This window comes from Pseudomonas sp. A-RE-22, from assembly GCF_019956035.1.
Lineage (GTDB): Bacteria > Pseudomonadota > Gammaproteobacteria > Pseudomonadales > Pseudomonadaceae > Aquipseudomonas > Aquipseudomonas brassicacearum.
This window is the reverse complement of sequence record NZ_JAHBCZ010000044.1, coordinates 169036-225638: the sequence shown is the minus strand read 5'-3', so window position 1 is coordinate 225638 and position 56603 is coordinate 169036. Positions and strand designations below refer to the sequence as shown.

Genomic DNA, 56603 nt, shown 5'->3' with positions numbered 1-56603 from the left:
CTTGAACCAGCGGCCGATTTCATAACCGATCCAGATCATCAGCACGATTTCGAGGAACGCCGCGATGAAGGCCGTGGCCCCGACCTTGAACAGTTTGCGCAGGCTGAACTCCAGGCCCAGGCAAAACATCAGGAAGATCACCCCAAGCTCGGCCAGGGTCTTGATCGTGTCTTCGTCGTGGATAAAACCGAACGGTGGCGTATGCGGGCCAATGATGAAGCCGGCCACGATGTAGCCCAATACCACCGGTTGCTTGAAACGATGAAAGAGCACGGTCACCAGCCCCGCTGCCATCATGATGATTGCCAAGTCTTGAATGAAACTGATGGCATGCATGTCGGAGCTCCCTGTTCAAATGACTCATCGCAGAGCTGGAGAAATCCATTTCCTCTGTAGGAATTGCCCTCACAACGGGCTTTTGAAGGGTAACACCGCGACTTCCGACAAAAAGACGGTGCAATATATGGAAACAGATCCATCGGCGCGTGACGGCAACCACAGGCGCAGCGTCCCGATATCGGTGGTTTTTAAAACCTGGTGACCTGTTTGCAGGCCACCCACCAGCACCCGCAGAGGTGCACTCCCGAATTGCTGCCTTGAACCGTGAGTACGTTATGGAACCCGGAAACGCCCAGCTGTCGATGACGGTGTTGATGACCCCCGATATGGCCAACTTCTCTGGCAATGTCCATGGCGGCACCTTGCTCAAATACCTCGACGAAGTCGCCTACGCCTGCGCCAGCCGCTACGCCGGGCGCTACGTGGTGACCCTGTCGGTTGACCAGGTCATCTTTCGCGAGCCGATTCATGTCGGCGAACTGGTGACCTTCCTGGCATCGGTGAACTACACCGGCAACACGTCGATGGAAGTGGGCATCAAAGTCGTGACTGAAAATATTCGCGAACGCTCGGTGCGCCACACCAACAGTTGCTTCTTCACCATGGTTGCGGTGGATGACCTGCGTAAACCCGCAGCCGTGCCGCCCTTGCAGCCGCAAAACAGCGAAGAAAAACGCCGCTACGAACAAGCCCAGCAACGTCGGCAGATTCGCCAGGAGCTGGAAAAGCGTTATCAGGACATCAAGGCAGACGGGCCTTGACCGACATGTGGGAGCGAGCTTGCTCGCTCCCACATGGGGCTTGCATTGATCAGAGGCTGATCGGCACAGCCTCGAACCGCACCCGTGGATGGGCGATCCGGTCTTGGGCGCGGACCAGTTCCAGTTCATAGCTGGTGCAAGCCTGGGTTTCCAGTAGTACTTCATGCACCGCCGCGGCGGTGAATTCGAGCGCCGCCACCAGGCTGTCCCCCAACAGTATCCGTGCCAGGAACAACCCCGAGGTCAGGTCACCCACGCCCACCGGTTGGCGCGGGAAAGCCAGCAGTGGACGGCGCAGGTGCCAACTGCCATCGGCGGTCACCAACAGCATTTCGAAGCTGTCATCCGGCTTGCCAGGGTAGGCCAGGTGCTTGACCAGCACCGCCTTCGGTCCACGAGCCAGCAACGCCCGGGCCATGGCCAGGCAGTCGAGCAAAGACTGCGCCTTGCGTCCCGAAAAACTGTCCAGTTCCAGTTGGTTCGGGCACATGAGGTCCGCCACGGCGGCGGCTTCTTCCAGGAGAAACTCACTCACCTCGGGCGCCACGATGCAGCCTTTCTCTGGATGTCCCATGACCGGATCACACAGGTACAGCGCCTTCGGATTGGCGGCCTTGATCCGCGCCACGCCCGTCAGAATCGCCCGCCCCTGGGCCGCGCTACCCAGGTAACCGGACAGCACCGCATCGCAGTTACCCAGCTCACCGATGGCCGCAATGCCTTCTACCAATATCGGTATCTGCTCTGGGGCCAGCACTTCACCGGCCCATTGGCCGTACTGGGTGTGATTGGAAAACTGCACGGTGTTGAGCGGCCAAACGTTCACGCCAATCCGCTGCATCGGAAACACTGCGGCGCTATTGCCGGCGTGTCCGAATACCACGTGGGACTGAATGGCAAGCAGATGAGGCGTACGTTTCATGCGGGAAGTTTCCGTAAAACGATTGAAATTCAAGCCGCGCAGTATGCGACTAAACGCAGCCTATACGACAGACCGGCGAGACAGTTAAGCTGGCAGCAACTTGTTGGAGCACTTCGTTCATGCTGACCCTTGGAAACATTTTCGTGCTGATACTGCTGGCTACCGGCGGCGCCTGGCTGTGGCACAACCATGGCTTGCGCGAACGGGCGTTGGCGAGGGTCATGCAGCATTGCGCCAACCTCAAGATCGAGCTGCTGGACGGCAACGTGGCGCTGAAAAAAATCGGTTTCGTGAAGGACGCCAGCGGACGACGACGCCTGGCACGCGTCTACACCTTCGAATTCACCGTCACCGGTGAAAGCCGCCATTCAGGCACCATCACCCAGTTTGGCGCACACAGCGCACACATCGAACTGGCGCCCTACCCGATGCCCTTCGAAGAAACACCGCCCCCCCCCATTGAACCGGTCCACACCAGGCCCAGGGCTGAAGTCATCGAGTTGAGCCAGTGGCGCCAGGAACACAACAAGTGGAAGCCTTGAAACAGGGCTGACTCAGCGACACCGACAATTCGCCAGCCCGGTTTGCAGACCATCAACGTCTTGCGCCTGATCGAAAATCAGCTCGATCCGAGAATCCTGGCGCCACTCACTGGCTTGCCAGCCCAGCGCCGCCCCCTCCAGCGCATTGGCTGAAACCCAGCCGTCGACGCTGTGGATAACCATCTTCGCCCGTCTCCAGTCTTGGCCTTGTAGCCATCGCTCCAGTGCCGCTGCGTCGAATTGCTGGCTGGGGTGCCAGCGCCAACCAATACTCCAGCCACCTTCCTGCTGCTGATACAGGCAGATCGGCAGCGTCGGGTCGGACCAGATGGCCGGTATCTGGCCCAAGCTCCTCGGTAGATTCAAGTTATCCACAACCCCACTGCCCCGAGCCGCAAGGCCTGGTAATCGATCGATCGGCAGCGCAGCCTGCTGCGTCCAGTACAACGCACGCCCTGAGAGTTGCGCCTCCAGCCGTTGGCGATCGGCTTGTGTGAGGGTCTCGGACTTGTTCAGCACCAGCAGTCCGGCATCCGACAGGGTTTGTTGCTGCGCGTCGGGCAAAGGCTTGCCGTCCACCATCGCCCGGGCATCCAACACCAGCACACAGGGTTGCACCGCCAGCACGCCGAGCCATGGCGCTTCGCTCAGCTGGCGCATCAACTGCGCCGGATGCCCCAGGCCCGAGGGCTCGATGAATAGCCGATCCGGCCTGGCCTTGCGCAGCAAACGCCCAAGACCGATCTGAAACGGCGCGCCGTTGACGCAGCACAAGCAGCCACCGGCCACTTCGCCCAGTGCGATACCATCGCCAGCCTGGGTCAGCAACGCGGCATCCAGGCCGATCTGACCGAACTCATTGATCAGCACCGCCCAGCGTTCATTGGCCGGTCGCTGCGCCAGCAGATGCCTGATCAGGCTGGTCTTGCCGGCGCCCAAGGGACCGGCGATGACATGGGTGGGAATGTGCTGCAACATAATCGACGGCTTTCGATGGAGGTGAATATGCGAATGATCGGCTGGTTGTTACTGGCACTGACTTCGAACCAGGCATTGGCCCAGGCTTGTGTGGTCCACAGCCAGGCGGAACGGCTGGATGTGAAAGTCTGCCAGCAGAACCGCAACATCCCGCAGAAGCTGTTTGCCGACGGTTTCTGCCAGCCAAACCTTGCCGGTCAGAAAGTAGAGGTGCAATACGTCGATCAATGCCCTGGCGGCGCGTTCGGCATCTGCAGCAATGCCCAAGTCGCCAATATGCCTTACCGCCAGGATATTCACTATTACGGCGTGGCGACCGATACCGCTTATCTGCAGCCATTTTGCGAAGGAAAAAGCCAGGGTACCTGGGTCAAGCCTTAAGCCAACCAATCCAGCGTGAGAATCAGTCGACGCTCTCCCGGCGCGGGTTCCGGCGAGCGATGGATCAGGCCAAGGCCTTCGTTGCCGTGCCATTTTTCGCCTTTAAGCAAACCCACATCACCGCAACGAAACTGCTGGATCACGCACGGATCACTGGGCTCAGCCTCAGGCTCGGCAAGTCGTCGACGGTCCATGACACCTTCCTCGAGCCACTGGCTGCCGACGCCTGCATAGGTGGTCAGCAACCGCACCGGCACGTGGTCGACGTGAAAGCGCGGGCACATCGCCTTGTCCAGCGTGCGCAGGCGCAGACCGACACGTTGGGCACCCAATAGGCAGGCAAATGCACTGACGAGCCAGGAGACATCGGCGATAAAGCCTTCATAGCCTTGCAGGTCGCTGAAACCTGCAGCCAGGCCTTGCAACGCCGGCTGCGTGTCATCCTCCGGCAACTCAAGCACACGTGATTCGGCCAGCGACTGGTCCATCGCCAGCACCATGGTCGCAAAATCGCTGATGTGTGCAGGAAGCCGGCGCTGCCAGACCGCCAGGTTAGTGCCGTCGTCCAGGATCTGCATGAATACTCCTGGCGTATCACCTTTGACCTGTCGTGCCTGCGCTGCCCTTTTCAGATTGGGCGCCAGCATCACGCCGCGACCTCTTCATGCCATGGACCGAACGGATCCGGCAACAGGCGCCAACTTTCAACACCGAGGGCCATTTCCGCGTCGGTGAGCAAGCAAGCGTCCAGTTCGGCGGTGAGCTGGCTGAAGTCGATGTCTTGACCAATGAAGACCAGCTCCTGGCGGCAATCGCCTGTGGCAGCAAGCCAGTTCTTCATGATCGCCGCTGTACTTTCCTCATCTTGCGGCCATTGGTTTTTCGGCACGAACCGCCACCAGCGCCCGGCGAAGCCATGCCGCATCAAGCCTCCGGCCTGGGACCAACTGCCCGCTTCCTCAGGTTTGCTGGCCAGCCAGAAGAAACCCTTGGAGCGCAGGAGTTTGCCATTAGGCCAGGGACGGTCGATGAAATTGAAGAAGCGCTCGGGATGAAACGGCCGGCGTGCTCGGTAGGCGGTCGAGGCGATGCCATATTCCTCGGTTTCTGGCACGTGCTCGCCACGCAGTTCCTGTAGCCAGCCAGGGGCCTGGGCGGCGCGTTCGAAGTCGAAAAGGCCCGTGTCGAGGATTCTGCCCAGCGGCACCTGCCCCATGACCATGGGGAGGATCTGCGCCTGGGCGTTGAGACGTTGCACAATTGCGATCAATTCTTCCCGATCATGCTGGCTGATCAGGTCAATTTTGCTGATCAGAATCACGTCGGCAAACTCGATCTGTTCGATCAGCAGGTCAGTGATCGAGCGTTCATCGTCCTCACCCAGGGTTTCACCCCGTGACGCAAGACTTTCAGCGGCCTGGTAATCCAGCAGGAAATTCACCCCATCGACCACCGTCACCATGGTGTCGAGCCGCGCAACATCGGCAAGGCTTCGACCTTCTTCGTCACGAAAAGTGAACGTTTCTGCCACTGGCAACGGTTCGGAGATGCCTGTGGATTCGATCAGCAGATAATCGAAACGCCCTTCCCTGGCGAGTTGCCCGACTTCTTCGAGCAAGTCCTCGCGCAACGTGCAGCAGATGCAGCCGTTGCTCATTTCCACTAGCTTTTCTTCGGAACGACTCAAGGTGACATCTCGCTGGACTTCGCTGCCATCAATGTTGATCTCGCTCATATCGTTGACGATCACCGCAACCCGCAGATTGTCGCGATTACGCAAAACGTGGTTGAGCAGCGTACTTTTACCGGCACCGAGGAATCCGGAAAGCACGGTTACGGGAAGACGATTGGGCATCAGGTATATCCTCATCGGGCGGCCGCTTCGACTACGGCTCGTTTCCAGGTTTGGCTGGGGTCAGGGTCACGGTGTTTTATGTTATAGTATAACAACACAATTCAACCAGCCCCCGCCATCCCTCATTGGCCTGAGATCACTCCATGCGCACTCATCTGAAATTCGTATTGGCGAGCCCGTTGTTGCTGTGGGGGTTAAGCGCTTCGGCCCAAACCCCTCTCCTGGCGAATTGCACCCGTAGTGCAAATCTGCTGGCGTGCGTGGACATTCAGGGCAATGCCTACAGCGTCGCAACGGCGGGAAACACCATTTATTTACGAGGTTTTGAAGCGGCCAGTCGTCGTTATTGGGCGCAAACCAATAGCCGTTACGGTCAGCTCACCTTCTTTACTGGTTTGGCATCGGATGGAGAAAGTTGGGTCGGATACAGCCGGCGTGTGGGCTGGACGACCCTCAATCGTTTCTCGAGTTCTGGTGGTAGTGCGGGTGCATTTGTATGCGGACGCATGAACGGTTGCCAGGATTCATCGCGCTGATGTTTCACGTGGAACGTAAACGTTTAGGGAGATGAAACTCCTTTCATGGAAAAGGTTTCTCTAAATTAGTTGTTATACTATAACATCTAATTTTGAACCTTCGATGGACCTTGACCATGAACGCGTTAACCCTGCCCGACATCGCAGCGCAGGCTTCACGTCAAACCCTGCCCCTTGATTGGGTGGGTATGTGCGGCATCGCAACACCGGTGTTGATTGACGGCCAACGTCTCAGTGCAATGGCCGACGCAGGTGTCAGCCTTGATGACGGTGAGGCGCGCGGCATTCACATGTCACGATTATATCTGGCGCTAGAGCTGCTCGAAGAGACGACGCTTTCGCCGGCGTTATTGCGTCGAATCCTTCAGCAATTTCTCGATAGCCATGAAGGTTTGTCCCACGCGGCATCGCTCAGTGTGTATACCGATCTGCTGCTCAAGCGTCCGGCACTCATCAGCCCGCTTGAGGGTTGGAAACGCTACCCGGTGAGCATCGAAGCCCACTTGAAAAACGCAATGTTCCACGTGGAACTGAAAATCCAGATTCCCTATTCCTCCACCTGCCCTTGTTCGGCCGCACTTGCCCGGCAATTGATCCAACAGCAATTCGTCGATGACTTCGCTAACAAGAAACTTGAGCACGCCGAGATCCTGGCCTGGCTAGGTTCATCGAATGGCATTGTCGCCACCCCTCATAGCCAACGCAGTACGGCGAGCCTGACCCTACACCTGAATGCCGATGCCGACGATTTACCGCTGCAGTCTTTCATCAACGAAGCCGAAGCAGCCCTCGGCACCGCTGTGCAAACCGCCGTCAAGCGCGCCGATGAACAGGCCTTCGCCCTGGCCAACGGCCAAAACCTGATGTTCTGCGAAGACGCAGCGCGGCGATTAAGCACAGCCCTGAGGCGGTCACCGGACATCGTTGCGCTGAATGTGCGCGTCGTTCACGCCGAAAGCCTGCACGCCCATGACGCCGTGGCGCAAAGCAGCTGGACCCGGGAGGCATCATGATCAACTGTCAAGCACTGCGCTGGGGTGCCCCCGGACAACCCCTCACGCCGCCGCTCGCGATGCAGCGAGAGGCCGGCAGTCTCACCGCCATTATCGGTGCCAACGGCTCGGGCAAAAGCAGCCTGTTGAAAGTGCTCGCGGGGCTGCAAAAACCGCTCTCCGGCAAAGTCACCCTGGATGTTCCACGGTGTGGTGGGGTTTCGTTCATGCCGCAGCAGCAACATCTGGATCGGCAATTCCCCATCAGTTTGCAAGAGTTGGTGGCCGCCGGTTCCTGGGGTAATCGACACACGCCAGCGATGCGAAGGCAGTTGCTCCAGACCGTACTGGCCGACTGGGCGCTGACCGGCCTCGAACATCGTCCGCTAATGGCGCTGTCTGGGGGCGAGCTGCAACGCGCCCTGCTCGCTCGCCTGAGCCTGGCCGAAGCGCCACTGCTGTTGCTCGACGAACCCCACGCCGCCCTCGACGAACAGGGCCAGGCGCTGCTGTGGAAACATCTCTATCACTGGCACGCCCAGGGCCGAACCGTCGTGGTGGTATGCCATGATCTGGCAGCGGTCCGCCAACATATCCCCCATACGCTGCTGATCAGCAACACCGGCTGCGTGCTGGGCCGCAGCGTCGACTTGATCGCTCAACAACCCCACACGTGGGTGGCCTGATGCTTGCGGCCACTCATCTCTGGCAACCGTTTCAAGAGTTTGTCTTCATGCGCAGGGCCTTGCTCGGCGGCCTGGTGCTGGCGTGCAGCACGGCGCCGTTGGGCGTGTTCCTGATTCTTCGGCGCATGAGCCTGATTGGTGACGCCGTAGCGCACGGCATTCTGCCTGGCGCCGCCCTGGGTTTCTGGTTCGCCGGGCTGAGCCTGCCAGCATTGACCATTGGCGGCCTGGGCGCGGGCCTGAGCATGGCCGGACTCGCCGCCTGGATTACCCGGCGCACCGGCCTACGGGAAGATGCCAGCCTCGCGGCGATTTATCCCATCTCTCTGGCGGCCGGCGTGTTGATCCTCGGCATGGCCGGTAAACGCCTGGACTTGCTTCACTTGCTGTTCGGCTCGGCGCTGGCGGTAGACGGCCCGACACTTACCGGCATGCTCTGGGTATCCGGTGCCAGCCTGTTGGTGATGGCGTTGATTTACCGACCGTTGCTGCTCGATACGCTGGACCCACTGTTCCTGCAAACCGTCAGTCGTCTCGGCCCGTTGGCCCATGGTGTGTTCCTGACCCTGGTGGTGTTGAACCTGGTGATTGGCTTCCAGGCCATCGGTGCGCTGATGGTGGTCGGCCTGATGATGTTGCCAGCCGCCGCGTCGCGATTCTGGAGCCGTCGCCTGCCACTGCTGATGCTGATCGCGGCGCTGCTTGGTTGCCTCTCGGTGTGGCTTGGCCTGTTGTTGTCCTTCTATTACTCACTGCCCAGTGGGCCGTCCATCGTACTGGTGGCGGGCGTGTTGTACCTACTGTCGGTGGTATTCGGTCCGGTGCACGGTTTGCTGCGCCGCCCGCCTTTGCTCACATCCCAATGAGGTGTTTCCCGATGCGCGTTCTGCTCGTGCTATTCAGTCTGATGCTGTCCATGTCCCTGTCCGCCGCCGAAAAGCTCCAGGTGGTGACGAGCTTCAGCATCCTCGCCGACATGACCCGACAGGTCGGCGGTGAGCATATCCACATCACCAACATGGTCGGCCCGGACACCGATGCACACACCTACGAACCCACGCCAGACGACGCCAAGGCACTGCTCAAGGCAAAACTGATCATCAAGAATGGACTGGGCTTCGAGCCATGGTTGGATCGCCTGGTGACCAGCACTGAAACCACTGCTCCGGTGATCAGCGCCAGCCGCGGCGTCATCCCGCGCTCACTGGATGAGGATGGCGAGACCATCCCCGACCCGCACACATGGCACAACCTGGCGAATGCCGAGCTGTATGTCAGCAACATCACCAAGGCATTGGAAGCTGCCGACCCGTCCAACAAGGCCGATTACGAACGCAACAGCCAGGCGTACCTGAAGAAAATCTACGCCCTGCTCGCCGAAGCCAAGGCCAAGCTCGGTGCATTGCCACCAGGCAATCGCAAGATCGTGACCTCCCACGATGCATTCGGTTACCTGGGCCAAGCCTATGGCATCGAGTTCATGGCGCCCCAGGGTTTATCCACAGAGCGTGAACCGTCGGCAGCAGAAGTCGCGGCACTGATTACCCAGATCCGTCAGGCGAAGGTCAAAGCGGTGTTCATGGAAAACATCAAGGACGCACGCCTGCTCAAGCAGATCGCCGACGAGAGCGGCGCGCACATCGGCGGCACGCTGTATTCCGATGCACTCGCGGCCAGCGGACCGGCCAGCACCTTTACTGGTCTGTTCGAATACAACCTCAATACGTTGTATGAGGCGCTGAGTCGGCCTTGAGAGCATTTGTCGGAGCAAGGCTTGCCTGCGATGAACGGTGACGCCCCTGGCGATGTACCGAGTTGTTTGCGTCGCGAGCAAGCTTTGCTCCCACAGATTCTCCAAACGATTACTTCATACCCGCTTCAAGCCCTCGGCTTGACCGTCCCGCAATCCTGCCCCAGCCACACCGCGCGAGTGTCGAGACTGCCGTTCTGCTGGATGCCGGTGGCATTGAACGTGCCGTAGACCTTGGTGGTGAATTCACGATCGCTCTGGAACGTCGCAACGCCATTACCCTGGGCTTTCGGGCAACTGAAGCGAAACTTCCACTGATTGCCGGTGCGCTCGGTGATCTGCTGCTTGCAACCCGATTGCGGATCTTGCAGCGGAATGTCATTGGTTTGCACCTGCGCCGGGGTCAGGCAGACACGGATGCCTTTACCGCCCATGGTGATGCCCTGCTTTTCCAGCATCGCCCGTTGTTCCGGAGTCATCTGGTTCTGCACCTGGCCCAGGATCAGTTGCAGGTCTGGCAGGTTCTGGTTATCGACCTTCATGTTGCTGGTGGTCAGCTCCCACAAACCCGGCTGGAGCATCTGCGCCTGAGCCGCCATCGGAACCGACAACCCCATTGCCAAGGCCACACCCAGCAGACGAACATTCATTGCATAAACTCCAGAGGACAAGTGGCCGTTAGACGCCGCCCACAGGCTTCGGTTCAAGCCCGGGACAAGTGAATTAAATAGCGACATTCGCCATGGAACATGGTCTGTTAAGCATTGAAACTTCCGGAGCAAGAATGCCCCCATGGATTATTTCGGCCCGCATGTTTTCGGTTACCTGATCGCGCTGCTCCACACCCTGGGTTCCATTGCCGCCGTCCACGCCGTATTGACGGTGCGCACGGCCCAAGGCTCGATTGCCTGGGCCCTGTCGCTGCTGTTTATTCCCTACCTGACATTGATCCCTTACCTGGTTTTCGGGCGCAGCACTTTTGATGGCTACATCAAGGCGCGCCGACAAGCCAACGAAGAGATGCGCAAGGCGATCTCCGAGTTGAACTGGCGGCCGTGGGTCGAAGAGGCTTTGACCGCTCGCGCGTCCCAGGCCTACGACTCGCTGCGGGCCATGCCCAAGCTGGGGCGCACACCCTGCCTGGCGAACAATCAGGTGCGCTTGCTCGTCGATGGGCAGGCCACGTTCGAGGCAATCTTCCAGGCCATCGATAACGCGCGGCAGGCCGTGCTGATTCAATTTTTCATCATCCACGATGACCGCCTCGGCCTACGCCTGCAGACACTGCTCCTGAAAAAAGCCGCCGAAGGCGTGGCGGTGTATCTGCTTTATGACCGCATTGGTAGCCACTCCCTGCCCCACCGCTACGTCCAGGCGCTGCGCGACGGTGGTGTCCACGTGAAAGCCTTCGCCACCCGCAGCGGCTGGCTCAATCGGTTCCAGGTCAACTTTCGCAACCACCGCAAGATCGTGGCGGTGGATGGCGTTCTAGGCTTCGTTGGCGGACACAACGTGGGCGATGAGTACATGGGCGAAAAGCCGCCCCTGGCGCCGTGGCGCGACACTCATGTCGAAGTCTGCGGCCCGGTGGTGGGGAGTATGCAAGAGTCGTTTGCCGAGGACTGGTTCTGGGCGGCCCGTTCGCTGCCACCGCTGATCCTGCCAGACACCTACCCGGACGACGGTGTGCTCTGCCAATTGCTGACCAGCGGCCCGGCCGATGCCTACGAAACCTGTTCGCTGTTTTTCGTCGAGGCTATCCATGCGGCCAGCGAGCGAGTCTGGATCACAACGCCTTACTTCATCCCTGACGAAGCGGTGTTCGCCGCCTTGCGCCTGGCGGTGCTGCGCGGGGTGGATGTGCGCATCCTGCTGCCCTCGCGGCCGGACCACAAGATTGTCTATGCCGCGTCCAGCCTTTATGCGTTTGAAGCGGTGCGGGCCGGTGTGCGGATGTTCCGCTATACGCCGGGTTTCCTGCATCAGAAAGTGGTGCTGATCGACCGGGAAATCAGCGCAATCGGCAGTGCGAACCTGGACAACCGTTCGTTCCGCCTGAATTTCGAAGTCATGCTGCTCACGGTGGATATCCCTTTCGCCACCGAGGTCGAGCAGATGCTTGAGCAGGACTTCGCCCAAGCCGTGGAAATCGACAAACAGGAAAGCCGGGAGACCCACCGCCTGCAGAAGATCGGCATGCGGGTCGCCCGGCTCATTTCCCCGATTCTCTAAGGGGTGTAAATGTCGTCGCGGGTCCAGGGCAACTCATGGCTACCGTCGGCGTGGGCCTTCACCGCCAGGATCTGGTGCAGATTGATCCAGCCCTTGGCGAACGCGTAGGCACAGCCGGCCAGGTACAGACGCCAGATCCGCAACGCCTGTTCCGGCACTTCCTTCGCGGCGGCCTCGAGATTGTCCTCCAGGCGTTCACTCCAGTGATCGAGCGTGCGCGCGTAATGCAGGCGCAGGCTTTCCACGTCGACGATTTCCAGCCCCGCTTCGCTGATCTCGGCAGAGATCATCGACAGGTGCGGCAGCTCGCCGTTGGGGAATACATACTTCTCGATGAATTCACCGGCGCCGCGACCGACTGGACGACCGTCGGTGTGCTTGGCGGTGATGCCATGGTTCATCACCAACCCGCCCTCACGCACCGCGCCGAACAGCGTCTTGCAGTACTGCTCGAGGTTGGCGTGGCCAACATGCTCGAACATGCCAACGCTGACCACTTTGTCGAAACGACCGTCCTGGGGCAGGTCGCGGTAGTCCAGCAATTGCAACTCGACCAGATCCTCCAGGCCCTCTGCCTTGACCCGTTCCCTAGCCAGTGTCAGCTGCGCCTTGCTCAGGGTAATCCCGAAGACTTTGGCACCGAACTCGCGCGCAGCGTAACGGGCCAGGCCGCCCCACCCACATCCGACATCCAGCAGGTAGTCACCCGGCTGTAATCGCAGCTTGCGGCACAAGTGGCGGAATTTGGCTTGCTGGGCCTGTTCGAGGGTTTCACTGCCCGTCTCGAAATAGGCACAGGAATAGGCCATGTCACTGTCGAGCCACAGCTGATAGAACGCGTTGGAAAGATCGTAGTGATAGGAGATCGCCTTGGCGTCGGTTTCCTTGTCGTGGAGTGATCTAACCGGCGGGTTGTCGGCGTCATCCTCGACCAAGGCCTGGCTCCATTCATCGCAGACACGAATGACTTCGTGAATCGAACCTTCGAGTTCCAGTTTGCCTTCGACGAATGCCGCTCCTAGCGCATCCAGGCTGGGATGGGTGAATTGCGCGACCATTTGTGGGTCCTTGACCACGATCGTGACACTGGGGTCGTCACCCAGTGAAAACTCATGGCCATCCCAGAGCCGCAACCGAAGCGGTAGGTGCAGATTCTGTAAGGCCGGTGGAAGTTGCGCGAGCATGAAAAATCCCCCCTTGTTTCAGACGTCTGAAAATGAGGGTAGACCATCATAGAAAAATAGCAGGCTATCGAATTTATAGCCTTTTTCTATCACCGTCCCAAATTCACTCCTTGTGCCGGGTACTGCCAGTATGGGTGCGCCCTCTCCAACAGAGACTGCAAGGGTGACGCACAGTTCGCCAAGGGTTATCCAACGGCTCCCTTCGCTTGAATTTTCAGGAGTGGCTCCTGGAACCGCAGCAATCGCCCCGCATTACCTAACACTAGCAGGGTACTGAGATTATGCAGCAGCGCAGCGATCATCGCCCCTGCCGCGCCGAGCCAACCGAAGGCGGCAAAGGCGACGATTGCCAGCGTCCAGCCCAGGCCAATGATCACGTTGACCTGCAACGTGCGCCTGCATTGGCGGCTCAATCGCACGCAAGTGCCCAGGCGACGCAAATCGCTGCCGATCAGCACGATGTCTGCCGACGCCAGGGCGATATCTGCGCCGCCGGCGCCCATTGCAACGCCGACCACCCCGGCCTTGAGCGCCAGGGAATCGTTGATGCCATCGCCCACCACCATGGGGCGGAATCCATGGTCGATTTCGGCCATGACTCGCTTGAGTTTGTCTTCCGGTAGGGCCTGGGCTTGCAGGTCGCCGATGCCGACATCCCGGGCCAGGGTCGTGGCCACGCTCTGGCGGTCGCCGGTCAACAGCAACTGCCGCCCCAGGCCCAGCTCGCGCAGCTCGGCCATGGCCATCCGTGCCTCCAGCTTGACGCTGTCGGCCAACAACAGCCAGGCGAGGAACTGCCCGTCCAGGGCCAGGCCGGCAATCGGGCCGTCGTGCTCCGGGACCGCAGACGTTTGAATGCCCAGCTGTGCAAACAACTCCGGCCGGCCGAGCGCCGCTTCGCCCTGGGCGGTCATCGCGACCACCCCCAGGCCCTGGCGCTCATGGATGTCCGTCAGCGCCAGGCAGTCTTCCTGCTCCACCAACCCCGCCAACGCACGACTGACCGGATGGCTGCTGGCCGAACCGAGGCTGGCAGCCAAAGGTAGCAGCAACGATGAGGGAGCATCCTGGGCATATTCGATGGATTGCAGGCGCAGGACGCCGTAGGTCAGGGTGCCGGTCTTGTCGACAACCAACGACGTCAGGTCCGCCAGTTCTTCCAGGAAGGCCGAGCTGCGGATCAGGATCCCATGGCGCGCCGCCACCGCGATCCCGGCAATGGCGGTGGCCGGCGCCGACAGCACCAACGCACAAGGGCAAGCGGCGACCAATACTGCCAGCATCGCCTGGGCATCGTTGGTCACGAACCAGGTCACCGCCGCCAGCAACAACACCAGTACCAGGTAACTGCCGGCGTAGCGTTCCAGCAAGCGAGTGATGGGCGGCTTGGAGCGTTCGGCGTTTTGCATCAAAGCAATGACCTTGCCCAAGGTGGATTCTTCGCCGGTCCGGGTCACTTCCAGGCGCAGCAGACCATCCAGGTTGATCGCGCCACCAAAGACCTCAGTGCCGACCACAGCCTCCAACGGCACCGACTCACCCGTGATGGGCGCGGTGTCGAGGCTGGCTTGGCCGGACAACACACAACCATCGGCCGGCACCCGATCGCCCGCGCGCACCTCCACGACATCGCCAGGCTGGAGCGTCGCGTTGTCGACATCGATGATCGATCCGTCGGCCTGCACCTTGCGACCTTGGCTGCGGGTCAGTTGGCCAAGGGCATGGATCGCCTCCTGGGAGCCAATGACGCTGCGCTCTTCCAGCACATGCCCGAAGATCATGATGATCGGCAACAACGCCGCCGTCAGCAGATCGCCGGTGGCCCAGGCACCGAGCATCGCCAGGGCGATAAGTTGGTCGGTAATCCCGTGCAGGCTTGGGTAACGCAAGCTGTACCAGGCCGAACGCATCACCGGCACTGCCACCAACAGCGAGGCGAACCCCAACAGCAGTTGGCTGACACCGCTCTGCTCTGGCGACCAACCGCGCCATGCCAGGCCCAATGCGAGCAAGCCGAGGGCGAGCATCGCCAAGGTCAGTTGTCGGGCGGCGATGCGTTGTTCCGTCGAGGACAACATCGGTGCAGCGCTGGTTTGGGCGGTCATTGTCCGGCTCCCTGGATGATCAGGCGGGAATCGTCTTTCGGGTCGACCGTGGTCACTGAACCGGCCTGGCGAAGGATGGTAGGCATGCGTTCGCGATACAGGCGCAGCAGCATTTGCGGATCGCTAACTTGGGTCTTCGCCAGGCCCAGGACCGTCGCCGTGTCGGCCGAAGCCTTGGCGAGCCGTTCGCTGGCCTGGGCATGGGCGACCTCCACGGCACGGTCGGCGTCTTGGCGGGCGGCCTGGGTGAGCTTTTCGGCTTCGGTACGCGCGTTGGCCACGGCTTTATCGGCCTGCTGACTGGCCGTCAGCACCGCGTTGAAGGCACTCACCGCCGGCCCCGGCAGACTCGATTGCACATCGACCCGCACCACTTCGATACCCAACCCCTCCCCTGTCGCCGCCAGGTCAGCCAGGCGTCGGTTAAGCCCCTGCACCAGATCGCCACGCAAGCGTTCGCGGCGCTCGGCCGCCTGGTTGTCGCTACCCATCAGTTCGGGGCGAGCCACCAGAATGGTGTCCAGATCCCGGGCTGCAGTCAGGGCCACGGCACTGCGGGTCGCCAACCGGTCCAGTGCCGGCAGGACATGTTCACCTTGCAAGACGAAGGAATAAGGGTCGGTGACTTTGTAGAACACCCGCACATCCAGTTGCACCACGCCAGCATCACCGGTCAATAAATAACCAGAACCGGCCAGCGCGTCGCTGACTGGCGTGGCGAAACTGGCGACACGATCGGCTTGCAGGGCCTCATCCGAACGCAGCAGATTTTCCACCCGCCGCTCAAGCACCCGATCCGCAGCGGGCAGCAAGACCACTTGTTCCACAGGACGAGGCCACGCCAACAAGAGGCCGGCATTCTGGATGCGATCCAAGGCACCAAAGTGCAGCACCACCGCACGATTCTGCGGATCGATCTGCCGCACGTTGGAAAAGACCCAGGCCAACGCCGCCAGCACCGTGACGGCGTAAAGCGCAAGAAATGCCAGGCGTCCGGCCTGGATCCACGGGCTGGATAACTCGTTTGTTCCACGTGGAACCAAACTCATGGTTGTGTTCCACCTTTGCCTTCCACGGAAACAGGACCGTCCACCAGAACACGAAATGGCGCCGCATCGGTGCGCAAAATCAGCTTCGTGCCTGGGCTGACAATGGTACCCAAGGTGTCCAACGAACGGAGCAGGTTGTAGAGCTGCGGGGAGCCGGCGTATGCCCGACCATAGATCTCAGCCGCTTCTACCCGCGACTGCGCTTCGATATCTGCGGCCTTCACTGTGGCATCGGCTTGCATGACTCGTGCATCACGTTCCGCGGCGGAGCGAATCTGCGCCGCTTCGCGCTTGCCGACGGCGGTGCGTTCGGTGGCGATGGTTTCACGCTCGGCGCGCATGCGATCCACCGTCGCCGTCAGTGTCACCGAGGGCAAGGTCAGGCGTTCGACACCGACTTGCAACACGCGCACGCCGTAAGTGGTGAGCAACTGTTGATCGATCTGCTGACGCAGCTGAGCTTCGAAATCGGCGATGCGCACCTGGCTGGCATCGGTATTGACCAGATTCGCCAGGTCAAAACTGGCGGCGGTGGTTTCCAGCGCCGAGCCGACGAAGGTGCGGATCTGCCGTGCGGCTTCGTCCGGTTGGTTCTGCACCGCGCGCATGAAACGCTGCACGTTTTCCGGATCACCTTGCACCTGCCACGCCACGTAGGCCTGGACGATGATCCGCAGCCCATCACGGGTGCCGACATCCTGCAAACCGCTGGAGGTGGTGCGTAACCGCAGGTCCACCGGAATCGCCGCCTCGAACGGCGCCGGCCAGCGCCAACTCAAGCCAGGTTGCAGCAGTACCCGCGCCGGATTACCGAAACGAGTGATGACCGTGGCCTCCCCCGAGCGCACTTGCACCAGGCTTGCGGCCGCAACGGCAAACGCCACCAGCAACGCCGCCCAACCCATCCGCCGCCACGGGAACGGACCGGCCTGTTGCGGATCGCCATGATGGTGGTGATGATGGCCATGGTGATGACCGGCATGGCCGTGATCGTGACCAGCGTGGTCGTGGTGATCGTGTGAAGAGGACTGGCTCAATGGGCAGCTCCTGGCGGGACAGGGTTACGCGGCGACGCGGGGTCTACCGGCAGCGTGAAGGTACGCAAGTCGATGGTCGGCGCGTTGCCGCTGCCGCCCAGGCGATGGTCGAGAATCAGCAACCGGGCATTGGCCAGGCCCTGGCTGAGTTGGCTCAGGTAATGCTCCAGTACAAAAGCGTGCCCCGCCGTGGCGTAGGCTTTGCGGTCGGCATTGAAGCGCAGGTCGGCGGCCTGGGCAGTCGCGTTGATTTCCCGGGCGGTGGCCGTGGCTTGGTCATGGGCGACGCTGGCTTGCAATTGTGCCTGGTTGGTCTGTTCCGCCGCCGCGCCGCGCTCTCGGGCGATCAATGCCTGCGCGCCGATCTGCGCCGCCTGTACGCCGTGGTAGGCATTGGCCGCACCGGCCGGCGGATGAATCGCCTCCACCACCGTCGCCAGGATTTCCACACCGCTATCGAGCGATTGCAAATCAGCCTGGACGGCGCGACCGATTTCGTCGGCGAGGCTGACACGGTCCGCACCCAGCAAACCGTCCAGCGTGCGCGATGCAAATTCATGCACCAGGATGCGGCTGGCGGTGCTGCGGATCAGCGTCGGCACATCGGCGCTGTTGTAGGTCGCCGCCAATGCCGCGGCGTCCGTCAGGCCGATGCGATAGACAAAGCGCACGTCCATGTTGACGATCTGGAAGCTCTGCTGGTCGGCACGACGACTGGCAATGACCTGGGACTTGTCGTTCACATGGCTGGCGTCCCACAACCGATTGGCGATTGCCGGCGCCGGTCCCTCCGCCGGTTCAGCCTCGACCACTGCCCGACTCTCCGCGACGCTGGTCGCCAATTCATGCACAACGCCATTCTCGACGTTGAGCACCCTGCCCCACGGCCAAGGCAACGCGACATGCAAGCCCGGGCCGAACACCTCCACCGGTTTGCCAAAACGCTCATAGATGCCACGTCCCTGCAGCGGCACTTCGTGCACGCCCGTCAACAACCAGCCCACCAGCGACACCAGCGCCAATACCGGTAAAAAAGCCCGGCGCATGTAGCTGAAGGCCCAGATCTGCCGCAAGTCGATGCCAAAACGGTTGTGCAGTTCGTGCTGCAAGGCCAGCAACGGTTGCGGCGGCCAGCGCAGCAGATCGGCGATGACACTCCGGCCCAGCAGCGGCGGTTCCAGAGCGTTCCGGCGCGGGATGAACAACGACAACACGGCGCGCAGCAAAAACTCCGCCGCCACCACGCCCGGCAACAGCCCCATCAGCACCGCCAGGCGAAACGGCCAGATGGACGTTTCTGCGGCGAACAACAAGCACAAAGCGCCAAGCACCAGCACGATGATCGCCACCCGCGTCAGCTGCGCCAGCGTCGGCGCTTCCGGCCATTCCACGGGAGATTGCTGGGCCAACTGCCGCTCGAACACCAATAGCCCGAACGCCAACAACAACGACAACACCGCCCCCACACTGGCCGAGACACCGAGGGCGGCAGCCGGCAGTTGCAAGTTCCAGGCTTGCTCCAGGCCCAGCAATACCAGCACGGACCAACCGGCCAGCCACAACGCAGGCGCACCGATCTGTTTCAGCAGGCCGACCGCGCGAGCGCCAATTCGCTCCAGCAGCCGCTCATACCAACCCAGGTTATCAACAGGCTCGTTTTCCGCCGGCAGGTTATCCACAGCTGGCAGCAGCGCCTTGCTACGCCATTGCGTGACCCACCAGGCCGATTGCAAACCTGCCACCAGCACCAGCAGTCCCGCACCTTGGCTGACCAGCAGCGCCGGCCAAAGCGATTGCGGCGAAAATACCCCGATAAAAAACGCCAGTACCAGGCCCACGCCCGCCACGCTTCCCAGGGCGAAAGCAATCTGCTTCAAACGGCGCCCTTGAAACGACGCGCGCTGAAAACGTGGCCATTCGGCCACCTGTGCCCCCTCGACATCAAGATCGACTTGCATACCACCCCAGCACTCGTGGCGATCAAAATCCGGGCCCGTGGACAAACGCCACCGACGCTCCGTTATATGCCGTTACCTTATAACGATTCCTGTGAAATTTCCGTTTTGAATTCTTCATGACAAGGCCTGCGCCGACCTCTTGACTTAAGCCTTGACCGAAATCTCTGGAAACGCTCATATTACGACCATAATTTTTCATCAGGCCAAGCGGGAGAACAACGATGAGCAACTACGACGTGATCATTCTGGGCGGCGGACCCGGCGGGTATAACGCGGCGATTCGGGCCGGGCAATTGGGCTTGAAAGCCGCCTGTGTCGAAGGCCGAGCCACCCTGGGCGGCACCTGCCTGAACGTCGGCTGCATGCCCTCCAAGGCCTTGCTGCATGCCTCTGAACTGTACGAAGCCGCCACGGGAACGGAATTCGCCAACCTGGGCATTGAAGTCAGCCCCACCCTCAACCTTGCGCAGATGATGAAGCAGAAGGACGAAAGCGTGGCCGGCCTGACCAAGGGCATCGAGTTTCTGTTTCGCAAGAACAAGGTCGACTGGATCAAAGGCTGGGGCCACATCGACGGGCCGGGCAAGGTGACCGTTACAGGCGACGATGGCACCAAGACCGAACTCAGCGCCAAGGACATCGTCATCGCCACCGGCTCGGAACCCACGCCCCTGCCAGGCGTGACCATCGATAACCAGCGTATCCTCGACTCCACCGGCGCCTTGTCCCTGAGTGAGGTGCCCCGACATCTGGTGGTGATCGGCGCCGGCGTCATCGGCCTCGAACTGGGTTCGGTCTGGCGGCGCCTGGGTGCCCAGGTGACCGTGGTCGAATACCTCGATCGCATCTGCCCGGGGGTAGATGGCGAGGCCGGCAAGACCCTGCAACGAGCCTTGGGCAAACAGGGCATCCAGTTCAAGTTGAGTTCGAAGGTCACCGGAGCCATTCCCTCGGCCAGCGGCGTGCAACTGCAGATCGAACCGGCGGCGGGCGGCGAAGCACAGACCCTGGACGCCGATTACGTGCTGGTCGCCATCGGTCGTCGGCCTTACACGCAAGGACTGGGGCTGGAGAACGTCGGACTGAGCCCTGATAGGCGCGGCATGCTCGCCAACCAGCATCACCGGACCGAAGCGCCCGGCGTCTGGGTCATCGGTGATGTGACGTCCGGACCGATGCTGGCCCACAAGGCCGAGGACGAAGCCATGGTCTGCATCGAACAGATCGCCGGCAAGGCCGCCGAGGTCAACTATGCGCTGATTCCCAGCGTCATCTACACCCGTCCGGAACTGGCCAGCGTCGGCAAGACCGAGGAACAGCTCAAGGCCGAAGGCCGTGCCTACAAGGTCGGCAAGTTCCCCTTCACCGCCAACAGCCGGGCCAAGATCAACCATGAGACCGAAGGGTTCGCCAAGGTCCTGGCCGATGAACGCACCGATGAGATCCTTGGCGTGCACCTGGTCGGCCCGAGCGTCAGTGAGATGATCAGTGAATACTGCGTGGCCATGGAGTTCAGCGCCTCAGCCGAGGACATCGCCCTGACCTGCCACCCACACCCTACCCGCTCGGAGGCGTTGCGCCAGGCGGCCATGAATGTGGAGGGGATGGCGACGCAGATGTAGGGGCACGCCCCATTGGCGATACCCCCCCTGTGGGAGCGAGCTTGCTCGCGATGGGGCAATCACATACGCCTTTGTAGCGTCTGCTATGCCGTCATCGCGAGCAAGCTCGCTCCCACAATGGGTTATTCAGCTTAGGAGGCCGACATCCGCGCCTTGCGCCGGCGGCGGCTGATCAGCCCCAACGCCACCGCCACTACCAGCACCACACCGCCCATTTGCAGCCACCCCTTGTAAGGTCGCAACATCGAACGAATCGGGTCCAGGGCCTGGGTGACGTAGCGTTTATCGGCCTTGTTGAACTCTGGATAAGGGCACTGGTAACCAAAGTTCCATGCCCAATCCACATACGGGCCTTCCTTCACGTACCGTTGATACAACGCGCTCTGCTCTTCAAGGCTGGAGTTGTACCCCACCGCGTTACACAACACCGCCGCAAACGCCTGGCTGGTATGCGGCAAATGATCCGCCGCCTGGCTCGCCAGCGCCGTGGCGACAAACCGATAGTGATAACGCATGTCCGGCTGCGCCGCGCTGGCCTGCTGGCGTTGCACTTCGCCTTCGGCCACCAGCGGCCCAACCTTCAGTTCAACCGGTTCCAGGCTGTAGTTGCCTCCCAGGCTGGCGTAATCCGGCGCCATCTCATAGCCGAGCAACTCCATGCCCCATTTGCGCGCCATCCAGGACGCATTGAAATACGCCTCGGCCCGTCGGGTTGGCCACCATTTGGACTCCGCGTCCTGGCGCAATTGCCCATAGGCGCGGGCCTTGTTCTGCAAGTCTGCGTTATCGAAATAAGCCGGTGCCTCATCAAAGCGCCCTTCCCTCAGCAAGCGACGACCCAGCAGATTGCGCAGGCTCGCAGCCACGGGCAGCGGCACATAGTTGTCCCGATCCTCCTGGCTCAACGCCGGTGGCGCCGGGACTTGGGCGTCAACGTACTGCTTGAGCTCATCCACCGTCAGCACACGCTCGGCGACTGCGGCAGCGTCGTACCAATAGTTGCTCTGGCCGCGATAGAGCTGATCGAAGGCTTGCAGGTAATCGCCGCGCTGCAAGGCCAGGATCGCGCTTTCACCTTCGACCCGGCACTTGGGCTGCACCGACTCGAAGTTCCAATCCGGTGTCCGCCGGCCGCCCCATGACTCATCGTTCGGGAAAGCCTGGGCGGCCTTGGCATAAGCCGCCGCTGCGGCCACTTTGTCGCCGTCGCGCAAGGCCAGCTTGGCACGCACCCACCAGGCCAGGCCGGTGTCGGAAGCCTTCTGCACAAAAGCCTGGGCGCTGGCGTAATCGCCGTGCTGGTAACTCACCGCCGCCAAACGATCGGCATCGTCCAGGTTGTCCCGGGCGTTGGCTCGCAACAGTTCGAACAGCCTTTTATCGCCAGAGGGTTCTTCACCGTCCCACCAGCCGACGCGGCTGAGCAGGTAGGCAGTGACCAATCGCTGCACCGCCTTGGACTTGAGCAATTCGCTCAAGCGCTCATCCGGTTGGGCGCTCAAATCACCGGCCAATTGCAGCAACGAGCTGTAGCCCACCGGGGAGCCTTGCAGGTTCTGGATCGTATACAGGCCGATGGCACTGTCCCAATCGTCAGCGGTGTAGGCCACCCGGGCTTCTTCGCCAAGGCTGGCGATGCCCAGTTCCAGCGGATCGCTGAAGCCGGAAATGCTCAACTCGCGGGCCTGGCGAAACGCCGCTCGCGCCTGGTCCTGCAAAACCACAGGGTCGCCGCTGCCGGCCTCGGTGCTCACGGCGAACAAGGCCCGTCCGAGGGAGTACGCGGCCCAGGTGCTGCGCAACCGACGTTGGTCGGCCGGTAACGCCAGCAACTGCTGGAACGCTTCCACGGCGCGCTGATGCTCACCGACGTTGAAAGCCGCCGCACCAATCGCATACAGGCGCAGTTCATCAGGCAGGTTGGCCGCTTCGGCTGCCACCTGGTCGACATCGGTCAGGGCTCGCAGGCGCTCCACCACCGCTTGCTGCGGTGGGGTCAGGCCGATCTGCTCGGCCTGGTTGCGTTGCTCAACGTAGGAAGACGGGGCGTCATAGCTGTAGTCCGGGTTGCGCGTCGCCTCGGTGGCCGGCTTGAGCCCGGCAATCGGCTGGCCGAGGCGGCTGACCTCGAAGCGAAAGCTGCCTTCGGGCAATTCGGCCAGCGACTGGGCGCGGTTATCCAGCAGGCGCATCGGGAAATCCGGCCCGCAGGCCAGCGCCGGGCCCAGCGGCAGACAAAGGCTCAGACACAGTAGGTGACGAGGCCACTTACGGGTAAACATTGAAACCTCCTTGGTCAATTTTCGTACAGCGCGCCCAGCCGATTGCCCGTTGGCTGCCAGCAGCCAAGCGGCCTTCCTGAATGCGGGTGAAGGTAAGCAGTCCGGGGGTTTGTTGCAACGTATAACCGGCCAAGGCATCGACGCCGTCACACGCGCCAACAGCCAGCGTCAGGCGCTGGGGCCAGGGGCTGTCGAGATTGCCCTGGTTAACCAGGCGGATATCGTACAAACCACCCTGCTCCTCCCACTGCAACGCCAGCCGACTGTCCAGGTTGTCCCCCCGGGCGACGGCGCCGAGCGTGGTCAGGCTCCACGCCCGTCGGTCGCCGGCCAGCGGCAGGCGAAACCAGATCAACCCAGCGAGATGTTTCGGCGGATCGGCACGCAAATCTGCCGCAAGCCCGGCTACTTGTTGCGGATCGGCCAGCAACTCCCGCCGCTCGCCAGCGCGATCGATCGGCACTTCGCTTTCCACCACAGGAACGCCACTCTCCTGGGTCAGCAGCGCCACGCCGTATGCCGGCAGGGCCAGATAAAACGGCCGTGTGGTGACTTCGCTCCAGCGTTGCGCCCAGTGCCGGGCCTGTTTCGGATCGAACAATCCCTGCCTTGGGTCACTCACCGCGTGGACCTGCAGCACGCTGCTGTCCACCGTTTCCAACAATCCAGGCAACGCTGGGCTGTCGAGCCAGGCCGGTAGCGCGGTAATACTCAGCCGCACGTTGGCCGGCAGGACTTGCCGCAGTTGGCCGAGGAATTTTCCATAGGCCGGCAACCGTGCGTTGCCGGCATCGTGGTCGATTTCTACCCCCACAGGGGTCAGACCTTGGGCTTGCCAATCGCCCAGCACCTGCTGGATCTGGGCGATCACCTCATCCTGGTCCAGGGCCTTGAGCTGGCCGTCCAGGCGAATCACGGCGATCAGCGGGCGGCCGTCAGCCTTGAGCAAGGCCGGATCGATCCGCGCACGGCTCCAGCCCGCCCCGGGAAAAGCCTGCAACGCCAGCACCCGCAGGCTGGAGAAATCGCCACGGCTCTGGCGCAGCGCCGGCTCGTGGGCCTTGGTCCATTGGCGCTGCCAGACATACAGCTGTTGATCGAGAGCCGGAGCCGGGGGTTGTTCGCAGCCCCCCAAAAGCAACACGGCGAGGGCCAAAGAGAGCCGGAAAAAAACAGTCATGAAGCCTTAACCACCCATCAAAGGCCAGCAGATTACCGCCACTCGGGTCGAAGCGAAAATGATGCAGAGGAGATTTGATCCTGCTGTGGGAGCAAAGCTTGCTCGCGAAGCAGGCACCTCGATTCCCGGAGGACCGCGTCGCATTTATCGCGGGCAAGCCTTGCTCCCACAGAGGGCATCACTCAGGCTTGCGCGCAATAATCACCTGACTCTTGGCCACCACCGCATCCAGCGCCTGCTTGATCTGCGAGCCGCGCGGCGAATTCAGCACGGCTTGCCAGGTGTCGGCCCAATGATTGAGCAATGGGTGGTCGGCGTTGCTGAAATCGACCTTGGCCTCCCAGAACAACAGCATCCACATCGACCAGTAGAAACCATATTGGCTGTGGCTCAACACCGTAAGCCCCGCCTCGCTGACCATCGCCTTGAACTGCTCTTCGCTGATGATGCGAATGTGGTTGGGCTTGCGGAAGTACTCCGGCGCGGCGATGTCCTTTTGCAGGTCTTCGGAGCTGGGGTGCGGCACGCTCAACAGGTACAACGCACCGGGCTGGCCGACCCGTACCAGTTCGGCAAGGAACTGCGCCGGGTCGTCGACATGCTCGATGACTTCGGTGGACACCACCCGCGTGGCCGTGGCGTCGGCAATGGGCAGCGGGTTGCAGTCGGTCACGTGGCACTCGACTCCTCGCGCGGGGGTCTCGCTCAAGCGCTGGCGAGTGGCCTCGACCTTGGCCGCGTCGATGTCGGCAATGATGATCTTCGCCCCGCGCATCGCACAGAAATGCACGTTGCCGCCATCGCCACACCCCACGTCCAGCAGCGTGTCTTCAGGGGTCACCGGGAAACCGGTGAACAGTTCGCCGGTTTGCTGGTTGAACCAGCCGCTGAGCATCGCATCGTGCAGCCCGAGCATATACGGGTCGACCTTGTCGGCGACCGGCTCAGCGGGCGCGGGCGTGCCCGTGGTGAGTTTCTTCAAAAGGCTCAGCATGACGGGGCTCCAGAGACAGGAAGGACGGTTCGGGCGGCGGCCAGGCGTTCAACCAGTTGGGCGCCACGATTGCGCATGGGCATTTCGACCCAGCGGTAGTTGAGTTCGCTCAACAGTCCGATCAGCGACAAGGCACAGGCCAGGGCCAGCCAGGGATGGCTTGCCGGATCCGGCGAGCCCAAGGGTGCGAAACGAAACCACAACTCGCGCAACAGGAAAAACACCGGGATGTGGATCAGGTAGATCCCATAGGAACGACTGCCCACCCAGGTCAGCGCCGTTTTAAAACGGCTGCGAGGCAACAGGTAATCCCGATCATAGGAGGCCATCCAGACCAGCACGGCACTGAGCACTGCAATGACCCCGAGGCGGTAGAACGACAAATTGAAGTGCTCGGTCGCGATCCAGGCCATCACGCTGCCCAGGCCCAGCACCAACAGCATCCCCAAGGGCGGGCGGCGCAACCAAGTGGGCTCGAAGCGCCAGTAGCTGGGCCGCAGGCTCCAGATCGACAACAACACACCCAGCGCCAAGGCATCGGTGCGGATCACCGACAGCCACAGCGCCCGCCAAGTGAAAAACTGCACCAGCACCACCAACAACAGCACCCACACCAGGTAGCGGCGCGAGACGAACACCAGCAACGGCAGGATCAAATAGAATTGCTCTTCCAAGGAAAGCGTCCAGTACACAAAGCTTGCGCCGTATTCATAGTGCATGAACGCATCGGCAAAACGCAGGTTGGCGAACTGCAGGAAACCGGCCAGGGTCGCCTGCAGGTTGGCCTGCACACTGCCGAACGCACCGGAGCGGTTCAGGAAGAACACCGCGAACAGCACCAGCAGCAGCCAGAGCCAGGCCGACGGTAACAGGCGAAACGCCCGGCGAATCCAGAAGTCCCGGGTGACGATCCAGAATTGCCGAGTGCTGTCGCAGCGACGCAATTGCGGGATCAGGCTGCGTCCGATGACGAACCCGGATATCGCGAAGAACAGATCCACGCCCCACCACAGTTGGAAGCTGTCGGCCAGGACTGCCAGGCCCGGCCATCCGCCAGGAAACGGCATGCCTTGCACGTGATGGAACAGCACGCCCATCACCGCAACGGCGCGCAGCAACTCGATGTCCATGATCCGCTTGCTGCTCATCAAGTGCTCCCGGAGAAAGGATCGGGTTTACGCGCGATGATGACCTGGCTCTTGGGCATGAACCGGTCCAGCACCTGCTTGATCGCCAAACCGTCAGGTTGCATCAGCAAGTCCTGCCAGAGGCTCGCCCAGCGCTCCATCAACGCTGGATACGGCGCCTGGATACGGTCACGCACCGCACCTTCGAGGTCCCGGCCAGCCGCCTGTTCGCTGGCCCAGAAGAAAATCATGCCCATGACCCAGAAAAATCCGTTGGCCTGGCGATGCTCGATTACCAGCCCGGCCTCCTCCACCAGCGCGGCAAATCGTTCGGCACTGAAAATCTGCACATGGTTGGGCGCTTGAAAGTAGCCCGGCGGCGCGATGCCTTGTTGCAAATGCTCGCCCACCGATGCCGGCACGCTGAGCAAATACTGCGCCCCTGGCCGACCCATGCGCACCAGCTCAGCCATGAACGGCTCCGGCTCATGGATATGCTCAAGCACTTCCATGCAGACGATCTTGTTCGCACAGCCATCGGCCAGGGGCAACGGCAAGCTGTTGCTGACCAGGCCCAGGAAGGGCGCGGCGGCCTGGGCTTCGACCTGGCGAGCCAGATCGCGCACCTTCTCCTGTTCGCTGTCGGTGAAGATCACCGACGCGCCTTGGCGCATTGCAAACAGGGTCGCCACGCCTTCGCCGCAGCCGACATCCAGCAAGGTGTCGTCGGCAGTGATGGCAAAGCCTTTGAGCAATTCGCCGGTTTCACTGCGAAACCAGCCGTCAAGCATCGCGTCGTAGAGGCCGGCATCCCGGGGCGAAACGGCCACTGCCGGCGGTGGCGAAGGTTCCACCGCAGGCCTGAGCCCGGACAGCCATCGGCGGATCATGGTTGCTGCGCGTTCCGGCGCCGCTCAGGTATGGCTTCGAAGAAACCCCGCAAACGCTGCTCGGCGTTGGCCTGGCTGCAGAACTTCTCCAGGCTGCGCACGGCGTGGGCCGACATCCGGCGATAACGCTCGGGATCGTTTTTGGCCACGTCATAACTGGCGCGGTAGGCCGAACACAGCGAGTCCCAATCGGTGACATAACGCAGGGTCCGGTACGCGGCCCGGGGGTCGTGGGGCCAGGCGGTCAACTCCTCGGTCGACTCCACCACAAACGCGTTGTCGTGGTCGATGTAGTCGGCCATCGCCGTGTTCAGCGGCGCAATCGCCGGGCGGCCGCAGGACATGAACTCCATCAACGGCAGGCACTGCCCTTCGCCATAGGAACTGTTGACCACATATCGGGTGGCTTCCACCAGCCGCTCGTAATCCGCGTCCGCCAGGTAGCCATGTATCAGCACGATGCGGCAGCGGTACGCCTGGTTCTTGTAGACGTGATGGAGCATGTCGGTGAGCGCGGCGGTGACGTCGTGATGCGTCAGCTTGAGCACTAGAGTCGCGTCGGAAACGTCGCGGAACGTCGCGCAAAATGCGCTGATCATGTCCTTCCAGTTCTTGCGGCCGTCATAAGGATTGAACACGGAGGTATAGATCACACCGTCCAGGAGCAACTCGCAATCCTGGGCCGGGCCGTCCAGCACCAACGGCGTACCAGCCTGATGCTCCGGCGGGCCATAAGGCCGCAGGTCGGTGGTGCGGCTGTCAATCAACAGGCCACGCAATTGCAGGCGCATGTGATCCACCGTCGGCCGCTGGGCCAGCACCGCGCCCCGCGCGGCAAAGCGGTCCCACACCGGTGCCGCAATAGCGGCGATGGGAAAGTCCGCCCCCATCACTTCACGGACGGTTTTAACGGTGAAGCTTGAGTGGGTAATCGCCATGCCGGTTGCGCCCAGGACTACCCGCCAGTCATGCCGCGGCTCGCCCTGCCAGCTTTCGGTGGGAATGGTGCTGAATTCCCAAGCGAACACCGCAATTGTCGGGCAAGCGTAGTGGGCAGCGGTGCGATGAGGGGGGGAGAACGACAGGAATACGCAATCCTCGCCACGAGCCAGGCAATCGGCGTACAACTGATCGATCTCATCATCAGGCCGAGTCACTTCGACGACCCGCCCCAACCGCTCCAGCACCGGGCGAAACTCCTTGAGCACGAAGTAATAGCTGTACTCGGGCTTGCCGAGGTTCTCCAGAATGTTGCTCTGGTTGGTTTCCGAATAAATGATGATCAACATGAGGCAGTACCTGCCTGGAGCACCAGCGGCAGCCCTTCGTCACAGCCGGGCTCAGCCAGGAAATCCGCCAGGCGCTGCTGCACCGGGGTGAACGCGCAATAGCGGCGCATCCTTTCGTTCGCGGCAACGGCCATGGCCTGGTAGGCCTGCGGCCGGTGCTTTGCCATGGCGTAGCTCTGCTGGTAGGCGAGTTTCAATGAGCCCCAATCGGGCCGATGGCGCAGGGTGCGATACAAGATGCGCGAGTCCTCCGGCCAGATGGTCGGTTCGCGGCTGGACTTGACGATGAAGGCCACCTCGGCGTCGATGTAGTCGCGCATCGCCGTGTGGTCCGGTGCGATGACTGGGCGGGCACAGGACATGAACTCCATCAACGGCAGGCACAGGCCTTCACAGCGGGACGCATTGACGTAGAAACTCGCCGCGCCATACAGCCGGGCGAATTGTTCGTCCTCCAGGTAACCGTGCATCACCACCACCCGGCAACTGAACGGCGACAGCTGGGACAGCAGCGTCAGCAGCTCGACGTAGTAGGTCGACAGGTCATTCTGGGTCATTTTCAGCACCAGCGTGGCGTCCTCGACATCGCGCAAGGCCCAACAGAATGCAGTGATCAAGTGATGCCAGTTCTTGCGACCGTCATCGGGGTTGAACACGCTGACATACACCACCCCACTGACGTCGGTCTCCACCACCTGGCTGGTGTCCGGCAGGACGGCTTGGGGATGCTCCGGTGGTGCTGGCTCTGGAACGGGTTCGACGACCACTGGCATCGGCGGCGGCGCCGGCCCCCTCAGGACCCTGCTGGCCGCAACCCGTATCGGCGCTGGCACCAGGTCGCGGGCCGCTTCGCGATACCAGCACAACACATTGTGCTTGAACAGCCACACAGGGCCCTGCTCGGCCTTGCCGGTGAATGCGCGGATGACTTCACGCAGATAATGGCGGGAGAGAAATGCGCGCCGTCGCCAGGTCAGGGGCGGCGACAGCTCAATGATCGACTCCGGCGCTGCTTCGATGATCGGCGCGATCAAGCCGTCAGCCGAAAGCCCGAGGGGCCGACTGTCGATGATGCACCCCCTGATCTGCAAGGTCGTTCCCGGATTGACCGGCAGGCTTGGGTGTTGCTCACGAACCGCCGCGAAACGCTCCCACAGCGGGGTGGGCAAGACCAACACCGGGAAATCCTCGCCCAAGGTCCGACGGATCGCCTCGGCCGTGTGGCTGGACAGTGTAATCACCCGACCATGACGGGCCAGTGTGCGGCTCCAGTCATGCCGAGGGTCGTCGTCCCAGTACTCGGCCGGGATCGAGTCGAATTCCCAGGCCACCACGCAGACCATCGGACAGAGCAAGTCGAGCGGCGTCTTGTGAGGGGGTGAAAACGAAAGGAACAAGCAGTCCTGCCCGGTCTGCTGCAATGTTTGATAAAGCGGATCGACCTCGGCGACCGACGACACCACATGCACCGACCCCAGACTTTCCAGCACGGGGCGATAGGCCTTGAGCACGAAGTAATAGCTGTACTCAGGGCGACCGAGGCTCTGGCTGATGGAGTGATCGTTTACGTCCGAGTAAAGAATGAAATTCATGGCATCCCATCATGGCGCCGCCATCCCGGCAGCCCCACTTCATGACGGTCGAGTCACGCATCGAGCCGGCCCCGGGCCGTTACTCGTCGTTCGTCTTGCTACCCGTCTCGTTCTTGTTTTTTTGTGGTCCCGCCCCTGCGGTTCGACCCGAAAATCGAAACCAGGGGCATCGTGACGAGGGGCATTCTAAACACATCCGCCAAGGGTTCGTGAACCGCTCGGCGAGAATAAACCAGCTATAAATATGAGAACTGACCAGTCACGGCTTGCGCTGTTGAAATTGCCGCAAAATTGGCACAGATTGACAACCAAACAACTACAACAAACGCTTCTCTAAGCAGAGATTTGAGTGATTTTTCCCCGATCTTACGGAAATTTCCTACTCAGTTCGCAATAGACGAAGCGACCGTCAAGGAGGCTGGTGCTTGAAAAAACGTCTGTTCGTTACGGGCCTCGGCGGGTTCGTTGGACGTCACATCAAATCTCGACTGAACGGTCATGATTCGGCGTGGAAGGTGATGCCTGTCGCTGCCCGCTACGACCTGACAGACGCCAAGACCTTGGAAGGCCTCTGGCCCGAGATTCCCGACGCCTTGATCCACCTGGCGGGTCAGACCTTTGTCCCTGAAGCCTTCCGCGATCCGGCGCGCACCCTGCACATCAACCTGCTGGGCACCTTGAACCTGCTCCAGGCCCTCAAGCGTTTCCAAGATCACTATGGCAGGGCCGTCTGATGCTGCTGGCCTTGCAACGCACACTATGGAGCTACCGCGGCTTCGTCCTTGGCAGCGTCAAGCGCGAGTTCCAGGCGCGGTATCGCAACTCGCTGATCGGCGCGTTGTGGACGGTGCTCAACCCGCTGTCGATGATTCTCGTCTACACGGTGATTTTTTCCCACATCATGCGTGCCCGCCTGCCCGGGGTGGAAGATGGCATGGCCTACAGCGTCTATCTCTGCGCCGGGCTGCTGCCCTGGGGGCTGTTCGCGGAAATCACCACCCGCAGCCAGGGCATGTTCCTGGAAAACGCCAACCTGCTGAAAAAAATCAGCTTCCCCCGGATCTGCCTGCCGGTGATCGTGCTGTTCAACGCCGGGATCAACTTCGCGATCATCCTCGGCCTGTTTCTCGGTTTCCTGTTGATCACCGGGCGCTGGCCAGGCATGACCTTGTTGGCATTGGTACCGCTGCTGGCCCTGCAAGTGATGTTCGCCGCCGGGCTGGGCATGCTGCTGGGGATCCTCAATGTGTTTTTCCGCGATGTCGGGCAGTTGTTCGGCATCTGCCTGCAATTCTGGTTCTGGTTCACGCCGATCGTTTACCCGATGACGATCCTGCCGCCATCGATCCAGCAACTGCTCGCCTTCAACCCCATGACCGCCCTGATGCAGAGCTACCAGAACCTGTTTCTCTACAACCAGTGGCCGGTCTGGAGCTCGCTAGTGCCGTTGCTGGTGCTCGGCCTGGTGTTATGCGCCTTGGGCTTGCGCATGTTTCGTCGGCGTGGCGGTGAAATGGTGGATGAACTCTGATGGGACATTTGCGCGTCAGTGGCCTGGGCAAGGCCTACAAGCAGTATCCGAACCGCTGGAGCCGGCTGTTCGAATGGTTGATCCCCTTTTCCCGCCAGCGCCATCAATTGCACTGGATCCTGCAGGGGGTGGATTTCGAGATCCAGCCCGGGGAAGCCGTTGGCATTGTCGGGGTCAACGGTGCCGGCAAAAGCACATTGCTCAAGATGATCACCGGTACCACCCAACCCACCTGCGGCCACATCCAATTGCAAGGCCGTGTCGCCGCGTTGCTGGAATTGGGCATGGGCTTTCATCCGGACTTCACCGGTCGCCAGAACGCGTTCATGGCCGGTCAGTTGCTGGGTATGCAAGTGGAGGAAATCGAAGCCTTGATGCCCGAGATCGAGGGGTTCGCCGAAATCGGCGAGGCCATCGACCAACCGGTACGCACCTACTCCAGCGGCATGCAGATGCGCCTGGCCTTCAGCGTCGCCACCGCCCGGCGTCCGGACATCCTGATCGTCGACGAGGCGCTGTCGGTGGGCGACGCCTACTTCCAGCACAAGAGCTTCGAGCGCATCCGCAGCTTCCGCAAGGCCGGCACCACGCTGCTGATCGTGTCCCACGATCGCTCGGCGATCCAGTCGATCTGCGACACCGCCATCCTGCTCGAACACGGATGCATGGCCATGCGCGGCAAGCCAGAAGAAGTGATGGACTACTACAATGCGATGCTGGCCCAGCGCGAGGGCCAGGTGGTCCGCCAGGAAATGCTCGCCAACGGCCAGGTGCGCACGATTTCCGGCACCGGCGAAGCCGGCATCATCGATGTACAACTGCTCAACAGTCAGGGGCAGCCGGTGGAGGTGGCCGAGATCGGCCAGCCGATGGTGTTGCAAGTGCGAGTTGAAATCCGCCAGGACATCGAGCGGCTGGTGCTGGGCTTTTTGATCAAGGACCGCCTTGGCCAGCCCATGTACGGCATCAATACCCATCGCCAGGACAAAGCCGTGACCGACCTCAAGGCCGGCGAACAGATCACCTTCCGCTTCAGTTTCGATATGCGCCTGGGTAAGGGCAATTACTCCGTCGCGCTCAGCCTGTCGCGGCTGGATTCGCACCTGGACCGTAATTTCGAGTGGCGCGACTACGGGTTGGTGTTTCACGTGATCAATAATCGCCAGGAAGATTTCGTCGGCTGTTCCTGGCTCCAGGCCCGAACCAGTATCCAGCGTTCGAGCCAGATTGCTGTCGAGGCGTTGCCACAAAAGGAGTTGCCATGAGCCGTCTGCTGGTGGATTGCACCTATGTATACGACCACCCAAATGACAACTCCGGCATTCAGCGAGTGGTGCGCAACGTCATTCGCGAATTGCCGGCCAAGGACCAGGAACGCGAATGCATTCCCGTGGTGATGCTGCAGGGCAAGCTGTATAAAGTGATAAGCCTGGCTCCCCTGCCCACGAACGGGCCGGATTTGGCCGCTCTGCGAGTACGGCTGGTACAGTTCGCCAACCTGTTCTGGATCAGACATCAGGCCCTCGAACAGCAGCGCCCCTTTAGCCAATCGATCTGGGCTCGCCGCGCCTTGTACATCGCTTGCCGACTGTTCGTCCTGGCATGCCTGAGCCTCCCCATTCGAATCCTCGATCGCCTCCTCCAACGCAAGCCAGTCCCGGCGCGCAGCGTACCGCTGGCACATCGAGCCGGCGATCAACTGGTGTTGCTGGACTCTTCCTGGCACTCAGGTTTCTTTCCCCTGGCCGAACAGCTCAAGCGCGATGGCGTCGGGATCATCTCGGTGATCTACGACCTGATTCCCCTGACCCATCCACAATTCTGCGACGCTGCACTGGTCAAGGTGTTCAACCATTGGTTCGACTGGATTGCCCGCACCGCCGACGGCTACATCGCCATCTCTACCACCATCCGCGATCAGGTTCGCCAGGAGATGGTCCGCCGCATTGGCGAGCAGCAGGTACAAGAACGCTGGTTCGACTATTTCCACCTGGGCAGCGAGCTGGACCAGATTGATCCCACCCACGCCGTCGACCCGAATCTGCTGCGGCTGTTCAAGCGCCCCGAGCCGGTGTTCCTGATGGTCAGCACCATCGAGCCGCGGAAAAACCACGCTTACCTGCTCGACGCGTTCGAGCGCGCCTGGGCCGCCGGCTCCCAAGCGCGGCTGTGCATCGTCGGGAGAATCGGCTGGAAGTGCGAGGCCTTGATCGAACGTATCCGGCGTCATCCGCAACTCCAAAGCCGCCTGTTCATGTTCAACAACCTCTCGGACCAAAGCCTGGAACACGCCTATCGACACGCCACGGCGCTGGTGTTCCCGTCCTACGTGGAAGGTTTCGGCCTGCCGCTGGTGGAAGCCATGCAGCGTGGCTTACCTGCAATGGGTAGCGATATTGCCGTGTTTCGGGAAATCGGCGGTGATTTCATGGCCTATTTCGATCTCGACGATCCCCAAAGCCTGGCGAACCTGGTCATCGACATGGAGCGCACCGGAATATTCCCGGCCAGTCGCAACCTGGATCAATGGCAATGGCTGAGCTGGCGCCAGGCCAGTGCGCAATTGGTGGAGCGGATCGAATACCACATCAATGAAATGGCCCTCGACAGGGAAGCAACATGCGGATAGCCCTCAACGCGCGCATCCTCCAGGCCCCTCGCGCTGGCATCGGCCATTACGTAGCGGAGCTGGCCACCGCCCTGGTCCGGGAGCCGGATGTGCAGTTGTCGCTGTTCCACGGCTGGGGTTGGAGCTCGCAGTTGCCGCAAACGGCCGCGCGTGGCTATTCAAAGCTAAGCCCCTGGCTTCGGCGTGTTCCAGGAGCCTATCAGGCGCGGCGCTGGCTGGAGCAGAAACGCTTCGATCAAGGCCGTTCAAAGACCGTCGACCTGTATCACGAACCCAGCCTTTGGCCGCTGGCCTTCGAGGGGCCGACGGTGATCACCCTCCATGACCTCACGCACCTGCGCTACCCCGAAACGCAACCACCGGCACGCCTGAAGGAAATCGAGCGACGGCTCGGCCGTGCGGTGGAGCTGGCGCAACTGATTCTGACCGACTCGCAGTTCATCGCCGATGAAGCGCAACAGTATTTCGGCCTCCCCGCCGAGCGCCTGCGGGTCGCTCCGCTGGGTGTGGCGGCGCGTTTCCATCCGCGCGAACCCGCAGCCATTGACGCCGTACTCAAGGTCCATGGCCTGGAGCACGGCCGTTACTTTCTATGTGTCGGCACCCTGGAGCCACGCAAGAACCTGTCCCTGGCCCTGCGCGCCCATGCGGGGCTTCCTGAATCCGTGCGTCAGACCTTTCCTTTGTTCATCGTAGGAATGAGCGGATGGCAACAGGCACAGCTCAATGATGAATTGAAAGGCGCCCTGGCTGGCGGTCATGTTTGTCTGGCGGGCTACCTGCCTGACGAACAGGTCGCCCAATTGCTGGCGGGGGCACGGGCACTGATTTTCCCGTCTTATTACGAAGGCTTTGGCCTGCCGGTGCTTGAAGCCATGGCCAGTGGCACACCGGTGATTACCACCCGTTGCTCGGCGATGCCCGAGGTGGCGGGGCCGGCCGGCAATTATTGCGAGCCGGACGATCCGCAAGGCATGCGCGAAGCCATGGGTCGGTTGTTGGAAGATCATCAGCACTGGCAAGTGTGTCGCGAGGCGGGGCTGCAACAAGCGGCGCTTTTTTCCTGGGAACACTGTGCGAAGGTCACCGTCCAAGCGTATCGCCAGGTTTTGGGAGGTTGAATACGAGTCCTGCACTTTTACAAAACCTATTTGCCTGACTCCATATCCCCGAAGCTTTTCGCGAGGCTGTGGGAAAACCCGGCACAAGCCCAGGCAATGGGCGCCAGGGCCGAAGCTCGTTACCGACAGTTGTTCACGTCTGAAGAGATGGGCCGCAAGTGGGGGCGGCCATACGAGGAACTGCTGGAGGAAAAGGCGCTTCCCTATGCATAAATTGCTGTGGTGAGGAACCTGTCCCTTCCGTGTGGGAGCAAAGCTTGCTCGCGAAACAGGCGCCTCGATCTCTGAAAGACCGCAGTGCCTTCATCGCGGGCAAGCCTTGCCCCACCGTGAAGATAAATCCCCTCGCCACCGGGGCCGTTTCAGGCGTGCTTTTGCAACCCGACAACCGTACGCGGCATGCCCACGAACCCGGGCAAGGCTTCGATCCGCGCCAGCCAGGCCCGCACATTGGCATAGTCCTCCAGCGACACATTGCCTTCCGGTGCGTGGGCGATGTAGCTGTAGCCGGCGATTTCCGCGACGGTCGCAGCGTCACCCGCCAGATAAGCACGGTTGCTCAATTCTTCATCAATGACTTTCAGCACGTTGTGGGAACGGGCAATCACGTCCTCAGCGTTGTAGGCCGCGCCAAACACCGTGATCAGTCGCGCCGTGGCCGGCCCTGCATGGATCGGCCCAGCCGCCGCCGACAACCAGCGCTGCACCCGGGCGGCGCCAACAGGATCGGTCGGCAGCCAGCGGCCCTTGCCATATTTGTGCGCCAGGTACACCAGGATCGCGTTGGAGTCCGCCAGCACCACGCCGTCATCGTCAATGACCGGTACCTGGCCAAACGCATTGAGCGCCAGGAAATCCGCCTGTTTGTGCGCGCCCTTGGCCAAGTCGACGAAGACCTCTTCGACAGGCAGCCCGAGCAACGAAAGCATCAGTTGAACGCGATGGGAATGGCCGGAAAGCGGGAAGTGATAGTGCTTGATAGGGTTCATGGTCGACTCCGCTGCAAGTGACGCCATCAGCACAACGGCGTCGATGGGGTCATCTTCCGCTCCAGGCAAAAACAAGAGAATCACCCAAAAATGCAATCCATTGTTTCAGCCGGAGAAACAATGCTTCAACCGCTCAAGGCCGGATGTTCGCGCAGTGCACTGACGACGAAATCGACAAAACTGCGGACCCGCGCCGGCGCATTGCGTCCGCCCTGGTACACCACATGGATCGGCAGAGGCGGCAATTCGAACTCGGCCAGGACAATTTCCAGTTCCCCAGCCACCACGTTGCCTGCCACTTGGTAAGACAGGACCCGCGTCATCCCCAACCCCTGGCAGGCTGCCGTGATCGCTGCCTGGTTGGCCGTCACCACCAACCGAGGCACGGGCCGAACGGCCAACGGTTGGCCCGAATCGATGAAGGTCCAGCTTTTGACCTGGCCAATGGCCGATGACGCCACCACGGGCATTCGCTCCAAGTCCTCCGGATGCCGGGGCCGCCCGTGGCGCGCGAAGAAATCAGGGGCACCGCACACCACCCGCCGCACTTCACCGACACGCACGGCGTGCAAGTTGCTGTCCGGCAGCTCGCCAATGCGCAGGGCAACGTCGATGCCCTCCTCCACCAGGCTGACCGTGCGATCCAACAACAAGGCGTTGATGCTGACCTCGGGGAACCGGTGCAAGTAATCCACCAGCAGCGGCGTGACGAACAACTGACCGAACAACACCGGCGCGGTAATGGTCAACTGCCCACGGGGCTGGACGTGGCTGCCGGCCGCCGAATCCTCGGCTTCCTGCAAATCGCTCAGGATCCGGCGACAGTCCTCGAGAAAGCGCTGGCCGGCTTCGCTCAAGTACACGTTGCGGGTGGTGCGCACCAGCAATGGCGTGCCGATGCGTTGCTCCAACGCCGCCACCGCCCGCGTGACGCTGGCCGCCGACAACCCCAGGCGCCGCGCTGCCGCCGAAAACCCCGACGCCTGGGCCACGGCGAGGAAAACCTGCATTTCCTGGAACCTGTCCATCCATCCCCCGATGAGAAATCCTGTTACAAGTTTTCTGCGCGTCTCAAAGCAGCGCTACGCGGCCATTGTAGAGGCCAGGGCCAGTGAACCACAGCGTAGCGCAGCCAGACACCGGGACATTGCCTCGGCCAGGGGCGATTGCCCTTGGTACCATCCCTCCTCATGACAATTTCATGACCGAAGGAACAACCCTCCGTGGGAGCAAGCTCGCTCCCACAGGGGTCGTGTCCGTTCAGTAGATTGGTTTCAACCGAAAGGCCTGCTTTTGTGAACGTTCTTTATCGCGCTTCAACCCATCCGCGCGCCGCCCTCATCGCCCTGATTGGCTGCGCACTACTCGTCCCCATGGGCCTGCGTCTCGCCCTGGGCTGGTCCGACCCGCTGGGTTATCTCTCGGACCTGGGTATCGGCGGGTTGCTGATCGTGCTGCTCCATCGCCGTCCCGGGTGGTTGGCGTTCCCGGTATTGCTGGCCTGGAGTGCGTTGACGCTGGCCAGCATCGAGCTGGTCAGCGCGGTCGGGCGGATGCCCAATCCTTCGGACATTCTTTATCTGACCGACCCACAGTTCGTTGAAAACTCCACCAGCGGCGGCTTCGCCCATCCCTGGCTGGCCGCGATCCAGTTGTCCGCGCTGGCGTTCTGGCTGATGACTCAATGGACCAGCCGCCCACGCCAGACCCCTCCCTTGCCTCGCCACGCCTGGACCATGCCCGTGTTGCTCCTGCTGAGCCACGGCGCGCTGCAAGCCTGGCGCCCCAGCGAGGCGGACCAATGGAACGTGTTCAACCTGCCTCACCAACTCGTCACCGCAAGTATCGCCGCCGGGCAGGACCAGGCCCGGCAATGGCTCGACGGCGATGCGGTGGACCCGGCCCCGCCGATGGAGGGGCTGACCCGCCTGGACCTCGATGGCAACAGATTGCTGGCCGAACCGGGCCGTGCGCGCAACGTCCTGGTCATCGCCCTGGAGGGTATTCCCGGGGCCTACGTGGGCGCCAACCGCCAGGCCTTGAAAAGCAGCTATCAGGAGAACCTGATGCCGCACCTCAGTGCCTGGGCCGAACGCGGCATGAACACGCCCGATTACGTCCTGCACAGCCACCAGACCATTCGCGGCCTCTACGCGATGCTGTGTGGCGACTACGACAAGCTCGACAACGGCACGCCCAAAGGCGTCGAAATGCTCAACCAGACCCAGCGCAACCAGGCCTGCCTGCCGGCCCAGTTGCGCCAGAACGGCTTTTCCACGCATTTCCTGCAGGGCGCGGGCCTGCGGTTCATGGCCAAGGACCGGATCATGCCGCACATCGGCTTCGACACAACCTTGGGCATGGAGTGGTTCACCCAACCGGCCTATCTGCAATTCCCTTGGGGCATGGACGACAAGACCTTCTTCGAGGGCGCGCTGGACTACGTCGGGCAACTGCAACAAGCGGACAAACCCTGGATGCTGACCCTGCTGACCGTGGGCACGCACCAACCCTACTCGGCACCGGATGACTACCTGCAACGCTACGACACCGCCAAGCAGGCGGCAGTAGGTTACCTGGACGACGCCCTGGAAAACTTCCTGGCGGGCCTGGAACGCCAGGGCATCCTGGACAACACCCTGGTGGTCATCACCTCGGACGAATCCCATGGCATCGACGACGTTCGGCTGGCCTCGTCCTGGGGGTTCAACCTGACGCTGGCGCCGGAGCCGTTGCCCAGGATCAAGTCCGGCACCTACGGCCACGTCGACCTGACCGCCTCGATCCTCGACTACTTCGGCTTTGCGGTGCCCACGTCGTTGTCCGGCCGCTCGATGTTCCGGGACTACCCGACGGGCCGGGAAATCATGTCGTTCACCAACGGTAAGCTGCGCTATCACAACGGCAAGGGCACCTTTACCGAGTGCGACTTCCTCCAGCATTGCCGTGACTACGCCAGCGACGGCTTCATCGCCGACCGCGCTACCTACGGCGGGCAATACAGCGGCCAGCGCGCCAGGCTGATCGGCGTCCGGGCCACGGCCCTGGACCAGACCCTGTTGCGCACGCCCTTGAACCAGCATTATCAATTCGGCAGTGCGGATAAGATCCCGCTGCCGGCCCAGGTCACCAACGACTGGACCGACAACCTGATCGGTGCCCAATACCTGGAAATGCCCAAGGGTTCACAGACCCGCGTCAGCCTGACCATCCGCGCCGTGGAGGCAGACCATGCCGCCTACATTTCCCTCAAGGCCAAGGAGTTCGAGCAGGATGTGTCGATGGACCTGCCGACAGACGTGGCGGTGACACCTGACCAGCCGCTGGTGATGAACCTCCGTTTCGACAATCCGCAGCAGCGCAAGGCGTTTTCCTTCCATCTGCTCGGTCATGGCGTCGGCGCCATCGAGATCAGCGACTTCAGCGTCGTGACCGAACTGCCGGACCAGACCGACCAGCCGCAATACCTGGACGATATGCAGGAAGACAGCGAGGCCCAATCCAGCTGAACGAAAAACGCGCCCCCCTTGAACACGGCGGCGCGTTTCTATTGTTCGGGGCCGGACTTGATCAATGCTTGATCAATTGCATGATTTCGAACGCGTTCAATGCCGCCCCCCGCAGTAACTGGTCACCGCTGATGAACAGGTCCAGCCCATGCTCGCCATAGATCAGGTTGTAGCGAATCCGCCCGACTTCCACCGCATGCTTGTAGGTGGAAGTCATGGGCATCGGATAGGCGCCATACTCCGGCTCATCCACCACTTCAACCCCCGGCGCCGCGCGCAACAACTCATGCACCTGCGCCAATGACTGGACAGGCTCTTTGAACCGTAGGCTCAGGCTCTCGGCATGGGAGCGCAGGGTCGGCACCCGCACCGCCGTGGTGCTGATAGCCAACGCCGGCTCATCCAGGACCTTGCGCAGCTCCCAGACCACTTTCATTTCTTCACGGGTGTAACCATTGGCTTCGAACGAATCGACCTGGGGAATCACGTTGAAGGCCAGGTTATGGGCGAAGTGCTCGCTGTCATCGCGGTCGCCATAATCGCTGAAGGACTTGGCCTTCTCCCGCAGCTCCAGCATCGCTGGCTGCCCTGCACCACTGGCGGCCTGGTAAGTGGAAATGATCGCGCTCTCCAACCCGAAGGCCTGATGCAGCGGCCCCAGCACCATCAGCGCAATAGCCGAGGAACAATTGGGGTTGGCGATCAGTTTTTCGCCCTTGTAGCGCTGACCGTTGATGGGCGGCACCAGGAGCGGAATCGCCGGGTCGTAACGGAAGGCCGAGGAGTTATCAATGACGTAGGCGTTCTCAGCCAGACGCTCGCCATACTCCAAGGCGAAAGCCCCAGACACACACAGGAAGACGATGTCGCACTCGGCACAACCCTCGACCGAAAAGGCTTCGACCAGGTGCTCGCCCTTCCCCACCTTCAAGCGCTTGCCCGCCGAACGGCCAGAGGCCATGCACACCACTTCATAATCGGTATTTTCAAGCAATTGCAGCATGGTCATGCCCACTGCACCGGTGCAGCCCACCACGGCGACTTTCTTCATTTCGCGTCCCTTATCCACCTTTGCAAAGGCTCAACCGTCTTGGTTTTCCCGATTACCTGCGATCGATTGTAGGGACACGGGCACGTCCGCTACAGTGCAGCGCAAGACAATAAACGGTGGATTTACGCCAAATGCATGCGCATCCCGGAACCGTGGCAATCCTCGTTTATGAAGGCCTTTGCGTGTTCGAGTTTGGTATCGCCCTGGAGATCTTCGGCCTGCCTCGCCCTGAGCTGGATGTACCGTGGTATGGCCATCAAATCGTCGCCGTCGACGCTGGACCGATGCATGCGCTGGGAGGCCTTCGGATAGCCGTCGACGCGGGCCTCGAAGCACTGGTTACCGCGCGAACCATCATCATCCCCGGCTGGCGCAGTCACCACGAACCGCCTCCTGAAGCGTTATTACAAGCACTGCGCCGCGCCCATGCCCGCGGTGCACGCCTGCTGTCGATCTGCTCGGGGGTGTTTGCCCTGGCTGCCACCGGGCTGCTCGACGGCAAGACCGCGACCACCCATTGGCAATTCTGCGCAGAACTGGCTGAGCGCTTCCCGCTGATCACGGTTGACCCGAATGTGCTGTATGTCGATTCCGGGCAATTGATCACCTCAGCCGGCAGCGCCGCCGGCATCGACGCCTGCCTGCACCTGATTGCCCGGGACTTCGGCACGCACATCGCCAACTCGGTGGCCCGTCGCCTGGTCATGGCGCCGCAACGGACCGGTGGCCAGGCCCAGTTCATCATCGCCCCCGTGAGCAAGTCACCACGCAACGAACTGACCCGCGTCCTGCAGTGGATGCGTGAAAACCTCGACCAGCCCCTAAGCGTCGGCGACATGGCCGCCCGCGTCGCCATGAGCGAGCGCACCTTCCTGCGCCGCTTCGTCGAAACCACCGGCCTGCCGCCCAAGACCTGGCTGCAACAGGAACGCTTGAACCGGGCACGGGCGCTGCTGGAAAGCACCGACCAGAGCACGGCCGGCATCGCCCAGGCCTGCGGCTATCGGTCGGTGGAGAGTTTCCGGGCCGCGTTCAGGAACGCTATCGGTTTGCCGCCCTCCGCCTATCGCGAAAGATTCGGCAGCGGTGAGGGTCGCCCAGAGGAGGCCTGGGGCTAATCCAGCAACCGATGCAGCTTGGCGTACTGCAACAGCATGATGGTCTTGCCGTCGCAAATCTCCCCGGTCTCGATCATGCCCAAGGCCTGGTCGAGGGGCAGTTCCAGCACTTCGATCTCTTCACCCTCGGCTTCCAGGCCGCCGCCTGCGTGCTGCTTGTCTTCATCGAAGTACTCACCGACGAAAAAATGCACCCGCTCAGTCACCGAACCCGGGCTCATGAAGGCGTCGAACACCTTGCGCACGTCCTGGATGATATAGCCGGTTTCTTCCTGGGTTTCCTTGCGGATGCAGGTGTGCGGGTCGTCGTTATCCAGCAGGCCAGCGCAGGTTTCTATCAACAGGTCGTCGTGCCCGTTGACGAAGGCCGGGAAGCGGAATTGCCGGGTCAACACCACGGTCTGCTTGGCCTTGCTGTACAGCAGGATCGTGGCGCCGTTGCCCCGGTCGTAGGTCTCGCGCGTCAGCTCGCGCCATTGGCCGTTGCGGCCGAGGTAGTCGTAGGTGGTCTTGCGCAGCACGTACCAATTATCCGAGAGGACTTCGACGTGCTTGATTCGTACGCGATCCTTGATGCCGATTGCCTGTGTCATTTGCCCACTCCGTTCGGGACCCGAGGTCCCCTTTGAAAACTCCATTCGCACCTCTTTCATGCCCACAAGAAAACTCACGATGGCCCATCGTTTTTTCTAGTTCGACAAAATCCGCCCGCTCATTAAATCTTCGACCAGCCCTGAGCCTGCGGGGATTCGATCAATAAAAAAGAAACCAGACGAGAATTCCTCATGGGCATCAATCTGAAATTCGGCCACAAGATTCTTCTGGGTGCCTGCGTCATCGTGATGGCGGTATTCCTGTCTTTCTCGTTGTTCAACGACCATCGCCAGCAAGCCAGCACCCGCGAAGCAATGCACCGCAACCTACAGGCCACCGGCCAGTTGCTGGGCGCGAACCTCGACAGTTGGCTGGCAGGTCGGATCCTGTTGATCGAAGGTGCCGCCGAAACCATCGCCGCCAATCCCACCCCACAGAACATCGGCGCAATTCTCTCCCAGGACATCATTACAAAGACCTTCATCGCCAGCTACGTCGGCCTTGAAGACAGTCGTTTCTTTATCCATCCCGAACGGGTAATGCCCGACGGGTATGATGTTCGCCAGCGCGCCTGGTACAAAGACGCGGCTCGCAGCCTTGAACCGGTGCTGACCGAACCCTACATCGGTGCCGGCATTGATTATCTGATCATGACCCAAGCAGCGCCGATCAAGGTCAATGGCAAGGCCGTGGGTGTGCTGGGTGCGAGCCTGAGCCTGGAGCAACTCGCGAAAATCATCAATGCCGTGGACCTCAACGGCATAGGCTACGCCTTCCTGGTCAGCGACGACGGCAAGATCCTGGTGCACCCGGACAACACACGAGTGACCAAGACACTCGCCCAAGCGTTCCCCGAAGGCCCGCCGAGCATCAACAGCGCCCTGAATGAAGTGCAGGAAAATGGCCGAACGCGAATCGTCACTTTTACCCCGATCAACGGCCTTCCCTCACTGCACTGGTCCATCGGACTTTCAGTGGACAAAGACAAGGCCTACGCCGCACTCCACGAGTTTCGCACTTCGGCGCTGGTCGCCACATTGATCGCCATGCTGGTCACGGTCGGTTTGCTCGGTCTGTTGATCAATGCCCTGATGCGACCATTACGCCGCATGGGCTCGGCCATGCAATCCATAGCCGATGGCGAAGGCGACCTGACCCAGCGCCTGCACAGCCTGTCCAGGGACGAGTTCGGCATGATGGCCGGGGGCTTCAACCGCTTCGTCGAACGTATCCAGCAGTCGATCCGAGAAGTCCTGGCGTCCAGTGTCCAGCTCACCCAATTGGCGGCACAGGTCAGCCAGGCGTCAAACGCGTCACTGGAAAGCTCTGACACTCAAGCGGCGCTGACCCATAACGTCGCCGCGGCTATCAACGAGCTTGGGGCCGCAGCGCAGGAAATCGCCCGCAGCGCCGCTCATGCCTCAAGCCGCGCCTCTGATACCAGGGATCAGACCCAGGAAGGCCAGTCGGTGGTGCAGCGCAGTATCAGCGCCATGTCGCAACTCTCGTCGCAGGTGGTCAATACCCGCCAGGACATCGAAAGCCTGAATGAGAAAACGCTGAAGATCGGACGTATTCTCGACGTCATCAAAGGCATCTCCGACCAGACCAACTTGCTGGCCCTTAACGCTGCCATCGAGGCCGCTCGTGCCGGAGATGCCGGGCGCGGTTTTGCAGTGGTCTCGGACGAAGTGCGTACGCTCGCCCATCGCACCCAGCAGTCCGCCCAGGAAATCCACAGCATGATCGAGGAACTGCAAGCAGGTGCCGGTAGCGCCGTGAGCGCCATGCTCGAAAGCCAGCGTCACAGCGACGACAACGTCACTACCGCCAGGCTTGCGGGCGAGCGACTCAATCGCGTGCTGCTGGGCATCGGCGAGATCGATGAGATCAACCTGTCGGTAGCCACCGCCACCGAAGAACAAACCTCAGTGGTGGACAATCTGGATCGCGACATCAGCCACATCAATGACCTGAACCAGCAAATGGTCGGCAATTTGCAATCCACCTTGCAGGCCTGCACAGAACTGGAAAACCAGTCACGCCGCCTGCAACAAATGGTCAACACCTTCAAGATCTGAGGGTCATTCAGACCGGGTAGGCGGGACGCGGGGCAATGCTCGTTTGTGGGCCGTCTTGAGGTAGGCGCGTTCAATGATCTGTCGCGCCTGCGGCGACACCTCTTCGCCCATCAGATACCCATCGATTTCCTCGTAGCTGCAGCCATACGCCACCTCATCCAGCTTACCGGGTGCCAGGTCTTCCAAATCAGCGGTCGGCGCCTTGCGCACCAGGTACGCGGGGGCGCCCATCGCATCGGCCAACAATCTCACCTGAGTCTTCGTCAACCCGGACAGCGGTGCCAGGTCGCACGCGCCGTCGCCAAACTTGGTGAAGAAACCCATCACCGCCTCCGCCCCATGATCGGTGCCCACCACCAACCCATTGCTCAGATTGGCAATGGCGTATTGCGCCAGCATCCGGGCCCGGGCCTTGGCGTTGCCTTTGGCAAAGTCGATGAGCTCGGCGCCAGGCTGCAAGCCGTCGATGGCGATACTGCCCATCAGCCCGTCAACACCAGCGGCGATGTTGCTGGTGGTGATCAAGTCCGGCCGGATGAAGTCCAGGGACGCCTGGGCGTCTTGCTCATCGGCCTGGGCCTTGTAGGGCAACCGGACGGCGATAAAGCGCGCCTCGTAGTCTTCATCCCGCAGTTGCTCCACGGCCAACTGGCACAGGCGGCCGGCGGTGAGAGAGTCGACACCGCCACTGATCCCCAGGACCAGGGACTTGCAACCCGACTCGCGCAAGATCTGCTTGATGAATTCGATGCGGCGGGCAACCTCGGTTGCTTCGCCACCCCGTGTGAGTTGACGGTCGATGCCCAGTTCCCGGGCAATGCGTTCTTGCACAAGCGTAGTCATATCAGGCTCCCAGCTGTGGATTGATCAGGGCAACGTTGAACACTTGGGCGGCGTACCGCAGAAACGAGGCATCCTCGCAGACGTTCTTGATCGGGTCGTCGGAGAACTTCACGACCGGCTCGCCGTGGACCCGCACCAGCTTCATGACGATGCTCAGCGGTTCGACACCGTCGACATCGCAGGCCAGGCTGGTACCCATGCCAAAACCGAATTTGGCCTTGCCGCGAACATGACGCAGGATCGGCAGGCACTTTTCGAAATTGAGGCCATCGGAGAACATCAGGTCCTTGGTGCGCGGGTCGATGCCCAGTTCCTGATAACGCCCCAGCACCTTGTCAGCCCAGACGATCGGGTCACCGGAATCCTGGCGCAGGCCGTCATAGAGCTTGGCAAAGTACAGGTCGAAATCCTTGAGGAAAAAGTCGGTGCTGATGCAGTCCGTCAGGGCGATACCGAGCCGACCACGATACTCGCGCACCCAGTTTTCCAACGCCGCGTTCTGGCTCTCGCGCAAGCGCCCGAGTTGTTGATGCACCATCAGCCATTGGTGAGCCATGGTGCCGATCAGGGGCAGATCGAACTCGTAAGCCAAGTGAGCGTTACTGGTGCCGACAAAGACGCCAGGAAAATCACTGCGCATGATATTCACCACTTCACGCTGGGCCCTGAACGACAGCCGCCGCCGGGTGGAGAAGTCTGAAACGCGAAACTCGGCGAGTTCTTCACGGCTGGCGTTTTTCTCCAGCCATTCGAACTTCTGGTACAGCTTGCGGGTGACGTCGGCCAACTCGACTTCGGGGTATTTCTCGCGGTTGCGCAGTTCGCTGACCATCGCCAATACCGGCTGTTCGAACATGATGCAGTGCAGCATCGGACCGCGGACGCGGATGTGCAGTTGGCCGTCGACTTCCGAAACGTGTATGTAGCGCAAATTGAAGCGAAACAGGCCGAGGAACTGCTCGAAGTCCGGTGTCAGGTACTCACGGAAACGCTTGTTGAACAGAAACCGCTGCTCCCCCTCGCGCAGCTGCAGCCCGGCGAGCCTCTCAAGCTCGACACGAATATCCGGGATCAGGTGACCGAGGCGCTCCTTGGAGCGTACGATGAACTGGTATTCCACCTCGACATTCGGGTGCTGGTGCAAGACCGCCTGCATCATGGTGAAGGTGTAGTAGTCGGTATCCAGAAGACTCTGGATGGTGCCGCTGCTTGAATCGAATGCGCTGTCCATGGCTCTTCCTTATGCGTTTGCCAGGCGGATGGTTTCTTCGCGCGTCGCGGCAACCGAGACGCCCGCTTGCCGCATGTCTTGAATGGCTTGAATAGCCCCCTGCTCACTGATGGCCCGACAGGCCGGGAGGTGAATGATCACCTTGAAGCCGGCGGCGGCCAGTTGCAAAACGGTGGTCTTGACGCAGAAATCCAGCGCCAGCCCGCCAACTATCACCTGCTCCACACCCAGGCCGTTCAGGTACTCGATCACCCCGGTGGACAGCTTGCCGTGCAGGTCGTGATAGCAGGCGCCGTAGGGGTGCAAATCCGGCTCGACCCCCTTCCAGACGAAATAGTCGTAGTCGTAGGGAGTCGGCAGTTGATCCAGCAGGGCGAAACCTTCTGTGCCGGGAACGCAGTGGCTGACCCAGGTGATATCGGCATGCTCGAGCCCGGTCGGCACGAACATCTGTGCGTGATCGGCGACCACCCACGGAGCCAGGGGCGAATGGGCGTCCTTGCTGCCGACGCGGAGGCTGGCCAGGGACGCGATGAAATTCAGCTCACCGCCAATCTGGTCACCGCCCGGCACCGGAAGCTCATCGGGGCATAGCGGCGTGAAGCTCTTTTGCGCATCGACATCGAAGGAAGCTGTTTTCCGGGTCAGGCTGTTCATGCTGGGTTTCTCCTCTTCATGGCCATGAGAGTACACAAGGTGTACTTTCATAACAAGCCACTCGCAGAAAATATTTTTGATGAGTCTTCTTTAATTAATGGCTATGGTTCAGCATAAAGCAGGTTTTCACTAGAAAGATTTTGCTGATAGAGTACATGTCATGTACCAAAAGAGGATGTGCCATGTTCGAGATTGCCCTTTATGGCGGCGCCTTCAATCCCCCACACGCCGGTCACGCCCATGTGATGATCGAGGCCTCACACCAGGCCAGACGCGTGCTGGTGGTCCCTAGCTTGCGGCATCCCTACGGCAAGCAAATGGTCGACTATGAGGTTCGCCTGAACTGGCTGGAATCGATCGTCGAGAACGTTCAGCCACTGTGCTGCGCCGAAGTGCGTGCAAGCCGGGTGGAACAGGTCGTGGCCCGTGGCGTTGAAGGCGCAATCTACAGCTACACCCTGCTCGCCCACCTCGCCGACAGCCTGGCCCTGGACGGCAAGCGGATTGCGTTGGTGGTGGGCCGGGATGTTGCGGATCGGCTGCCGACCTTCTACCGCGGCCAGGAATTGCTGGAGCGTTTTTCCATTCTTTGCGTGGAGGAAAGGATCCACGTGCGCAGCACGGTGGTTCGCGACCGACTGGCTTTGGGCAAACCGCTTCCCAGCGACTGGATGGCACCGGGCATGAACCCGTTAAACTATGGTCTTTACGCTCCCCACGGAAATCGACATGCCCACTAGCACAGCCTCCGCGCGCGGTTATCTGCACACCATCGACCTCTGTGTGCTGCGCTTCTGCCGGGAAACCCACGCACTGGAAATCCTCCTGAACCGACGGGAAGCCGAGCCGTTTATCGGCCATTGGGCGCTGCCCGGGATCGTGGTCAATGGTGACGTCGAAGATCTCACGCTGAACGACGCCGTGGAGCGCCTGCGTAACTCAAACAAGGTCGGCATGCCGCTGGCCTGGATCGAACAGGTCGGCACCGTCGGCGACGCGTTCCGCGATCCGCGCTGCTGGTCGTCCTCGACGTTCTACCTGGCGATTATCAGCGAGGCGGTCCAGCTCGCCGAACACCAGGGTTTTTTTCCGCTCAAGGATGTGGCCGACGCCTCGATCAAACTTCCTTTCGACCACAACAGCCTGGTGGCTGCCGTCCAGGAGCGGTTGTTGTCCAAAGCCCTCTATAGCAGTCTGCCGCTGATGTTCCTGGGCCCGGAATTCAGCGCGCCGGAAGCGGTGGGCATTTTCTCCGTGGTGCTCGATCGCCCGGTACTCAAGACCAGCATGCGCCAGCGTTTGCTGAAGATGACCGAGGCGGGTTATTTGCAGGAAACCGGTCGCAAAAAAAGCGGCGACGGCGGCCGCCCGCAACGTACGGTGGAAAATCTCAAGCCGACCAGCGTTTATCTTTTTGATCGTTGTTTTCTGGAGTAGCAGTTAGCGGGCAAGCGCGAATGCTGGCGCTATGCGCTCCTGCTCATCGCTTGAGATTCCCAGATAGCGCGCGACTCTGGGCCATTTCCTGACGACGCCCTGGAACCTCCCGATGGTTTGTCTGGCATCGTCAGCGGACACGCGGAAGTAACCGGCCACGCTCATTGCCAAATCAAGGTCCATGGCATTATCTGCCTCTGAAACGTTGAGCCTCAAGCCAGTATCTCCAGGGACAGGGTTCATGTCATACGCAGGCGAAAGACGCCAACCGCGTCCTGGCTCCAATAGGAAGCCATGGTTTCGTAGATGATCGTCAGTATTCGAAACCAGCATGTTGAAGACAATTCTTCGCCAAAGCTCGCGAAGATCTAAGTCGGGAGCGGCACCCTCCCTCACCAATACCTCTGCAATCTCCAGATAACTCGCCCCCGTCTCATGCCCATCACCATCTTGGTGCTCCGTCAGGGTCATCGCTGAAGCAAAGTGAAGTCGTCCACCCGTTGCTGTTCTGTCAAAGCGTTTAACCATGAAACAGTGGTAATCACTCGCGTATCGTTGCGCTCTCCCTTCGGCAACATTTAGTCCACAGCCTTGGGCCAATGTGTTGACGACCATCTCCCAGCCGCCCACGTCGTGGGCGTCTCTATTACTGGGGAATTTTCCTATCCAGAGAGCGTGATCGTCATCGACTACGCTTGCCTTGGGCCTCGCTCCGCCCAGAGAGCCACCTGGAGCAATGAGCATTCGAATCCAGTCCTGCCCCTGAGCCCCCCGATCCTCTCCAGCTTCAAATCGACGCGAAGCCTCTTCAAGCTCCCGCATGCGAGCCATAGGTGGGGCGGCCTGTTCCACATGGTCGTCAAGGAACGCTCCCTCTTCCTCCACTTTGAAACGCAACCCCCCTACCCGGTAAGCGTCGTGAACACCGATGAGGTAGTCCGAGTCAAATAGCCGTGCGTCCTGCGGTACGACTCCTGCTCTTTTATCCCGCTCCAAGCGACGATCCATCAGCAGTCGCCCCCATCGATCAGGTGAGGAGTCCGATACGCACCCAAAGCAATTTCTCGCTGGATATTGCCGTCCTTCGTAAGGCTGAATCCGAGGGTCGATCGCAATCTGAGTGTGAATGGTTTGAAGAACGGCCCGCGCGTATTCAAACTCCATACGCTCTGATCCTGCCAATCTGCGGGAATGAAGGGTCCCAAGCAGTACCGGTGCTGTTTCATTCCAGTCTGCGTAGACGAAAATCCTTTCAGGCATCGTCGTCCCCTAGAAGCTTCTTAGCCAGTTCAGAGCTTGTCTGGCTCCGACTGTCAGCGGCTGGTGATGTAGAACTATTTTCTTTTGCTGAGACGCTGACCAAGTTGTCCCAATGAAACTGAGGCAGCCGTACTTTTGGCTTGATGTGCTCGACTGCAGACCGCCCTTTCAGCTCAGCATCTTGCAGATCACGGCCTAGCTCATCCGTGCGTGCGAGCAATTCGAGATCCTTCTCCAACCCCAAGGCTACTAACACTGAAACGTAGGCTCCGATGGTCACAGCGGGGCTGCCACTTTCCAGCGCCCTCAACGTGGGGGCGCTCATGCCTGCCCGCGCCGCCATTTGCGCCGCAGTTATCTTACGGCGCTTACGAGCCAGCTCGATCCGTTCGCCAAACTGGCGCAGGAGCCGCTCGGCTGACGGCATGAGGGGTGCGGTTTTTTTAGGCATGGCCGTATTTTTTCAATTTCTGCAGGAATTTGAAAAAATACTAGCACATAGACTCCGGGCACTCGCTTCTAAGCGGCAAAATATGAAAGTATTTTTTCATATTTCAGATAAAAATCGAAAAATACCTTCCAGTTCCACCTCTGGCTGCTCAATTAGCGCAGATGTTAAATCTGGTTCCTATTCTGCTGTGGTAAAGGGGGATATACGATCAAGGTCTAGCCATGCGTCAGGGAAGAATGACCGGGTTTAGCAGCGCTAAACCCGAACAGACTTATGACTTAGGATCACCAAGGAGAGCCAGGCTCCTGGTGGGCGACTCACTCCACCGTCACAGATTTCGCCAGGTTACGCGGCTGGTCCACATCGGTGCCCTTGAGCACTGCTACGTAGTACGACAACAACTGCAATGGGATGGTGTAGAGAATCGGCGAGAGGATGTCGTGGATGTGTGGCATGTGTACCACGTGGGTGCCTTCGCCATTGGTCATGCCAGCCTTTTCGTCAGCAAAGACAATCAACTGGCCGCCACGGGCGCGCACTTCCTGCAGGTTGGACTTGAGCTTTTCCAGCAGCTCGTTGTTCGGCGCGACGGTGACCACCGGCATGTCGTTATCCACAAGCGCCAGCGGGCCGTGCTTGAGCTCGCCGGCCGGGTAGGCCTCGGCGTGGATGTAGGAGATTTCCTTGAGCTTCAAGGCCCCTTCCATCGCCACCGGGAATTGCGCGCCACGGCCCAGGAACAGAGTGTGGTTCTTCTCGGCGAACAGCTCGGCGATTTTTTCCACCGTGCTGTCCATTGCCAAGGCTTCTCCCAGGCGGGCCGGCAGGCGGCGCAGCTCTTCAACCAATGTTGCCTCAACCCCTTTGCCCAGGGTACCGCGCACCTGGCCCAGGGACAGGGTCAGCAACAGCAGGCCCACCAGCTGCGTGGTGAACGCCTTGGTCGACGCCACACCGATTTCGCGGCCGGCCTGGGTCAGCAGGGTCAGGTCGGATTCACGCACCAGCGAGCTGATGCCCACGTTGCAGATCGCCAGGCTAGCGAGGTAGCCCAGTTCCTTGGCATTGCGCAGGGCGGCCAGGGTGTCGGCAGTCTCACCGGATTGGGAAATGGTGACGAACAGCGTGTCAGGCTGCACCACCACTTTGCGATAGCGGAACTCGCTGGCGACTTCGACCTGGCACGGAATACCGGCCAGTTCTTCCAGCCAGTAACGGGCGACCATGCCGGCGTGATAACTGGTGCCGCAGGCCACGATCTGCACGTTGCGAACCTTGGCGAACAACTCGGCCGCCTGTGGACCGAACGCTTGGACCAGCACCTGGTTCTGACTCATGCGGCCTTCCAGGGTGCGTTGCACTACGGCCGGTTGTTCGTGGATTTCCTTGAGCATGAAGTGGCGGAACTCGCCCTTGTCGGCGGCGTCGGCACCGTCGCGGTACTGGACGGTTTCACGTACCACGTCTTTGCCGTCGAGGTCCCAGATCTGCACGCTGTCGCGGCGAATTTCGGCGATATCGCCTTCTTCCAGGTACATGAAGCGGTCGGTAACCTGACGCAGTGCCAACTGATCGGACGCCAGGAAGTTTTCCCCCAGGCCCAGGCCGATGACCAATGGGCTGCCGCTGCGGGCCGCCACCAGACGATCCGGTTGTTTCGCACTGATGACCGCCAGCCCATAGGCCCCGTGCAGTTCCTTGACGGTGGCCTTGAGGGCGACGGTCAGGTCCACCAGGTCTTTGAGCTTGTGATTGAGCAGATGGGCGATGACTTCAGTGTCGGTGTCCGAGGTGAACACATAGCCGAGCGCCTTGAGCTGTTCGCGCAAGGCTTCATAGTTCTCGATGATGCCGTTGTGCACTACCGCCAGATCGCCGGAGAAATGGGGATGGGCGTTGCGCTCGCACGGTGCGCCATGAGTGGCCCAACGGGTGTGGGCAATGCCCAGGCGACCAATCAGCGGTTCAGCGTCCAGGGCGCGTTCCAATTCGCTGACCTTGCCCGGACGACGCATCCGCTCAAGCTTTTCGTCGTTGGTCAATATCGCCACACCGGCGCTGTCGTAGCCGCGGTATTCCAGGCGCTTGAGGCCTTCGAGCAAGATTGCAGTGATGTTGCGTTCAGCAACGGCGCCGACAATTCCACACATGCTATTTCTCCTGGCTGACAGGCGCGCAGATCACGGTGATGCCGCGGGCCTGAATCTGATCGCGGGCCTCTACGGGCAGGCGATCATCGGTAATGAGGGTATGGACGCTGCTCCACGGCAACTCCAGGTTGGGGATCTTGCGGCCGATCTTGTCGGCCTCCACCATCACGATCACTTCCCGGGCAACCTCAGCCATCACACGGCTCAAGCCCAGCAGTTCGTTGAAGGTGGTGGTACCTCGAACCAGATCGATGCCGTCGGCGCCGATGAACAGCTGGTCGAAGTCATAGGAACGCAGGACCTGCTCGGCCACCTGGCCCTGGAACGACTCGGAGTGAGGATCCCAGGTGCCGCCGGTCATCAACAGCACCGGCTCGTGCTCCAGTTCGCTCAAGGCATTGGCGACGTGCAGGGAATTGGTCATCACCACCAGGCCCGGCTGTTGGCCGAGTTGCGGAATCATGGCCGCCGTGGTGCTGCCGCTGTCGATGATGATGCGCGCATGTTCGCGGATCCGCTTCACCGCGGCCCGGGCAATGGCCAGCTTGTACTTGGAGACAGTTTGCCCGTTATCGGCCACCAACTCCTGCGGCATCGGGACCGCGCCACCATAGCGACGCAGCAGCAGGCCGTTGGTTTCCAGGGCGGCGAGATCCTTGCGAATCGTAACTTCCGAGGTTTCGAAGCGCTTGGCCAACTCATCCACACTGACCTCACCCTGCTCTTGGAGCAAGGCTAGAATGTTGTGACGGCGCTGTGGTGTGTTGCGTTTCGACATGGCGGTATAAGTTTCGATTCGAAAGATAACGTAAGCAATCAAAACCTATTGAAGGGATGTCGTCAAGGCAGGAAAAGAAAAATTCAGAAACTCCCTAAATTACTGTGGGAGCGAGCTTGCTCGCGAAGGGGCCAGTTCAGGCAATGCTGCTTTACCTGATACACCGCTATCGCGAGCAAGCTCGCTCCCACAGGGGATTGTGGATAACTTAACTTTTCTTGATTTTCTCCGGGCGCTTCCAGCCATCAATATTCTTCTGGCGCGCTCGTCCCACCGCCAACTGTGCGTTATCCACATTCTGGGTAATGGTCGAACCGGCTGCCGTGGTCGCACCGTTGGAGATATCCACAGGCGCCACCAAGGAGTTGTTCGAGCCGATGAACACATCTTCACCCAACACGGTTTTCCACTTGTTGGCACCATCGTAGTTGCAGGTGATGGTCCCGGCGCCAATGTTGGTCCGGGCGCCGACTTCAGCGTCACCGAGGTAGGTCAGGTGCCCAGCCTTGGCGCCTTCGCCCAAGTGAGCATTCTTCAGTTCAACGAAGTTACCCACATGGGCACGGGCTTCCAGCACCGAACCTGGGCGCAGGCGGGCAAACGGGCCGGCGTCGCTGCCCTCCCCCATGACCGCACCGTCGAGATGGCTGTTGGCCTTGATCACCACGCCTTTGCGCAGGGTGCTGTCCTTGATCACGCAGTTCGGGCCGATGACCACGTCGTCTTCGATGACAACCTTGCCTTCGAGGATGACGTTGATGTCGATGACCACATCGCGGCCCACGCTGACTTCACCACGCACGTCGAAACGGGCCGGATCGCACAGGGTCACGCCTTGGGCCATCAAGCGGCGGGCGGCGCGCAATTGATAGTGGCGCTCCAGTTCTGCCAGTTGCCGGCGATCATTGGCGCCCTGCACTTCCATGGCGTCCAGCGGCTGCTCGGTGGCGACCACCAGCCCGTCGCTGACCGCCATGGCAATCACGTCGGTCAGGTAGTACTCGCCCTGGGCGTTGTTGTTCGACAAGCGGCTCATCCAGTCACCCAGGCGCTCGGCCGGTATGGCCAGAATCCCGGTGTTGCCTTCAGTGATCGCGCGCTGGGCTTCGTTGGCGTCCTTCTGCTCGACGATGGCGGTCACTTGGCCGTCGATGTTACGCATGATGCGGCCATAACCGGTGGGGTCGTCCAGCTCGACGGTCAACAGGCCCAACTGCTGTGGCGCGACCTGCTTGAGCAGGCGCTGCAAGGTGTCGACTTCGATCAGCGGCACATCGCCGTAAAGAATCAGCACCGTATCCGCCGTGATGAACGGCACGGCCTGGGCCACCGCATGGCCGGTGCCCAGTTGTTTGTCCTGCAGAACGAAATTCAGGTCATCGGCGGCCAGGCGTTCGCGCACCGCATCGGCACCGTGGCCGATCACCACGTGAATGCGCTGTGGATCAAGTTGCCGAGCGCTGTGGATAACATGGCTGAGCATGGAATTGCCGGCTACCGGGTGCAAGACCTTGGGCAGCGCCGAACGCATGCGGGTGCCTTGACCGGCCGCGAGGATAACGATTTCGAGAGACATGACTGGCTACCAATCCTGGGTGGTCAGCGGCTGCGACCAGATGATGAGTATCGGGAAAGAAAAAAGGGTAGCCGAGGCTACCCTTTTTAATCAATCACACAGAAAGCAGACGGCTTAGCCGCCGAACTTCTTGCGGATCTGCTGGACGGTGCGCAGCTGGGCTGCGGCCTCGGCCAGACGTGCAGCAGCAGAACCGTAATCGAACTCCGCGCCTCGCTCGTGCAGGGCCTTCTCGGCAGCCTTGACGGCTTCCTGAGCGGAGGCTTCATCCAGGTCGGCAGCACGTTGCACAGTGTCGGCAAGGACCTTGACCATGTTCGGCTGAACCTCGAGGAAACCACCGGAGATGTAATACACCTCGGCTTCCCCGCCCTGCTTGATCAAGCGGATCGGACCCGGTTTCAGATTAGTGATCAGCGGTGCGTGACCCAGAGCGATACCAAGATCACCCAGCTCACCATGCGCAATCACCATCTCGACCAGACCGGAGAAGATTTCCCCTTCCGCACTGACGATATCGCAATGGACTGTCATAGCCATCTGATTGCCTCAACCTAAATTAGCGCCCGTTGCCGGGCGCCGGGATTACAGTTTCTTGGCTTTCTCGATCGCTTCTTCGATGCCGCCGACCATGTAGAACGCTTGTTCTGGCAGGTGGTCGTAGTCACCGTTGAGGATGCCTTTGAAGCCAGCAATGGTGTCTTTCAGGGAAACGTATTTACCCGAGGCACCGGTGAAGACTTCAGCCACGAAGAACGGCTGCGACAAGAAGCGCTGGATCTTACGAGCGCGGGATACCAACTGCTTGTCGGCTTCCGACAGCTCGTCCATACCCAGGATCGCAATGATGTCCTTCAGCTCTTTGTAGCGCTGCAGCACGTACTGAACGCCGCGAGCGGTGTCGTAGTGCTCCTGGCCGATCACGTTCGGGTCCAGCTGGCGCGAAGTCGAGTCCAGTGGGTCAACCGCTGGGTAGATACCCAGGGAAGCGATGTCACGGGACAGAACGACGGTGGCGTCCAAGTGGGCGAAGGTGGTCGCTGGCGACGGGTCGGTCAAGTCATCCGCAGGTACGTATACCGCTTGGATCGAAGTGATCGAACCTTCCTTGGTCGAAGTGATACGTTCTTGCAGAACGCCCATCTCTTCAGCCAGGGTCGGCTGGTAACCTACTGCCGAAGGCATACGGCCCAGCAGTGCGGATACTTCGGTACCGGCCAGGGTGTAACGGTAGATGTTGTCGACGAACAGCAGAACGTCGTTACCTTCGTCACGGAACTTCTCGGCCATGGTCAGGCCGGTCAGGGCTACGCG

At 60.9% G+C, this 56603-nt stretch carries 51 protein-coding genes and 2 pseudogenes (2 of these 53 only partly in view); 21 read left to right on the top strand and 32 right to left on the bottom strand.

The annotated features are described in order from the left end of the window. Positions 1-336 carry the 5' portion of a cation:proton antiporter gene (locus KGA89_RS21560; protein WP_223472490.1) on the bottom strand. The gene continues 1428 nt to the left of window position 1, outside the view, so the window shows 336 of its 1764 coding nt (coding positions 1-336); the start codon lies at positions 334-336; its stop codon lies beyond the left edge, outside the window. Positions 337-614: 278 nt separating this feature from the next. On the opposite strand from KGA89_RS21560, the gene KGA89_RS21555 reads away from it, so the two are divergent. Beyond that, on the top strand, positions 615-1100 hold the full coding sequence (locus tag KGA89_RS21555; protein WP_003206993.1) for an acyl-CoA thioesterase: 486 nt from the start codon (positions 615-617) through the stop codon (positions 1098-1100). Between the two features lie 49 nt (positions 1101-1149). On the opposite strand, the gene pdxY is transcribed toward KGA89_RS21555, so the two are convergent. Next, on the bottom strand, positions 1150-2022 hold the full coding sequence (pdxY, locus tag KGA89_RS21550; protein ID WP_027912849.1) for a pyridoxal kinase PdxY: 873 nt from the start codon (positions 2020-2022) through the stop codon (positions 1150-1152). A gap of 119 nt (positions 2023-2141) precedes the next feature. Between pdxY and KGA89_RS21545 the strand changes: the two genes are divergently transcribed. After that, complete coding sequence (locus tag KGA89_RS21545; protein WP_223472489.1) at positions 2142-2564, top strand: DUF3301 domain-containing protein; 423 nt, start codon at positions 2142-2144, stop codon at positions 2562-2564. Between the two features lie 12 nt (positions 2565-2576). On the opposite strand, the gene KGA89_RS21540 is transcribed toward KGA89_RS21545, so the two are convergent. Further along, complete coding sequence (locus KGA89_RS21540; protein WP_223472488.1) at positions 2577-3542, bottom strand: CobW family GTP-binding protein; 966 nt, start codon at positions 3540-3542, stop codon at positions 2577-2579. Positions 3543-3569: 27 nt separating this feature from the next. Between KGA89_RS21540 and KGA89_RS21535 the strand changes: the two genes are divergently transcribed. Beyond that, positions 3570-3923, top strand: a complete 354-nt coding sequence (locus tag KGA89_RS21535; RefSeq protein WP_223472487.1) for an NADH:ubiquinone oxidoreductase — start codon at positions 3570-3572, stop codon at positions 3921-3923. Here KGA89_RS21535 and KGA89_RS21530 read toward each other — a convergent pair. Together KGA89_RS21530 and zigA are read right to left on the bottom strand one after the other, a co-directional pair. Then, positions 3920-4570 (bottom strand): DUF1826 domain-containing protein, encoded by a 651-nt coding sequence (locus tag KGA89_RS21530; protein ID WP_027912850.1) that lies wholly within the window; start codon positions 4568-4570, stop codon positions 3920-3922. The genes KGA89_RS21535 and KGA89_RS21530 overlap by 4 nt on opposite strands. After that, positions 4570-5778, bottom strand: a complete 1209-nt coding sequence (gene zigA / locus KGA89_RS21525; protein WP_003207005.1) for a zinc metallochaperone GTPase ZigA — start codon at positions 5776-5778, stop codon at positions 4570-4572. Before zigA ends, KGA89_RS21530 begins: the two co-directional genes overlap by 1 nt. 143 nt (positions 5779-5921) lie before the next feature. Between zigA and KGA89_RS21520 the strand changes: the two genes are divergently transcribed. The 5 genes from KGA89_RS21520 to KGA89_RS21500 all read left to right on the top strand — a co-directional run bounded on the left by KGA89_RS21520 (position 5922) and on the right by KGA89_RS21500 (position 9745). After that, the gene (locus tag KGA89_RS21520) at positions 5922-6314 is read left to right on the top strand and encodes a glutamine synthetase (RefSeq protein ID WP_223472486.1); all 393 of its coding nucleotides are present in this window, start codon (positions 5922-5924) and stop codon (positions 6312-6314) included. Positions 6315-6430: 116 nt separating this feature from the next. Beyond that, on the top strand, positions 6431-7327 hold the full coding sequence (gene folE2, locus KGA89_RS21515; protein ID WP_223472499.1) for a GTP cyclohydrolase FolE2: 897 nt from the start codon (positions 6431-6433) through the stop codon (positions 7325-7327). Continuing rightward, positions 7324-7992, top strand: a complete 669-nt coding sequence (locus KGA89_RS21510; RefSeq protein ID WP_223472485.1) for a metal ABC transporter ATP-binding protein — start codon at positions 7324-7326, stop codon at positions 7990-7992. The genes folE2 and KGA89_RS21510 overlap by 4 nt, the downstream gene beginning before the upstream one ends. Then, a complete protein-coding gene (locus KGA89_RS21505) occupies positions 7992-8858 on the top strand; it encodes a metal ABC transporter permease (protein ID WP_223472484.1) in 867 nt (288 codons plus the stop codon). Before KGA89_RS21510 ends, KGA89_RS21505 begins: the two co-directional genes overlap by 1 nt. 11 nt (positions 8859-8869) lie before the next feature. Beyond that, a complete protein-coding gene (locus tag KGA89_RS21500; RefSeq protein WP_223472483.1) occupies positions 8870-9745 on the top strand; it encodes a metal ABC transporter substrate-binding protein in 876 nt (291 codons plus the stop codon). A gap of 125 nt (positions 9746-9870) precedes the next feature. On the opposite strand, the gene KGA89_RS21495 is transcribed toward KGA89_RS21500, so the two are convergent. Then, positions 9871-10392, bottom strand: a complete 522-nt coding sequence (locus KGA89_RS21495; RefSeq protein WP_223472482.1) for a DUF3617 domain-containing protein — start codon at positions 10390-10392, stop codon at positions 9871-9873. Positions 10393-10534: 142 nt separating this feature from the next. On the opposite strand from KGA89_RS21495, the gene cls reads away from it, so the two are divergent. Next, on the top strand, positions 10535-11974 hold the full coding sequence (cls, locus tag KGA89_RS21490; protein ID WP_028237758.1) for a cardiolipin synthase: 1440 nt from the start codon (positions 10535-10537) through the stop codon (positions 11972-11974). Here the strand turns inward: cls and cfaB are convergent. The 5 genes from cfaB to KGA89_RS21465 form a co-directional block, all read right to left on the bottom strand. After that, the gene (gene cfaB, locus KGA89_RS21485) at positions 11971-13158 is read right to left on the bottom strand and encodes a C17 cyclopropane fatty acid synthase CfaB (protein WP_003207018.1); all 1188 of its coding nucleotides are present in this window, start codon (positions 13156-13158) and stop codon (positions 11971-11973) included. The genes cls and cfaB overlap by 4 nt on opposite strands. 185 nt (positions 13159-13343) lie before the next feature. Continuing rightward, positions 13344-15263 carry a heavy metal translocating P-type ATPase gene (locus KGA89_RS21480; protein ID WP_223472481.1) on the bottom strand — a complete coding sequence of 640 codons (1920 nt, stop codon included), beginning with the start codon at positions 15261-15263 and terminating at the stop codon, positions 13344-13346. After that, the gene (hflK, locus tag KGA89_RS21475; protein WP_013694611.1) at positions 15260-16312 is read right to left on the bottom strand and encodes a protease modulator HflK; all 1053 of its coding nucleotides are present in this window, start codon (positions 16310-16312) and stop codon (positions 15260-15262) included. Before hflK ends, KGA89_RS21480 begins: the two co-directional genes overlap by 4 nt. Continuing rightward, entirely contained in the window at positions 16309-17349 is a 1041-nt protein-coding gene (hflC, locus tag KGA89_RS21470) for a protease modulator HflC (RefSeq protein ID WP_003207028.1), read from the bottom strand. The genes hflK and hflC overlap by 4 nt, the downstream gene beginning before the upstream one ends. Continuing rightward, positions 17346-19307: a protease modulator HflK gene (locus KGA89_RS21465; protein ID WP_223472480.1), complete on the bottom strand. Its 1962-nt coding sequence runs from the start codon at positions 19305-19307 to the stop codon at positions 17346-17348. Before KGA89_RS21465 ends, hflC begins: the two co-directional genes overlap by 4 nt. Positions 19308-19528: 221 nt before the next feature. Between KGA89_RS21465 and lpdA the strand changes: the two genes are divergently transcribed. Beyond that, on the top strand, positions 19529-20929 hold the full coding sequence (lpdA, locus tag KGA89_RS21460; protein WP_038856022.1) for a dihydrolipoyl dehydrogenase: 1401 nt from the start codon (positions 19529-19531) through the stop codon (positions 20927-20929). Between the two features lie 131 nt (positions 20930-21060). Here the strand turns inward: lpdA and KGA89_RS21455 are convergent, their stop codons facing one another. From KGA89_RS21455 to KGA89_RS21425, 7 genes are all read right to left on the bottom strand, one after another. After that, complete coding sequence (locus KGA89_RS21455; protein ID WP_223472479.1) at positions 21061-23211, bottom strand: tetratricopeptide repeat protein; 2151 nt, start codon at positions 23209-23211, stop codon at positions 21061-21063. Then, positions 23198-24391 (bottom strand): DUF3142 domain-containing protein, encoded by a 1194-nt coding sequence (locus KGA89_RS21450; protein ID WP_223472478.1) that lies wholly within the window; start codon positions 24389-24391, stop codon positions 23198-23200. Before KGA89_RS21450 ends, KGA89_RS21455 begins: the two co-directional genes overlap by 14 nt. A gap of 178 nt (positions 24392-24569) precedes the next feature. After that, positions 24570-25385 carry a class I SAM-dependent methyltransferase gene (locus KGA89_RS21445; RefSeq protein WP_223472477.1) on the bottom strand — a complete coding sequence of 272 codons (816 nt, stop codon included), beginning with the start codon at positions 25383-25385 and terminating at the stop codon, positions 24570-24572. Then, entirely contained in the window at positions 25379-26533 is a 1155-nt protein-coding gene (locus KGA89_RS21440) for an acyltransferase family protein (RefSeq protein ID WP_223472476.1), read from the bottom strand. The genes KGA89_RS21445 and KGA89_RS21440 overlap by 7 nt, the downstream gene beginning before the upstream one ends. Continuing rightward, positions 26533-27402, bottom strand: a complete 870-nt coding sequence (locus tag KGA89_RS21435; RefSeq protein WP_223472475.1) for a class I SAM-dependent methyltransferase — start codon at positions 27400-27402, stop codon at positions 26533-26535. The genes KGA89_RS21440 and KGA89_RS21435 overlap by 1 nt, the downstream gene beginning before the upstream one ends. Next, positions 27399-28691 carry a glycosyltransferase gene (locus tag KGA89_RS21430; RefSeq protein ID WP_223472474.1) on the bottom strand — a complete coding sequence of 431 codons (1293 nt, stop codon included), beginning with the start codon at positions 28689-28691 and terminating at the stop codon, positions 27399-27401. The genes KGA89_RS21435 and KGA89_RS21430 overlap by 4 nt, the downstream gene beginning before the upstream one ends. After that, positions 28685-30283, bottom strand: coding sequence for a glycosyltransferase (locus KGA89_RS21425; RefSeq protein ID WP_223472473.1), 1599 nt, complete (start codon positions 30281-30283; stop codon positions 28685-28687). Before KGA89_RS21425 ends, KGA89_RS21430 begins: the two co-directional genes overlap by 7 nt. A 425-nt stretch (positions 30284-30708) precedes the next feature. On the opposite strand from KGA89_RS21425, the pseudogene KGA89_RS21420 reads away from it, so the two are divergent. From KGA89_RS21420 to KGA89_RS21395, 6 genes and pseudogenes are all read left to right on the top strand, one after another. Continuing rightward, a pseudogene (locus tag KGA89_RS21420) lies at positions 30709-30984 on the top strand (NAD-dependent epimerase/dehydratase family protein); the annotation flags it as partial. A 32-nt stretch (positions 30985-31016) separates the two neighbouring features. Then, on the top strand, positions 31017-31814 hold the full coding sequence (locus KGA89_RS21415; protein WP_223472472.1) for an ABC transporter permease: 798 nt from the start codon (positions 31017-31019) through the stop codon (positions 31812-31814). Next, positions 31814-33079: an ABC transporter ATP-binding protein gene (locus KGA89_RS21410; RefSeq protein ID WP_223472471.1), complete on the top strand. Its 1266-nt coding sequence runs from the start codon at positions 31814-31816 to the stop codon at positions 33077-33079. The genes KGA89_RS21415 and KGA89_RS21410 overlap by 1 nt, the downstream gene beginning before the upstream one ends. Continuing rightward, positions 33076-34443, top strand: a complete 1368-nt coding sequence (locus KGA89_RS21405; RefSeq protein WP_223472470.1) for a glycosyltransferase family 4 protein — start codon at positions 33076-33078, stop codon at positions 34441-34443. Before KGA89_RS21410 ends, KGA89_RS21405 begins: the two co-directional genes overlap by 4 nt. Then, positions 34434-35564 carry a glycosyltransferase family 4 protein gene (locus tag KGA89_RS21400; RefSeq protein WP_223472469.1) on the top strand — a complete coding sequence of 377 codons (1131 nt, stop codon included), beginning with the start codon at positions 34434-34436 and terminating at the stop codon, positions 35562-35564. Before KGA89_RS21405 ends, KGA89_RS21400 begins: the two co-directional genes overlap by 10 nt. Positions 35565-35630: 66 nt before the next feature. Continuing rightward, positions 35631-35777: pseudogene (locus tag KGA89_RS21395) on the top strand (glycosyl transferase family 1); the annotation flags it as partial. Between the two features lie 149 nt (positions 35778-35926). Here KGA89_RS21395 and KGA89_RS21390 read toward each other — a convergent pair. Together KGA89_RS21390 and KGA89_RS21385 are read right to left on the bottom strand one after the other, a co-directional pair. After that, complete coding sequence (locus tag KGA89_RS21390; protein ID WP_223472468.1) at positions 35927-36553, bottom strand: glutathione S-transferase family protein; 627 nt, start codon at positions 36551-36553, stop codon at positions 35927-35929. A gap of 125 nt (positions 36554-36678) precedes the next feature. Further along, positions 36679-37581 carry a LysR family transcriptional regulator gene (locus KGA89_RS21385; RefSeq protein WP_223472467.1) on the bottom strand — a complete coding sequence of 301 codons (903 nt, stop codon included), beginning with the start codon at positions 37579-37581 and terminating at the stop codon, positions 36679-36681. A 267-nt stretch (positions 37582-37848) separates the two neighbouring features. Here KGA89_RS21385 and KGA89_RS21380 point away from each other — a divergent pair, with 267 nt between their 5' ends. Then, the gene (locus tag KGA89_RS21380) at positions 37849-40062 is read left to right on the top strand and encodes an LTA synthase family protein (protein ID WP_223472466.1); all 2214 of its coding nucleotides are present in this window, start codon (positions 37849-37851) and stop codon (positions 40060-40062) included. Between the two features lie 61 nt (positions 40063-40123). Here KGA89_RS21380 and KGA89_RS21375 read toward each other — a convergent pair whose 3' ends face one another. Continuing rightward, positions 40124-41113 (bottom strand): aspartate-semialdehyde dehydrogenase, encoded by a 990-nt coding sequence (locus KGA89_RS21375; protein WP_003207057.1) that lies wholly within the window; start codon positions 41111-41113, stop codon positions 40124-40126. 131 nt (positions 41114-41244) lie between these two features. Between KGA89_RS21375 and ftrA the strand changes: the two genes are divergently transcribed. Beyond that, entirely contained in the window at positions 41245-42231 is a 987-nt protein-coding gene (ftrA, locus tag KGA89_RS21370; RefSeq protein ID WP_003207058.1) for a transcriptional regulator FtrA, read from the top strand. Here ftrA and nudK read toward each other — a convergent pair. Continuing rightward, a complete protein-coding gene (gene nudK / locus KGA89_RS21365; RefSeq protein ID WP_003207065.1) occupies positions 42228-42824 on the bottom strand; it encodes a GDP-mannose pyrophosphatase NudK in 597 nt (198 codons plus the stop codon). The genes ftrA and nudK overlap by 4 nt on opposite strands. Before the next feature lie 192 nt (positions 42825-43016). On the opposite strand from nudK, the gene KGA89_RS21360 reads away from it, so the two are divergent. After that, positions 43017-44906, top strand: coding sequence for a methyl-accepting chemotaxis protein (locus KGA89_RS21360; protein WP_223472465.1), 1890 nt, complete (start codon positions 43017-43019; stop codon positions 44904-44906). A 3-nt stretch (positions 44907-44909) separates the two neighbouring features. On the opposite strand, the gene nadE is transcribed toward KGA89_RS21360, so the two are convergent. Genes nadE through KGA89_RS21345 form a run of 3 tightly spaced genes read right to left on the bottom strand, consistent with a single transcriptional unit; the run spans position 44910 to position 47637 of the window. Continuing rightward, positions 44910-45749 (bottom strand): ammonia-dependent NAD(+) synthetase, encoded by an 840-nt coding sequence (gene nadE / locus KGA89_RS21355; protein ID WP_223472464.1) that lies wholly within the window; start codon positions 45747-45749, stop codon positions 44910-44912. Position 45750: 1 nt separating this feature from the next. After that, positions 45751-46980: a nicotinate phosphoribosyltransferase gene (gene pncB / locus KGA89_RS21350; protein WP_053161600.1), complete on the bottom strand. Its 1230-nt coding sequence runs from the start codon at positions 46978-46980 to the stop codon at positions 45751-45753. Between the two features lie 9 nt (positions 46981-46989). Beyond that, on the bottom strand, positions 46990-47637 hold the full coding sequence (locus KGA89_RS21345; RefSeq protein WP_223472463.1) for a nicotinamidase: 648 nt from the start codon (positions 47635-47637) through the stop codon (positions 46990-46992). Between the two features lie 182 nt (positions 47638-47819). Here KGA89_RS21345 and KGA89_RS21340 point away from each other — a divergent pair, with 182 nt between their 5' ends. Together KGA89_RS21340 and KGA89_RS21335 are read left to right on the top strand one after the other, a co-directional pair. Beyond that, positions 47820-48377, top strand: coding sequence for an adenylyltransferase/cytidyltransferase family protein (locus tag KGA89_RS21340; RefSeq protein ID WP_223472462.1), 558 nt, complete (start codon positions 47820-47822; stop codon positions 48375-48377). Next, positions 48367-49074 carry an NUDIX hydrolase gene (locus tag KGA89_RS21335; RefSeq protein ID WP_223472461.1) on the top strand — a complete coding sequence of 236 codons (708 nt, stop codon included), beginning with the start codon at positions 48367-48369 and terminating at the stop codon, positions 49072-49074. Before KGA89_RS21340 ends, KGA89_RS21335 begins: the two co-directional genes overlap by 11 nt. Positions 49075-49077: 3 nt before the next feature. On the opposite strand, the gene KGA89_RS21330 is transcribed toward KGA89_RS21335, so the two are convergent. From KGA89_RS21330 to atpD, 7 genes are all read right to left on the bottom strand, one after another. Beyond that, the gene (locus tag KGA89_RS21330) at positions 49078-50334 is read right to left on the bottom strand and encodes a type II toxin-antitoxin system HipA family toxin (RefSeq protein ID WP_223472460.1); all 1257 of its coding nucleotides are present in this window, start codon (positions 50332-50334) and stop codon (positions 49078-49080) included. After that, the gene (locus KGA89_RS21325; RefSeq protein ID WP_013694633.1) at positions 50327-50785 is read right to left on the bottom strand and encodes a helix-turn-helix domain-containing protein; all 459 of its coding nucleotides are present in this window, start codon (positions 50783-50785) and stop codon (positions 50327-50329) included. Before KGA89_RS21325 ends, KGA89_RS21330 begins: the two co-directional genes overlap by 8 nt. A gap of 317 nt (positions 50786-51102) precedes the next feature. Then, positions 51103-52935 (bottom strand): glutamine--fructose-6-phosphate transaminase (isomerizing), encoded by a 1833-nt coding sequence (gene glmS, locus KGA89_RS21320; protein ID WP_223472459.1) that lies wholly within the window; start codon positions 52933-52935, stop codon positions 51103-51105. A gap of 1 nt (position 52936) precedes the next feature. After that, positions 52937-53713 carry a DeoR/GlpR family DNA-binding transcription regulator gene (locus KGA89_RS21315; RefSeq protein WP_060739917.1) on the bottom strand — a complete coding sequence of 259 codons (777 nt, stop codon included), beginning with the start codon at positions 53711-53713 and terminating at the stop codon, positions 52937-52939. A 208-nt stretch (positions 53714-53921) separates the two neighbouring features. Further along, positions 53922-55289 (bottom strand): bifunctional UDP-N-acetylglucosamine diphosphorylase/glucosamine-1-phosphate N-acetyltransferase GlmU, encoded by a 1368-nt coding sequence (glmU, locus tag KGA89_RS21310; RefSeq protein ID WP_223472458.1) that lies wholly within the window; start codon positions 55287-55289, stop codon positions 53922-53924. 114 nt (positions 55290-55403) lie between these two features. After that, positions 55404-55829, bottom strand: a complete 426-nt coding sequence (locus KGA89_RS21305) for a F0F1 ATP synthase subunit epsilon (RefSeq protein WP_003207087.1) — start codon at positions 55827-55829, stop codon at positions 55404-55406. Positions 55830-55874: 45 nt separating this feature from the next. Then, a protein-coding gene (atpD, locus tag KGA89_RS21300) for a F0F1 ATP synthase subunit beta (RefSeq protein ID WP_003207089.1) crosses the window boundary here: on the bottom strand, positions 55875-56603 show its 3' portion. Its footprint extends 648 nt past the window's final position; the window shows 729 of its 1377 coding nt (coding positions 649-1377); its start codon lies beyond the right edge, outside the window; it ends in the stop codon at positions 55875-55877.

Bases quoted from the DNA above. Each gene is read 5' to 3' on its own strand.
- folE2 (WP_223472499.1), top strand. From the start codon at position 6,431: ATGAACGCGTTAACCCTGCCCGACATCGCAGCGCAGGCTTCACGTCAA.
- KGA89_RS21405 (WP_223472470.1), top strand. From the start codon at position 33,076: ATGAGCCGTCTGCTGGTGGATTGCACCTATGTATACGACCACCCAAAT.
- KGA89_RS21455 (WP_223472479.1), bottom strand. From the start codon at position 23,211: ATGTTTACCCGTAAGTGGCCTCGTCACCTACTGTGTCTGAGCCTTTGT.
- nadE (WP_223472464.1), bottom strand. From the start codon at position 45,749: ATGACTACGCTTGTGCAAGAACGCATTGCCCGGGAACTGGGCATCGAC.
- KGA89_RS21435 (WP_223472475.1), bottom strand. From the start codon at position 27,402: ATGATCCGCCGATGGCTGTCCGGGCTCAGGCCTGCGGTGGAACCTTCG.
- KGA89_RS21465 (WP_223472480.1), bottom strand. From the start codon at position 19,307: ATGCAAGTCGATCTTGATGTCGAGGGGGCACAGGTGGCCGAATGGCCA.
- KGA89_RS21315 (WP_060739917.1), bottom strand. From the start codon at position 53,713: ATGTCGAAACGCAACACACCACAGCGCCGTCACAACATTCTAGCCTTG.
- KGA89_RS21505 (WP_223472484.1), top strand. From the start codon at position 7,992: ATGCTTGCGGCCACTCATCTCTGGCAACCGTTTCAAGAGTTTGTCTTC.
- KGA89_RS21305 (WP_003207087.1), bottom strand. From the start codon at position 55,829: ATGGCTATGACAGTCCATTGCGATATCGTCAGTGCGGAAGGGGAAATC.
- KGA89_RS21410 (WP_223472471.1), top strand. From the start codon at position 31,814: ATGGGACATTTGCGCGTCAGTGGCCTGGGCAAGGCCTACAAGCAGTAT.
- cls (WP_028237758.1), top strand. From the start codon at position 10,535: ATGGATTATTTCGGCCCGCATGTTTTCGGTTACCTGATCGCGCTGCTC.
- KGA89_RS21540 (WP_223472488.1), bottom strand. From the start codon at position 3,542: ATGTTGCAGCACATTCCCACCCATGTCATCGCCGGTCCCTTGGGCGCC.
- KGA89_RS21335 (WP_223472461.1), top strand. From the start codon at position 48,367: ATGCCCACTAGCACAGCCTCCGCGCGCGGTTATCTGCACACCATCGAC.
- KGA89_RS21530 (WP_027912850.1), bottom strand. From the start codon at position 4,570: ATGCTGGCGCCCAATCTGAAAAGGGCAGCGCAGGCACGACAGGTCAAA.
- KGA89_RS21520 (WP_223472486.1), top strand. From the start codon at position 5,922: ATGCGCACTCATCTGAAATTCGTATTGGCGAGCCCGTTGTTGCTGTGG.
- KGA89_RS21440 (WP_223472476.1), bottom strand. From the start codon at position 26,533: ATGAGCAGCAAGCGGATCATGGACATCGAGTTGCTGCGCGCCGTTGCG.
- glmS (WP_223472459.1), bottom strand. From the start codon at position 52,935: ATGTGTGGAATTGTCGGCGCCGTTGCTGAACGCAACATCACTGCAATC.
- KGA89_RS21375 (WP_003207057.1), bottom strand. From the start codon at position 41,113: ATGAAGAAAGTCGCCGTGGTGGGCTGCACCGGTGCAGTGGGCATGACC.
- KGA89_RS21495 (WP_223472482.1), bottom strand. From the start codon at position 10,392: ATGAATGTTCGTCTGCTGGGTGTGGCCTTGGCAATGGGGTTGTCGGTT.
- cfaB (WP_003207018.1), bottom strand. From the start codon at position 13,158: ATGCTCGCGCAACTTCCACCGGCCTTACAGAATCTGCACCTACCGCTT.
- KGA89_RS21390 (WP_223472468.1), bottom strand. From the start codon at position 36,553: ATGAACCCTATCAAGCACTATCACTTCCCGCTTTCCGGCCATTCCCAT.
- KGA89_RS21535 (WP_223472487.1), top strand. From the start codon at position 3,570: ATGCGAATGATCGGCTGGTTGTTACTGGCACTGACTTCGAACCAGGCA.
- KGA89_RS21385 (WP_223472467.1), bottom strand. From the start codon at position 37,581: ATGGACAGGTTCCAGGAAATGCAGGTTTTCCTCGCCGTGGCCCAGGCG.
- KGA89_RS21345 (WP_223472463.1), bottom strand. From the start codon at position 47,637: ATGAACAGCCTGACCCGGAAAACAGCTTCCTTCGATGTCGATGCGCAA.
- KGA89_RS21360 (WP_223472465.1), top strand. From the start codon at position 43,017: ATGGGCATCAATCTGAAATTCGGCCACAAGATTCTTCTGGGTGCCTGC.
- ftrA (WP_003207058.1), top strand. From the start codon at position 41,245: ATGCATGCGCATCCCGGAACCGTGGCAATCCTCGTTTATGAAGGCCTT.
- KGA89_RS21450 (WP_223472478.1), bottom strand. From the start codon at position 24,391: ATGACTGTTTTTTTCCGGCTCTCTTTGGCCCTCGCCGTGTTGCTTTTG.
- hflK (WP_013694611.1), bottom strand. From the start codon at position 16,312: ATGAGTTTGGTTCCACGTGGAACAAACGAGTTATCCAGCCCGTGGATC.
- KGA89_RS21480 (WP_223472481.1), bottom strand. From the start codon at position 15,263: ATGACCGCCCAAACCAGCGCTGCACCGATGTTGTCCTCGACGGAACAA.
- KGA89_RS21445 (WP_223472477.1), bottom strand. From the start codon at position 25,385: ATGCTGAGCCTTTTGAAGAAACTCACCACGGGCACGCCCGCGCCCGCT.
- lpdA (WP_038856022.1), top strand. From the start codon at position 19,529: ATGAGCAACTACGACGTGATCATTCTGGGCGGCGGACCCGGCGGGTAT.
- KGA89_RS21340 (WP_223472462.1), top strand. From the start codon at position 47,820: ATGTTCGAGATTGCCCTTTATGGCGGCGCCTTCAATCCCCCACACGCC.
- zigA (WP_003207005.1), bottom strand. From the start codon at position 5,778: ATGCCCAATCGTCTTCCCGTAACCGTGCTTTCCGGATTCCTCGGTGCC.
- KGA89_RS21510 (WP_223472485.1), top strand. From the start codon at position 7,324: ATGATCAACTGTCAAGCACTGCGCTGGGGTGCCCCCGGACAACCCCTC.
- glmU (WP_223472458.1), bottom strand. From the start codon at position 55,289: ATGTCTCTCGAAATCGTTATCCTCGCGGCCGGTCAAGGCACCCGCATG.
- KGA89_RS21555 (WP_003206993.1), top strand. From the start codon at position 615: ATGGAACCCGGAAACGCCCAGCTGTCGATGACGGTGTTGATGACCCCC.
- KGA89_RS21415 (WP_223472472.1), top strand. From the start codon at position 31,017: ATGCTGCTGGCCTTGCAACGCACACTATGGAGCTACCGCGGCTTCGTC.
- KGA89_RS21500 (WP_223472483.1), top strand. From the start codon at position 8,870: ATGCGCGTTCTGCTCGTGCTATTCAGTCTGATGCTGTCCATGTCCCTG.
- KGA89_RS21330 (WP_223472460.1), bottom strand. From the start codon at position 50,334: ATGCCTGAAAGGATTTTCGTCTACGCAGACTGGAATGAAACAGCACCG.
- pdxY (WP_027912849.1), bottom strand. From the start codon at position 2,022: ATGAAACGTACGCCTCATCTGCTTGCCATTCAGTCCCACGTGGTATTC.
- KGA89_RS21400 (WP_223472469.1), top strand. From the start codon at position 34,434: ATGCGGATAGCCCTCAACGCGCGCATCCTCCAGGCCCCTCGCGCTGGC.
- KGA89_RS21425 (WP_223472473.1), bottom strand. From the start codon at position 30,283: ATGAATTTCATTCTTTACTCGGACGTAAACGATCACTCCATCAGCCAG.
- KGA89_RS21430 (WP_223472474.1), bottom strand. From the start codon at position 28,691: ATGTTGATCATCATTTATTCGGAAACCAACCAGAGCAACATTCTGGAG.
- KGA89_RS21325 (WP_013694633.1), bottom strand. From the start codon at position 50,785: ATGCCTAAAAAAACCGCACCCCTCATGCCGTCAGCCGAGCGGCTCCTG.
- KGA89_RS21545 (WP_223472489.1), top strand. From the start codon at position 2,142: ATGCTGACCCTTGGAAACATTTTCGTGCTGATACTGCTGGCTACCGGC.
- nudK (WP_003207065.1), bottom strand. From the start codon at position 42,824: ATGACACAGGCAATCGGCATCAAGGATCGCGTACGAATCAAGCACGTC.
- pncB (WP_053161600.1), bottom strand. From the start codon at position 46,980: ATGGACAGCGCATTCGATTCAAGCAGCGGCACCATCCAGAGTCTTCTG.